The following is a 53827-nucleotide window of genomic DNA, read 5'->3' as shown; positions in this document are numbered from 1 at the left end:
CGAGAGCCGCGATGCCCCGCCGGCGCAGCTTCGGCCACGGCTCGGCTCCGGGAATCTCGGCGCTGTGCCAGTCGCCCCAGCGGGCGCGGAACTCTTCCACGTCGATGCCCTCCGCCTCTCCGTACGAGCGCTCGCGCAGTCCGCGATACGTCCGCGGTGCGGCGAGGCCCAGTTCGGCGGCGATGATCTCGGCCGTCTCGCGGGCACGGGCGAGATCGCTCGAGACGATCGTCGCCGGCACGACCCCCGCCCGTCGATCAACACCGCCGAGGCGCTCGCGCAGCACGGCCGCGGTGGCGCGGGCCTGCGAGCGGCCCGTGTCGTTGAGGGGGATGTCGGTCGCACCCTGGATCCGCCGATCGCGGTTCCAGTCGGTCTCGCCGTGGCGGATCAGGGTGAGAGCGGTCATGCGACGACCCTACCCGGGCCGCCTGGACGCGAGATGCGTCAGGCGAGGGACGGGAGGCCGTCGGCCAGTGCCCGGAGGACCTCACTCGTGCCGGCGTCGATCTTGACCGACGCGCGGGCGTCGGCGCGGGTGACGCCGCGGTTCACGATCACGACCGGCAGGCGCCGGCGGCGCGCACGCTCGAGGAGTCGGATGCCGGAGTTCACGACGAGCGAGGAACCGGCGATGAGGAGGGCTCCGCTCGTGTGCACCAGCTGCTCGGCTTCCCGGAACTTCTCTGCCGGGATGAACTCTCCGAAGAAGACGACGTCGGGCTTCAGCATCCCGCCGCACACGCTGCAGGCCGGGATGCGGAATCCTTCGGTGCTCTCGGGGAGTACGTCGCCGTCGGGCCCCAGCGCGACGTTCTCGGGGACGCGGATCCACGGATTGTCGTCTTCGACGCGGCGGGCGAGGTCGCGGCGGTCGAACACCTGCCCGCAGTGCGTGCAGAAGATGCGGCGCATCGTGCCGTGCAGCTCCACCACGCGCCGGCTGCCGGCCCGGACGTGAAGGCCGTCGACGTTCTGCGTGACGACACCGGTGGCGAGCCCGCGCGCCTCGAGGTCGGCGATCGCCCGATGACCGGGGTTGGGCTCGGCCGCCGCGAACGCCTTCCAGCCGAGGTGGCTGCCCACCCAGTACCGCCGCCGAGAGGTGTCGCTGGAGAGGAACTGCTCGACCGTCATGGGCGTCCGCACCGGTGCGCCCGCGCCGCGATAGTCGGGGATGCCGGAATCCGTGGAGACGCCGGCGCCGGTCAGCACCGCGATGCGGCGGCCCGAGAGCGTGGCGATCGCCTCAGCCACGGCGTCCGTCGTCCGGGCGTCCAGTCCGGGCGAAATCGTCGTCACGGCGCACCCCCTTCGCGTCGAGTGTAGGCCTCTCGGTTTTCCGGGATGTTACGGCGGCCCCCCGCGTGCCAGGATGAGCGCGTGGGCAGCTTCGGCGGTGTCAGCGCGGAGGCGTACGCGCGGTTCATGGGCCGCTTCTCTGCGCCGCTGGCCGTGCCGTTCGCCACGGTGGGGCTCGAAGGCGTGCACCCCGGGACACGTGTGCTGGACGTCGGCTGCGGACCGGGCATGCTCACGCTCGAGCTCGCGCGACGCCGGGGAGCGGCGGCAGTGAGCGCGGTGGATCCCGAACCGGTGTTCGCAGCGGCGACCGCCGAGGCCTGCCCCGGCGCGGATGTGCGCGTGGCCGCCGCCGAGGACCTCCCGTTCGGCGACGGGGAGTTCGGGGCAGCGCTCGCGCAGCTCGTCGTGCACTTCATGACCGATCCGGTGCGGGGCGTCGGTCAGATGGCGCGCGTGACCGCCCTCGGCGGACGTGTCTCGGCGTGCGTGTGGGATCACGCCGGGGGCGGTGGGCCCCTCTCGGACTTCTGGCGCATCGCGCGCCGTCTCGACGCCGGTGTACGCGGCGAGGCTTCCCTCAGCGGTGCCGCCGAAGGACAGCTGGTCGAGATCTTCGAGCGCGCGGGCCTCGGGGACGTGACGCAGACGGTCGTCGAGAGCACCGTGGCGCTGCGCGGCTTCGACGACTGGTGGCAGCCGTTCCTCCTCGGCGTCGGGCCGGCGGGGCGCTACGTCGCGACACTCGATGCGGCCGGCGTGGCCCGGCTGGAGCGCGCCCTGCGCGAGGAGCTCGGCGACGGGCCCTTCGCGGTGACGGCTCGGGCCTGGACGGCGGTCGGCACGCGCGTCTGAGCCGTCGGCGCGTGCGACGATGGGACCCGATGCACGCGATCCACATCACCGACGCCGCGGACGAACGACTCGCGGACTACCGCGATCTCACCGATGTCGCGCTCCGGCGCGTGCTCGAGCCCGAAGGCGGCCTGTACATCGCCGAGTCCGCCAAGGTCATCGCGCGCGCGCTCCGGGCGGGGCATCGCCCGCGATCGGTGCTCGTGCAGGAGAAGTGGCTCGGCGATATCGAGCAGGTGCTCGCCGACACAGCGGTGCCGGTCTACGTCGTCGCTCCGGAGATCGCCGAAGCCCTCACCGGCTACGCCGTGCACCGGGGCGCCCTCGCGTCGATGCATCGGCCGGAGCTGCCGACCGTCGCCGAGGTGGTCGCCGGCGCACGGCTCGTCGTCGTGCTCGAGGACATCGTCGACCACACAAATGTCGGCGCCATCTTCCGCGCGGCCGCCGGGCTCGGTGCCGATGCGGTGCTCGTCAGCCCGCGCTGCGCCGACCCGCTGTACCGGCGCAGTGTGCGGGTGAGCATGGGGACGGTGTTCCAGGTGCCGTGGACGAGGCTGCCCGAGTGGAGAGAAGCGGGTGCCGTGCTGCACGAGTCCGGGTTCACGCTCGCAGCCCTCGCGCTCGCCCACGACGCCGTCGCGCTCGACGAGTTCAGCGCTCGGCGGCCCGAGCGGGTCGCGCTGATGCTGGGCGCTGAGGGGGACGGCCTCTCCCGTAGCGCGCTCCAGGTCGCCGACACGGTCGTCACGATCCCGATGACCGCGGGCGTGGACTCGCTCAACGTGGCTGCGGCGAGCGCGGTCGCGCTGTGGGAGCTGCGGACGCGCTGACCTGCGTCGCGCCGAGGTCACGCCGGCGGGGCGGCGTCCGCTCAGGCGCCCGGGCGGATCGTCAGCTCGGTGAGGTCCGCATCCCGTGGCAGATCCAGCGCTGCGAGGATCGCAGAGACGACCGAGGCCGGCTCGATCCACTGGGAGGCGTCGTAATCCGCGCCCTCCTGCTGGTGCACCTTCTCCTGCATGGGCGTCGCCGTGCGTCCCGGGTACACCGTCGTCACGCGCACGCCGTGGGCGCGCTCCTCCTCACGGAGCGCATCGGCGATGGCGCGGACCGCGAACTTGCTCGCGGCGTACGAGCCCCATTCGGGACTCACCCGCAGCCCGGCGCCCGAGTTCACGAACACCACGCGCCCGCGCGCGGCGCGCAGGGCGGGAAGCATCAGCCGCGTCAGCTCGGCGGGCGAGACGGCGTTCACGTTCAGCTGATGCTGCCAGGTCGCGACGGGCGTCTCGCCGACGGCGCCGAGCTCGACGACGCCGGCCACGTGGATCAGCGAGTCGAGCTGCGGCGGCACGCTCTGGTGACTGAACGCCCACGACAGGCGTGCCGGGTCGGAGAGGTCGCCCACGAGAGTCTGCGCGTCGGGAAAGCGTTCGCGCAGCTGTACCGCGCGACCGGCATCGCGCACGAGCAGCCAGAGGTCGTCACCGCGCTCGGCGAGCCGCTCGGCGAGCGCCGCGCCGATCCCGGATCCTGCTCCGGTGACGAGATGCGTCGCCACCTCAGACCTCCTCGGGGCGGTCCGCGAGGTCCGCGTCGCCCGTGGGCGCCGATCGGGAACCCTGCTGCCCGGGCGCCAGCGTGATGACCGGCAGCGGGTCGGGGCGCTTGGCCGTCACATGATCGCCCGACGACTGGTGACGCACGCGCCGCAGCACCCACGGCACCAAGTACTCCCGCGCCCACACCAGGTCGACCGCGCGCGCCTCGCGCCACGTGCGGAGGGGGAGCGGGTCGGGCTGCATCGGCTGCAGGTCGTTCGGGACGTTCAGCGCCCGCAGCACCATGCGCGCCACCTCGTGATGGCCGAGGGTGTTGTAGTGCAGACGGTCGTCATCGAAGAAGCGCATGTCCTGCACCTCTTTCAGCGCCCACTGGTCCGCCACGATGCAGTCGTACCGGTCGGCTATCGCACGGATGTTCTCGTTGTAGATGGCGACCTTGCCCCGGATACCGCGGAAGACCGGCGTGAACGCGGTGTCGATGCCCGTGAAGACGACCACCGTGGCGTGGTCGCGCGAGAGCCGCACGACGGCGTCCTCGAAGAGCTGCGCGACCCGGTCGGGGTCGCCGTTCGGGCGGATGACGTCGTTGCCGCCCGCCGAGAACGTCACGAGGTCGGGCTTGAGGGCGATGGCCGGCTCCACCTGTTCGTGGACGATCTGGGAGATGAGGCGCCCGCGGACGGCGAGATTGGCGTACGCGAAGTCGTCCACCTGCTCCGACAGCACCTCGGCGACCCGGTCCGCCCACCCCCGGACGCCGTTCGGCGCCGCCGGCTCGCGATCGCCCACCCCCTCGGTGAACGAGTCGCCCAGGGCGACATAGCGCCGCCAGGGGTGCGTCTCGGCGTTCTCGGCGTAGGGGGCGCGGGGATCTTCTGTCGTGGGCATCCGTCTTCCGTTCCTCGGCTCGTGACCGAGAGTCAGGCTACCCCCGGTCGCCGACCCTCGATGTCGTGCCGGTCGTCTATCGTGGTGACTCGTTGTCTACGGGGGAGGTGCATTCGGTGACGGACGAAACGACGATCGAAGCGCAGGTCGCGTCCCCCTCGACCCCGATCGCCGATCCGCACAGCGCCGAGCCGCACATCGGCAGCTTCGCAGCCGAGCACCTGTCGCCGACCTACCCGCAGCGCGCACCGTGGGGCACCGCCCAGCGCCTGCGCGCTTGGCAGGCCGAGGCGCTCGACCTGTACTTCGGGATGGACGGCCCCGACGGACCCGGCGGCGGTCCGCGCGACTTCCTCGCGGCGGCGACGCCGGGCGCCGGCAAGACGACGTTCGCCCTGCGCCTGGCGAGCGAGCTCCTGCGGCGCCGCATCGTCAACCGCGTCGTCGTGGTCGCGCCGACCGAGCACCTCAAGACCCAGTGGGCGGATGCCGCGGCCCGCGTCGGCATCCGCCTCGACCCCGCCTTCAGCAACCGTCACGTCGCCCCGGCACGCCAGTACCACGGCGTCGCCGTGACGTACGCGCAGGTCGCGGTGAAGGCATCCGTCCATCAGCGTCTGACGATGGACGCGCGCACGCTGGTGATCCTCGACGAGGTGCACCATGGCGGCGACGCGCTGAGCTGGGGCGACGCGCTGCGCGAGGCCTACGCACGCGCGACCCGGCGTCTGCTCCTCAGCGGAACACCGTTCCGCAGCGACACCGCGCCGATCCCGTTCGTCGAGTACCACCCTGATCCCAAGGGCATCCGGGTCTCGCGCAGCGACTACGCGTACGGCTACCGCCGCGCGCTCGAGGACGGCGTGGTCCGCCCGGTGATCTTCCTCGTGTACGCGGGCCACATGCGGTGGCGCACCAAGACCGGCGACGAGATGGAGGCGCATCTCGGGCAGGACAACACCAAGGACATCACCTCGCAGGCCTGGCGCACCGCGCTCGACCCGGAGGGCGACTGGATTCCCGCGGTACTCCGATCGGCCGACCGGCGCCTCACCGAGGTGCGCGAGCACGTGCCGGATGCCGGCGGACTGGTGATCGCGACGGACCAGACCGCCGCGCGCGCGTACGCCGCGATCCTGCGCGAGATCAGCGGCGAGGCTCCGACGGTGGTGCTGTCGGACGAGGCCGAGGCGTCGAGCCGCATCGAGGAGTTCTCCGCCTCGACGAGCCGGTGGATGGTCGCTGTGCGGATGGTGTCGGAAGGCGTGGACGTGCCCCGCCTCGCCGTCGGCGTCTACGCCACGAGCGCGTCGACTCCGCTCTTCTTCGCCCAGGCGATAGGCCGCTTCGTGCGCGCCCGCCGCCGTGGCGAGACCGCGAGCGTGTTCCTTCCCAACGTGCCGCAGCTGCTCGGCCTCGCCAACGAGATGGAGCGGCATCGCGATCACGCGCTCGACCGCGACAGTGACGGCGAGGACGAATGGAACGCCGAAGAAGACCTGATGGACGCGGCCGAGCGCGAAGACAAGGCGTCGGACGCGCTCACCGAGGAGTTCACGTACCAGGCGCTCGGCTCGCTCGCACACTTCGACCGGGTGCTGTTCGACGGCAAGGAGTTCGGTCAGCTCGCCGTTCCCGGCACGCCCGAGGAGGAGGAGTTCCTGGGCATCCCCGGCCTGCTCGAACCCGAACACGTGCACGAGCTGCTCATGCAGCGGCAGTCCCGCCAGACCCGCCACCGCCACGCCCGTGAAGCGCATGATCGCCAGGCTGAGCAGGCGGGGTCGGAAGGCGCTCCGGAGCAGCCCGCTCTGCCTCAGGCCCTGCACCGCACACTCAAGGAGCAGCGGCAGCTGCTCAACAGCCTCGTCGGCCTCTATGCCCGCCAGACCGGCGAGGCGCACGGGCTGGTGCACGCCGAGCTGCGGCGCATCTGCGGCGGCCCCGCGGTGTCGCACGCCACTGTCGCGCAGCTGCAGTCGCGGATCGACGTGCTGCGCAAGCGCGTCCGCTCCTGACGCGGGCGCCCGCCCGCACCACCAGCCCCACCCCGGGTGGACCCGCGCCGAGCGCGCGTGCACGGGCCGATCACGCAGCCGTTCGGAGCCCCGAAATGCTGGCAATCCTCGATTTCGGCGCGGACGCCCTCGGCACGATGGCTAGCGTTGACGGGTCCCGCACCCCGACTGGAGGCTCCGTGAGCACGCCCGCCGCACCCACCGATCGCGATCGGCGCCGCTGGGCGACGTATCTCGTCAACGAGCGCGCCGAGGCACGCGTGTACCGCGAGCTCGCCGGTCGGCGCAGCGGCGAGGAGCGCGAGATCCTCCTCGCGCTCGCCGAGGCGGAGGGCCGCCACGAGGCGCACTGGCTCGGGCTGCTGGGGGCGGAGCCCGCCCGGCTGCCGCGACCCGACGTGCGCACGCGACTGCTCGGCTGGATGGCGAAGAGCTTCGGGTCGATCTTCGTGCTGGCCCTCGCGCAGAACGCCGAGGCGCGCTCGCCGTACGACGACGAGCCGTTCGCGACCGCCACGATGGCGGCGGACGAGAAGGTGCACCACGAGGTCGTGCGCGGCCTCGCCGCGCGCGGCCGCCGCCGTCTGTCGGGGACCTTCCGGGCGGCGGTCTTCGGCGCGAACGACGGCCTGGTGTCGAACCTCGCCCTCGTGATGGGCATCGGAGCGACCGGCGTATCGAGCCAGTTCGTGCTCTTCAGCGGCATCGCCGGCCTCCTCGCGGGCGCGTTGTCGATGGGCGCGGGCGAGTTCGTCTCGGTGCGGTCGCAGCGCGAGCTCCTGGCCGCCACCGAACCGAGCGACTTCGCCGACAGCGGGATCCCGCATCTCGACATCGACGCCAACGAGCTGGCGCTCGTGTACCGGACGCGCGGGATGCCGGAGGCCGAAGCATCCGCTCGCGCGAGGCGCGTCGTGGAGGCGGCGCGGTCCGCCGGGCAGGGCAGCGCCGACACCGGGCCGATCGTCGTCGCCGATCACGGCGAGGTCGTCGGCAGCGCGTGGGCCGCGGCGCTGTCGAGCTTCCTCTTCTTCGCGTCCGGCGCGATCATCCCGGTGCTGCCCTGGATCTTCGGGCTCTCGGGCCTCGCCGCCGTCGTGCTCGCGCTGGTGCTCGTCGGAATCGCCCTCATGTCGACCGGCGCCGCGGTGGGCCTGCTGTCGGGCGCTCCGCCGCTCCGCCGGGCGCTGCGGCAGCTGGCCATCGGATTCGGCGCCGCCGCCGTCACGTACCTCCTCGGGCTGCTCTTCGGCGTCTCGATGGGGTGACGCGCCCGGGTGCCGAGCGATTCGTTGAACCTCGGGTGACGTGGTAATGTCATTCCTCGGTTGCGAAACCGGAAACCACTTGCGCGGGTGGCGGAATAGGTAGACGCGCTAGCTTGAGGTGCTAGTGCCCGTATAGGGCGTGGGGGTTCAAGTCCCCCCTCGCGCACAGAAAGTCGAAGGCCCCCGAAAGGGGGCCTTCGTCGTTGCGGAGGCGCGCCGGCCGGTTCAGATCCAGCCGCGCTCCTCGGCGAGCAGGACGGCCTGCTGGCGCGTGCTCACGGCGAGCTTGCTCAACACCGCCGACACGTGGTTGCGCACGGTTCCGGGCGCGAGCGAGAGCGTGCGAGCGATCTGCCCGGTGGTCTCTCCGCGCCGTCCGGCGCGCAGAACGTCGAGTTCGCGGTCGGTCAGCGGGCAGCGTTCGTCGCTCAGCGCGTCGGCGGCGACCTCGGGGTCGACGTAGCGTCCGCCGGCCGCGACTCGTCGGATGACCTCCGCCACCTCGTCGGCCCCGCGAGACTTGGGGAGGAACCCCGACACGCCCGACGCAAGTGCTCGCCGCAGTACGCCGGGGCGCGCGTGCCGCGTCACCACGATGCAGCGCGTGGCGACGCTGCGCGTCACCCGTGCGGCGACCTCGACGCCGTCCAGGCCCGGCATCTCGAGATCGAGCAGGCAGACGTCGGGGGAGAGGCGCAGTGCTGCGCTCACCGCTTCGTCTCCGTCGGCGCACTCCGCGACGACCTCGATGTCGGGCTCGAGGCGCAGGAGGGCGGCCAGAGCGGAGCGGATCATCGCCTCGTCGTCCGCGAGAAGCACCCGGATCACCGGGACTCCTCCGGCGACACAGGGACGCGTACGGCGACGGCGAACTCCTGCGGGCGGCGCCGTACCTCGACGGACCCGCCGCCGTCCTCGACCCGACGGCCGATCCCCTCCAGCCCCGCGCCGTCGGCGCTGGGCGAGGCATCCGCGGCATCGTTCTCGATCTCGTAGCGCCAGGCGTCCGCGTCGCGCGTCAGCGAGAGGCGCGCCCACCGGCCGCCACCGTGGCGCAGCGCGTTGGTGGTGGTCTCACGGATGACGGGACCGAGAACGGATGCCGGAGCCCGGTCCGCGTCGGCATGCACCGTCACCTGCACCGACGTGCCCGCCGCGCGCAGCAGATCTGCGGCGTTCTCGATCTCGACCGTCAAGGGCACGGAGCGGAAGCGCAGAGCGAGGTCTCGCGTGCCCTGGCGCGCCTCGTCGACGCTCTGCCGCGCGGCCCGCAGCTGGGTGAGGGCCGCGTCGGGATCGTTCGGCATGAGGCGTTCGGCGAGTTCCAGCTGGAGTGCGATCACCTGCAGGTGGTGACCCTGTAGGTCGTGGACGTCGGTGGCGACGCGCAGCCGCTCCTGCGTCGCTGCGAGGCGGGACTCGGAGGCGCGGGCGCGGTCGACTGTCATGAGAACGTCCCACCACCACAGCGACAGCACCGTCATGCCGGGGAGAGTGACGGAGAAGAACCCGAGCAGCCACCAGGTCGAGCTCGCGTCGGGAGGCATGGTCGCACGGCTGTCGACGAACCACAGGGCGGCGAGGAGCGCCGTCGCGGCGATCACGGCGCGCCCCCGGACTCCAGCCGGCCAGTTGAGGAGCACCAGGGCCTGGATGAGCGGAAGGACGCCCATCAGCCACAGCCCCGACACCAGACCCGCGAGCAGACCGAAGCACGCGGCGACCAGCAGCGGCGCGAGCGCCCTCGGCCACCGCGCGAGCGGACTCTGCTCGGTCCGCTGCCGGTAGTCGTGCAGCAGCAGGAACGTCGAGAGCCACCACACGAGCCCGCTGAGGCCGACCGTCGCCACCGTGGCGGCATCTCGGCCCGCCTCGACGAGCGCGCCGGTCCAGACGACCACGATCATGAACTCCAGGAACACGACCGCCGAAACGGTGTACCACCAGGTAGCGGTGATCCCGCGCGACAGGCGCAGCCGTCCGTGTCGTTGCGCCGCCGTCTCGGTGTCCGCCGCCGGCACGGGGGAGGTGCTCATGGGTCCCACCCTAGGTCCATGACACATGTCATGGCCGGGGCGTGCGAACCGTCCGGAAAGCGGTGACAGCCCGGCACTTCCGGCATCCGCGGTGCGCCGATGGACTGGTCTTGCGACGGAGGAACCCCGGGCACCGTCGCCATCAGGATCGGCCCGCATCGACCATCAGGAGCACATCATGAGTCTCGTCGACACCTTCCAGGACCTCGTCGCCCAGGTGCCCGACCTCGTCCAGCCGCTCATCGTCGCCGCAGCGGGCGCCGTCCCGTTCATCGAGGGCGAGGGCGCGGCCGTGATCGGAATCATCGGCGGCATCCATCCTGCGATCGCCGCCGCGGCCGGCATCGTCGGCAATTTCGTGTGCGTCACCGTGCTCGTGCTGCTGACGGCGCGGACACGCTCGGCGGTCGTCACACGCACCCGCACGCGCCGGCTCGTCGCGGCCGGTGGAGGCGATATCGCCGACGTCTCGTCGCCTCCCGTCGGCGATGAGCGCGGTTCGGCGCGCAAGGCCAAGTTCCAGCGGGCGCTCGAGCGCTACGGCGTTCCCGGCGTCAGCCTGCTCGGACCGCTGCTGCTGCCCACGCAGTTCACGGCGACGATGCTCGCCGGTGCGGGCGTGAATACCGCACGCATCCTCTTCTGGCAGGGCCTGGCGATCGTCGCGTGGACGACCCTGCTGACGTTCGTCGTGGGTGGCGCGATGTATGTCGTGCACTGAGCGGCGACGCGCGAGGTGGTTTCGGGGCGGCGCGACAGGCGACCGCCCCGAAGCGCGTCGGTCACACGGTCGGGTAGGTTTGTCCGCATGCCCTCACCCGATCTCGGCCTCCCCGAAGTCGCTTCGGTGGCACGGGATCTGATCCGCTTCGACACGACGAACCACGGTGGCGGGCGCGCCGCGGGGGAGCGCGAGGCCGCGGAGTACGTCGGCGCGTACCTGTCGGACCTCGGACTGGCACCGGAGTACTACGAGCCGATCCCGCGCCGCACCAACGTCATGGCGCGCGTGCCGGGGCGCAATCGCGACAAGCCGGCGCTCGTGCTGCACGGCCACCTCGACGTCGTCCCGGCCATCGCCGAGGACTGGAGCGTCGACCCGTTCGAGGGCGTCGTCCGCGACGGGATGCTGTGGGGCCGCGGTGCGGTGGACATGAAGGACATGGATGCCATGATCCTGACCTCGGTCGCCGACATCCTCCGCTCCGGCGGGCAGCCGGAGCGGGACCTCGTGCTGGCGTTCTTCGCCGACGAGGAGAACGGCGGCGTCGAGGGGTCCGCGCTCGTCGTCGAGGACCGCCCAGGCTGGTTCGAGGGTGCGACGGAGGCGATCAGCGAGGTGGGCGGCTACTCCATCCCGCTCGGTGATCGTCACGCGTACCTCCTCCAGGTGGGGGAGAAGGCCCTGGTGTGGATCCGGCTCGTCGCCCGCGGCCGCGCGGCCCACGGCTCCAGCTTCCACTCCGACAACGCGGTGACACGCCTCGCCGAGGCCGTCGCGGCCCTCGGCCGCACCGCGTGGCCGGTGACGCTCACCGACACCACCCGCGAGATGACCGCGCGACTGGCGGAGCTCACGGGCCAGGCCGCCGGTGACCCCGACGCTGTCGCGGCTGCTGCGGGTGCGGCATCCGGATTCCTCCGCTCGACGCTGCGCACCACGACGAATCCGACCGGACTGATCGCCGGCTACAAGCACAATGTGATCCCCGACCGCGCCGAGGCGCTGGTCGACGTCCGCGTGCTGCCCGGCACCGAGCAGGCCGCCCTCGCCGACATCCGCCGCATCGTCGGCGACGGCGTGGACGTCGAGGTGGTCCACCAGGACATCGGTCTCGAGGTCCCGTTCTCGGGAGACCTCGTCGACGCGATGGTGGCGGCGCTGGGCCGCCACGACCCCGGCGCGCCGGTCGTGCCGTACCTCATGGGCGGCGGCACCGATAACAAGGCACTGGCCGCGCTCGGCATCTCGGGCTACGGCTTCGCCCCGCTCCGTCTCCCGGCCGATCTCGACTTCACCGGCATGTTCCACGGCGTCGACGAGCGCGTCCCGATCGACGCGCTGGTCTTCGGCCAAGCTGTGCTCACCGACCTGCTCCGCACCTACTGAAGTCCCCGTCGGGCGCCGCGACTGCGCGGCATCCGTCAGGCCCGTCTGAAAGGCGCCCATGCTTCTCGAAGCGATCATCCTCGGCTTCGTCCAGGGACTGACCGAATTCCTGCCGATCTCCTCGAGCGCCCACCTGCGCATCCTCGGCGAGTTCCTGCCGTCGGCGCAGGATCCCGGCGCCGCGTTCACCGCGATCACGCAGATCGGCACGGAGGCTGCGGTCGTGGTGTTCTTCTGGCGCGACATCGTGAGGATCATCGGACACTGGTTCCGCGCCCTGTTCGGCCGGATCCCGCGCAACGACCCCGACGCGAAGCTCGGCTGGCTCATCATCATCGGCAGCATCCCGATCGTCGTGCTCGGCCTTCTCTTCCAGGACCAGATCGAGACCGTGCTGCGGTCGCTGTGGATCACCGCCGGCATGCTGATCTTCTTCGGCGTGCTGCTCGGCATCGCCGATCACGTCGGAGCCAAGAAGCGCAAGCTCCAGGACATCACGATCGGCCACGGCGTGATCTACGGCTTCGCCCAGTCGCTCGCGCTCATCCCCGGCGTGTCGCGGTCGGGCGGCACCATCACGGCCGGTCTCTTCATGGGATACGAGCGCGCGGCCGCCGCCCGCTACGCGTTCCTGCTCGCGATCCCCGCCGTGTTCGGCAGCGGCTTCTTCCAGCTCTTCAAGAGCCTCGACGAGCCGGGCGTGTTCACGCTCGGCGAGACCGCCGTGGCGACGGGCGTCGCGTTCATCGTGGCGCTGGGAGTGATCGCGTTCTTCATGAGCTGGATCTCCAAGCACAGCTTCCTGCCGTTCGTGGTGTACCGCGTCGCGCTGGGCTCGCTGCTCCTCGTACTGCTCAGCATGGGCGTCATCAACCCCTGACCTTCAGTCCGTCGTCGAGCGAGCTTGCGAGACGAAACGTCGCCGATCCGCGCTGATCGTGAGTCCGTGGCGTTTCGTCTCGCTCGTTCCTCGCTCGCTCAACGACCCGGCCTCAGCGACCGCGCGGCGGACGATGCCGCTCAGCGGCGCGGGTCGTCGCGGCCGGGCTTGCTGGGGCCGTCGCCCGGCTTTCCGTCGGTGCGGCGCAGATAGCGCTCGAACTCCTGTGCGATCGCATCGCCCGACGCCTCGGGGGAGTCCCACGTGTCGCGCGTGCGCTCGAGCTGGTGGATGTACTCGGTCATCTCCTCGTCGTCGGCCGCGGCCGCGTCGATGGAGGCCTCCCAGGCCGCCGCCTCGGTGGCGAGATCGCCGCGGGGGACGGGAGCGCCGGTGAGGTCTTCCAGCTTGTCGAGGAGTGCGAGCGTCGCCTTGGGCGACGGCGTGTGCCCGGCGACGTAATGCGGGACGCTCGCCCACAGGCTGGCCGTCGGGATGCCGGCGCGCTCCGCGGCGTCGCCGAGGACGCTGAGGATGCCGACGGGCCCCTCGTACGAGCTGCGCTCCAGCTCGAGGGCACCGCGCAGGTTCTCGTTGTCGCTGCCCGCGAAGACGGAGATCGGGCGCGTGTGCGGCACGTCCGACATCATGGAGCCGATCGCGACGAAGCCCGTGATGTCCTCCCGCAGCGCCATGTCGATGAACTCGGACGAGAAGGCCTGCCACGCGCGGGCCGGCTCGACTCCCGTGAGCAGCCACAGCTGCGTGCCGCGGGTCGTGCGTGCCGGGCGCAGCAGCGAGGCCTCCGGCCAGCGCAGCGTGCGTCGTCCGTCGCCGTCCGCGGCGATGTGCGGGCGCGTGTACTGGTAGTCGAAGTAGAGCTCGGGATCCACCGAGAAGACGGTCTCGTACGATCCGCCCTCGCGCAGCTGCGTGATGGCGGATGACGCGGCTTCGCCAGCGTCGTTCCATCCATCGAATGCGGCGACGAGAACACGACGACCCAGTCCGTCCACGGGACCCCCTCCGCCCGCATCGTCCGCGGGCTCCATCCAGGATATGCCCCCCTCTCCACGGAGGGCCGGAGCCCTCTCGTAGGATTGCACGGTGAATGAGCCCCGCCTCTCGGCCGTCCTGTGGGATATGGACGGCACCCTCGTCGACACCGAGCCCTACTGGATGGCGGCGGAGACGCCGCTCATCGAGAGCTTCGGCGGGACGTGGTCGCACGAGCAGGCGCTCGGCCTGGTGGGCCTCGGGCTCGAGGATTCCGCGCGCATCCTGCAGGGGACCGGGGTGCGCATGAGCACCGACGCCATCATCGATCACCTCACCGACGACGTCATGCGCCAGCTGAACGTCACCGGCGTGCCTTTCCGTCCCGGGGCGCGCGAGCTGCTCGCGAACCTTCGCGATGCCGGCATCAAGACGGGCCTGGTGACGATGTCGATGCGGCGCATGGCGCAGACGGTCGTCGACCTCATCGACTTCGAGGCGTTCGACGTCGTGATCGCGGGCGACGACGCGACGCGCCCGAAGCCCTTCCCCGACCCGTACCTGCAGGCGTGCGAGGTCCTGGGCGTCGCTCCCCACGAGACGGTGGCGATCGAGGACTCCCCGAACGGCCTGCGTTCGGCCGTGGCCTCCGGCGCCGCCGTGATCGGCGTGCCGCTCATGGTCTCGCTCACCGGCGCCGGCGCGCACATCCTCTGGGACACGCTCGACGGCCGCACCGCCGACGACGTCATCGCCTTCCACGCGGCGCACCGCGCACGCGTCCACGCCTCCGACCCGGCCGAGGAGATCGCCCGATGACCGACAACCTCGCCGCCGCCGAACGACCGAGCGGTCCCTTCCGCCTCGGTGACCGCGTGCAGCTCACCGGTCCCAAGGGTCGGCTCCACACCATCACGCTGCGCGCGGACGGCGAGCTGCACACGCACCACGGCGTCCTCAAGCACACGCAGCTCATCGGCCAGCCGGACGGGTCCGTCGTCGCCAACAGCGGCGGCCACGAGTACCTCGCGCTGCGGCCGCTGCTGCGGGACTTCGTGATGTCGATGCCGCGCGGCGCCGCCATCGTCTACCCGAAGGATGCCGCCCAGATCCTCGCCGAGGCCGACATCTTCCCGGGCGCCACCGTGGTCGAGGCCGGGGTCGGATCGGGAGCCCTGTCACTGTGGCTCCTGCGGGCGATCGGCGGCCACGGACGCCTGGTGTCGTTCGAGCGCCGTGACGACTTCGCCGCCGTCGCCCGCGCGAACGTCGAGACCTTCATCGGCGAGGTCCCCGCGAACTGGGACGTGGTCGTCGGAGACCTGGCCGAGGAGCTCACCGACACCGTGGCTCCGGCATCCGTCGACCGCGTCGTCCTCGACATGCTGGCGCCGTGGGAATGCATCGACGTCGTCGCCGAGGCCCTCACGCCCGGCGGCGTCGTCGTCTGCTACGTCGCGACCGCGACGCAGCTGAGCCGCGTCGCGGAGTACATCCGCGGCACCGGCCTGTTCACCGAGCCCGACGCGAACGAGACGATGGTGCGCGGCTGGCACGTCGAAGGCCTCGCCGTGCGTCCGGACCACCGCATGGTCGCGCACACGGGCTTCCTGATCTGGGCGCGCCGCCTGGCACCCGGCGCCATCGCACCGGAGGTCAAGCGCCGGGCCTCGAAGTCCAGCTACGGCGACGAGGACGTCGAGCTGTGGACGCCGGGCGCGGTCGGCGACCGGCAGATCACCGACAAGAACCTGCGCAAGCGCGTCCGCGAGGCCGAGCGCGCGGCGGAGGGCGCCCGTCAGGCGTCGGGACGCGCGGGCGAGCCCGACGGCACCGCCTAGACTGTTCCGGTGCGCAAGATCCCCGCTGCCCTCGCCGTCCTGGGACTGGTGACCGTCGGCCTGGCCGGATGCTCGATGCCCGGCTCGTCGTCAGACTGCTCCCGTCCTGCCGTGTCCGACGCCGACGTCATGGACCTCATCGACGTCACGGGCGACACCGAGGACCAGCCCGAGGTCGACGTGTACACGCCGCTGCACGCGCCGCACCTCGCCTTCGAGGACGTCGTCTCGGGCGACGGCACGCCGATCACCGCGCAGAACCAGCTCATGGTGGTCGACGTCGCGCTCTTCAGCGGTACGACCGGTGAGCCGATCGTGGCGACCGCGTATGACGGCGACCTGTCGCGCGTCTCGTCGCCGGATCAGTGGACGACGAACTTCCCCGGCTTCGAAGAGGCCCTGCAGTGCGCCACCGAGGGCTCGCGCGTCGCGGTCGCGATGTCGCCCGACGACATGTCGCCCGACGTCTCGGTCGGCTTCGGCCTGGACGAGGAGGACACCGTCGTGGCGGTCATCGACCTGCGCAAGGTGTATCTCCCCGCCGCCGACGGGCAGAACCAGTTCAACAGCGGCTTCGGCCTGCCCACCGTCGTGCGTGCGCCCGACGGCCAGCCGGGCCTGATCATCCCCGACGGCGCCCCGCCCACCGACCTCGTCGTCCAGACCCTGAAGAAGGGCACCGGAGAGACGGTGACCGGCGACCAGCCGGTGCGCGTCCACTACAGCGGTGTCGTCTGGGGCGAGGACGAGACGTTCGACAGCACATGGGGCGATCAGCCCGCGTCGGTCACGGCCGACGCGGTCGTCCCCGGTTTCGCGAAGGCGCTCGAGGGCCAGACCGTCGGCTCGCAGGTGCTGGTCGTCGTCCCGCCCGACCAGGGCTACGGCGACGACGCCAACGGCGCCGTCCCGCCCGGCTCGACGCTCGTCTACGTCATCGACATCCTCGGCGTCGACGTCCCGCCGGCGGAGTGACCGGGTTCCGCGACCCGGGTTGCGAGCGGCCCTAAGATAGGCGGGTGCCTGCCACTGCCGCCGCGAAGATCCCGCCCGAGGAGCGCCTTGTCAACCTCGTGGTGGCCCTCATCGCGACCGACCAGGGGCTGACGAAGGACACGATCCTGACCTCGGTCGCCGGCTACCGCGAGCAGAGCGAGGCGGGCGCGTCGAAAGACGCGCTCGAGAAGATGTTCGAGCGCGACAAGGAGTCGCTGCGCGGCCTCGGCGTGCCGATCGAGACGATCGGCGACTGGGCCGATCCCGACGACCTGCGCGAGGCGCGCTATCGCGTGCCGAGCGTCGAGTACGAGCTGCCCGAGGACATCGATTTCACCCCGGCCGAACAGGCGCTCCTCACACTCGCCGGAGGCGTGTGGAGCCAGAGCTCGATGTCGGACGATGCCCGCAGCGGTCTGCGGAAGATCCGCGCGCTCGGCGACCTCGTCGACGAGCCCATCATCGGATTCTCGCCGCGCCTCAGCATGCACGATCCCGCCTTCCCGGGGCTGCAGCAGGCGATCGAGTCGAGCCGCGTCGTCACCTTCCCGTACCTCAAGCCGGGGGAGGAGGCTCCTCGCACGCGCCGGGTGCAGCCCCTGGCCCTCATCGAGTACGAGGGCCGCTGGCACGTGTTCGGCATCGATCTCGACGTGCAGGCCGATCGCACGTTCCTCCTCCAGCGGATCGTCGGGCCCGTCACCCTCGCACGCGCCTCGTTCGACCCGGCCTTGCGCGAGGGCGCAGGAGAGCGGGCGCTGGCCGGCCTCGACGAGGTCGCCGCCCGGAACTCGGCCCTCCTCGAGGTCAACCCCGGCACCGAGGCCGCGCTCCGGCTCGCCCGCCGGGCGCAGCCTGCCGAGCAGGGCATCCGCGTGCCGTACGTCGACGCCCACATCTTCGCCGACGAGCTCGCCTCCTACGGACCCGAGGTGCGTGTCGTCGCTCCGGCGGAGCTGCGGGACCGCGTGATCGACCGCCTCGCCGCCACACGCGACCTGCACGAGGCAGCGTCGACCAACGCGAGGAGCCAGTCATGACGGCGCGCAGGCCACTGGTGGCGACGGACCGCGCCGCCCTCATGCTGCAGCTCGTGCCGTACCTCATCGGCAAGGGCGAGGTCTCGCTCGCCGAGGCCGCCGACGAGTTCGACGTCGCGCCCGAGCAGATGCGGTCGATGGTCGAGAAGCTGACGGTCATCGGCCTTCCCGGCGACCGGGGCTATTGGCAGATGTCGAACGACCTGTTCGACATCGACTGGGACCTCCTCGACGAACGCGACCTGATCGTCATCACGAACTCGGTCGGCCTGGAGCGGTCGCCGAAGCTGACGGCCCGCGAAGCCGCCGCGCTGCTCGCGGGTCTGCAGCTGGCGCGTTCCATCCCGGGCGTGGGCGACACCGAGCTCTACTCAGCGCTGCTGGCCAAGCTGGCACGCGGAGCGTCCGCCACGCCGGCAGAGGTGATCCTGGCTCCCGAGCCGGTCGACGCCGTGCGCGACCTCGTCGCCGACGCGCTGCGTCGCGGCGTCGCCGTCTCGTTCACCTACAAGGCGCCCGACGCCGCACCCACGACCCGCACCGTCGATCCGGTCAAGGTGCACATCGCGAGCGGCCAGTGGTATCTGCAGGGCTGGTGCCATCTGCGCGAGGCGATGCGCACCTTCCACCTGGACCGCGTCAGCGACCTCGAGCTCACCGGCATCCCCAGCACGCACGCGGGAGAGCAGGCGCCCGACTGGTTCGACACCGACGCCGGTGACATCGTCGCCCGCATCCGCTTCCCCGAAGAGGTCGCACCACTGCTCGGCGACTACCTCGACCGCGCGACGCTCGAGACCTCCGGCGGCGTCACGATCGCCACCATGCGGGTCGCCGACGAACTGAGCCTGCGCCGTCTCGCGGCACGCCGCGGAGGCGCCGTCGAGGTGCTCGAGCCCGCCGGCGCGCGCCGGGCTGTGGCAGAGTGGGCTGAGGCCGGCTTGGCGCAATACCGCTGAGGGCGGCTCCGAGTCACCGTCACAGGGTTACACTGGAGCCACATCCGCACCGACAAGGAGACTCCGCATGGGCGCATTCGGATGGCCGCATCTTCTGATCATCCTCGCGGTGATCCTGCTCCTCTTCGGGGCTGCAAAGCTGCCGGCTCTCGCCAAGAGCCTCGGTCAGTCCGCCCGGGTGTTCAAGGGTGAGATGAAGGCGATGAAGGAGGACGACTCCTCGGCCAAGTCCAAGGCCGAGAACGTGTCGTCGGATGCTCCGAAGGCCGATACTCCGGCGAGCTCGAGCAGCACCGCAGACCCGTCCTCCTGACCCGGCGTGGTCACCACGGATCCACCGCGCATCGAGGAGCCCGAGCAGCCTCGGCGCGATAAGCGGATGTCCCTCGGCGGGCATCTGCGCGAACTGCGGAAGCGATTCTTCATCGCGGCGGCCGGTCTCGTCGTCGGCATGGTGGTCGCGTTCCTCATCAGCGGCTGGGTGATCGATCTGCTCTCGCAGCCGATCGTGGAGATCGCGGGGGAGCGGGGCGACCAGTACATCGCCCTGAACTTCACGACCGTCTCGAGCGGCTTCGATCTGCACATGCGCATCGCCTTTGCGATCGGCCTTCTCATCTCGGCGCCGGTGTGGCTGTGGCAGATCTGGGCGTTCATCATGCCCGGGCTCACGCGCAAGGAGGTCCAGTACACCATCGGCTTCCTGGCCGCGGCGATCCCGCTCTTCATGGCGGGCCTCTACGTCGGCTGGCTGATCATGCCGCACATGGTCGTGCTGATGTCGAACTTCGTGCCGAACGACCAGGGCATCGCGCAGTTCTACGACTACGCCACGTACTACGACTTCGTCTTCAAGCTGCTGCTCGTGATCGGCGTGTCCTTCGTGACTCCAGTGTTCCTCGTCGCCCTCAACCTCGCGGGCGTGGTGTCGGGCCGCGACATCCTCAAGGGCTGGCGCGTCGCGATCATCATCATCACCGTCTTCGCCGCCGCGGCGACTCCCGCCGCCGATGTCACCTCGATGCTGCTTCTCGCGGGGATCCTGTGCGTGCTGTACTTCGCCGCGGTCGGGCTGTCCATGCTGTTCGACCGCCGCAAGGCGAAGCGCGCGGCCACGCTCCTCCCGCCCGAGGCGCCGTGAGCGACCCCGCTCCTGCCGAGCGCTATGCACGAGCGAGCGAGACCGCTCGGCTCGATCGCACCCACCCCCTCACCGCCGCGTTCGCGGCGTCCCAGCGATTCACCCTCGACCCGTTCCAGATCGAGGGATGCCGCTCGCTCGAGGACGGCCGGAGCGTCCTGGTCGCCGCGCCCACCGGCGCGGGCAAGACGATCGTCGGCGAGTTCGCCGTGCATCTGGCGATGCAGACGCCCGGCGACAAGGCGTTCTACACGACGCCGATGAAGGCGCTGTCGAACCAGAAGTTCCGGGAGCTCCAGGACGTCTACGGCGCCGATGAGGTCGGTCTTCTCACCGGCGACACGAACATCAACGGCAACGCGCGCATCGTCGTCATGACGACCGAGGTGCTGCGCAACATGCTCTATGCCGACTCTCCGGCGCTGCGCGGCCTCCGGTACGTGGTGATGGACGAGGTGCACTACCTCGCCGACCGGTTCCGCGGCGCCGTATGGGAAGAGGTCATCATCCACCTCGCGCCCAGCGTGCGACTGGTGTCGCTGTCGGCGACGGTGTCGAACGCCGAGGAGTTCGGCGACTGGCTCGACACCGTGCGCGGCGACACCGAGGTGATCGTCTCCGAGACCCGCCCGGTGCCCCTCGAACAGCACGTGCTGGTGCGGGGGGACCTCCTGCCCCTGTTCGACGACCGCGCCGGCATCGCGACGGCGCAGGTCAACCAGGAGCTCATGCGCATCCGGTCGTTCAAGGGGCCGAACTTCGAGAACAACAGGCGCGCGCAGCAGCTGCGCAGCGGCGACCGCGGTGAACGCGCTCACTACGCGGGCGGCGGGTACGAGGCATCCCGCCGTCGTCCGAGCCGGGGCGGGACGCGACCGGTGCGCTCGGCGAACGTGCAGCGCATCGAGCGCCTCGATCGCCCGGACGTCGTCGAGCTGCTGTCGCGGGCGAACCTGCTGCCGGCGATCTTCTTCATCTTCAGCCGCGTGGGCTGCGACGCAGCCGTGCAGCAGGTCCGGCGTGCCGGCGTGCGCCTGACGTCGCACGAGGAACGACGCGAGATCCGCGCCGTGATCGAAGAGCGCACCCGCACCCTTCTCGAGGAGGATCTCGCCGTCCTGGGCTTCTGGGAGTGGCGCGAGAACCTCGAGCGGGGTGTCGCCTCCCACCATGCGGGTCTGCTGCCGGCCTTCAAAGAGGTGGTCGAGGAGCTCTTCCAGCGCAAGCTCGTGAAGGTGGTGTTCGCGACCGAGACTCTCGCACTCGGCATCAACATGCCCGCCCGCACCGTGGTCCTCGAGAAGCTCGAGAAGTTCAACGGCGAGGCGCGCGTCGCGATCACGTCGGGGGAGTACACGCAACTCACCGGGCGGGCGGGGCGTCGCGGCATCGACGTCGAGGGCCACGCCGTGATCCAGTGGACCGAGGCGCTCGACCCGCAGGCGGTCGCCGCCCTGGCGTCGCGGCGCACGTATCCGCTGAACTCCAGCTTCCGACCGACCTACAACATGGCCGTCAACCTCATCGACCAGTTCGGCCGGGCGCGGGCGCGCGAGATCCTCGAGTCGTCGTTCGCCCAGTTCCAGGCCGACCGCGCGGTGGTGGGCCTTGCCCGCCAGGTCCGCGAGCAGGAGGAATCGCTCGCGGGATACGAGAAGGCGATGACGTGCGACCGGGGCGACTTCGCGGAGTACTCGGGCATCCGCCGCGAGCTGAGCGATCTCGAGAAGGTGAACCGCAAGGATGTCAGCGCCGCGCGGCGCACGCGCGACGAGCGGCAGCGCCAGATCTCGAGTCTGCGCAAGCGCATGCAGCGGCATCCGTGTCATCAGTGCCCCGACCGCGAGCACCACGCCCGCTGGGCCGAGCGCTACTGGAAGCTCAAGCGCGAGATCGACAAGATGCGGCGCCAGATCGACACCCGCACCGGAACAGTGGCGCGGATCTTCGACCGCGTCGTCGACGTGCTGGGGGCACTCGAGTACGTGGCGATCGCCGACGACGGAGTCACGACGCTCACTCCTGCCGGACGCACGATGCGGCGCATCTACGGGGAGCGCGACCTGCTGGTCGCCGAGTCGCTGCGCCGCGGGATCTGGAAGGACCTGGATGCCGCGTCCCTCGCCGCTCTCGCCTGCTCGCTGGTCTACGAGCCGCGCCGCGACGACGCCGGGCCGGGGGAGCGCGGACTCCCGCGCGGAGCGTTCCGGTCCGCCTTCGAGGCGACGACGTCGCTGTGGCAGGAGCTCGACGATCTCGAGCGCGAGCACCGGCTCCCAGGATCCGAGCCCGTCTCTGCGGGCCTGGCGCAGGCGATGCACACGTGGGCGCGCGGCGGCATGCTCGATCGCGTGCTGACCGAGGCCGATATGGCGGCGGGCGACTTCGTCCGCTGGGCGAAGCAGACGATCGACCTGCTCGACCAGCTGTCGATCGTCGCCGACCAGCCGATAGCCGGCACCGCCCGCAAGGCGCTGGATGCCGTCCGCCGCGGCATCGTCGCCTATTCGGCCGTCTGACCCCGCGGCCGAAGAGCATCGTCGTCCCGCTCGCCTAGGGTGGAATCCGTGCCACCCGACGCGCCGTCCCGCCCACCGCTGCCGCGCCCGCTCCTGCCCCTGTGGGCGGCGGTCATCGCGGCGGCCGTCGGTGGACTCGCCCTCACGACGGCCTTCCCGGCGCTGGCGTGGTGGCCGATGGTGTTCGTCGCGATCCCGCTGACACTGATCAGCCTCATCGGCCGGCGGGTCTGGGGCGCCGTCCTGGTCGGGCTGGTCTTCGGACTGGCGTTCTTCCTGGTGAACGTGTCGTTCACTGCGCGGTATCTCGGCCCTGTTCCGTGGATCGCTCTTGCGACCCTCGAGGCGCTCCTCACGGCGGTGACGGCCGTGCCGATCGCCCTGGCCTACCGGTGGCTCCCGCGCGTGCGGACGGGCGCCTGGGCGCGCCTGGTGGCCCTCCCCGCCATCGTGGCCGCCCTGTGGGTGCTGCGTGAGCAGCTGCTCGGCACGTGGCCGTACGGAGGGTTCCCGTGGGGCCGTGTCGGCATCTCGCAGGCCGACAGCCCGCTTGCGAGCGTCGCGTCCTGGGTGGGCGTCGCGGGGCTGTCGTTCTTCGTCGTCATGGTGTGCGCGAGTGCGGTCGAGTGGGCGCGGATGCGCCGGTACCGCGACCTCCGCACGGCTCTCCCTGTCGCCGTCGTGGCGATCCTGCTGTTCGCGCTGCCGCAGTTCCCGACGACGGACGCCGGCACCATGCGCGTCGGGGCGGTCCAGGGCAACGGACCGGCGGGCTACTTCGACGAGCGCGGCCGGAACGACGTGCTGAACGCCCAGCTGCAGGCCACGGCTCCGCTGTTGGGCGAGGATCTCGACGTGCTGCTGTGGCCGGAGGGCGGCGTCGACTCCGATCCGACGGCGAATGCGAGCACCGCCGCGACGCTGGCTGCGCTGGCGGGTCGGCTCGATGCGCCACTCGTCGTCGCGGCGGTCACGCAGCGCGGTGACGAGTACTTCAACTCATCCCTGCTGTGGGAGCAGGATTCCGAGAATCCGGTCGACGTGTACGACAAGCGGCATCCCGTGCCGTTCGGCGAATACGTCCCCGATCGCTGGCTCTACCGGCTGTTCGCGCCGGACCTCATCGATCTCGTGCAGCGGGAGTACACGCAGGGCGGCTCCCGCCCGTTCTTCGACGTGGACGGCGTCGGCGTCGGCCTGGCGATCTGCTTCGACGTCATCTACGACGACGTGATCTGGGACGGCGCGCAGGACGGCGCCGAGATCTACATGTTCCAGACGAACAACGCGGACTTCCGCGGCACCGACGAGAATCTCCAGCAGCTCGCCTTCGCCCGCATGCGCGCGGTCGAGACGGGACGCTCGGTCGTCAACATCTCGACGGTCGGGACGAGCCAGATCATCGCCCCCGACGGGTCGGAGATCGCCGGGATCCCCGCGGACACCGCCGGCCACATGCTGGAGGACGTGCCGCTGCGCACCGGGCTCACGCCCGCTGTCACCTTCGGGGGTGCGATCCAGCTGCTGCTCGTATGGGGCGGAGTGATCGCCCTCGTCTGCCTGGGCGTGCTCGGCCGCCTGCGCCCGGGGAACGCGAAAACGCCGGCCCCGTAGGGCCGGCGTCGCGCGGATGCGGGTCAGGCGCTGAGCTTGTCCGCCGTGACGCTCTCACCGGCTCCGCGGCGGGCGCGGATGTAGGCGAGACGCTCCTCCAGGAGCTCTTCGAGCTCCGGAAGGGTGCGGCGCTCCAGGAGCATGTCCCAGTGGCTGCGCGGGGTCTTGTCGCCCGAGTGATCGACGGTCGCGGTGCCGTCGCCCACCCGCAGCAGCGCCTCGGCACCGCACGTGCGGCACTCCCAGGCGGGCGGAACCTCGGCGTCAACCGCGAAGGTCAAAGTCGTGTCACGTCCACACGACGTGCACGTGTAGATGTGTTGTGCGCGCTCATGGAACACGACGCCCTCTTCGCTCTGTAGGCTCTGGGCGCCGAGTCGGATGCCGCGCAGACTGCGGTCTGCCATTTTGTGGTCCTCTCGTCGCTGTACAGGTATAACGAAGTGACCTGTGCGGATCATCCGAAGGAGCCCTGTTCATCGACCTTTCACAGTGGATGCACAGCGGGACTCGCGGTCGGTCACATGGGCGTGCTATGTCAGTGCGGAGAGCGCGACGTCGGCGCGATCGGTGACGATGCCGTCGACGCCCATCGAGACGAGACGCCTCATGTCGTCGGGCTCGTTCACCGTCCATACGTGGACCTCGACATCGTGCCGGTGCGCGGCGGCGACGAGCCGAGGCGTGACGATGCGGAGGCGCCCCTGACGTTCGGGCACCTGCAGGGCGTCGATGCCCGCCAGCGCCCGGGCCACCAGCCGGTCCGACCGTGACGCCACGGCGGTCAGCACGCGCCCGATGGTGCTGCGGCCCGCAGACGTCGCAGGGCGAACGCCTCGGCCCATCGCCGCGGCGGCATCGAGGGCGGCACGCCGCCGCGCGTCGGAGAAGCTGGTCAGCAGGACGCGATCGCCGAAGGACGCGACCGTCCTGCCGACGGCGGACGCGGCAGCCGTCGCCTTCACGTCGAGGTTGAACCTGGTCGCTGGGAACGCGTCCAGCGCCTGGGCGAGCGTGATGAGCCCGCCGCGACCTTTCATGAGATCTTCGAGCTCGCGCACGGGGACGTCGGCGACCTTGCGAGGGTCACCGGTGACGCGCGACAGATCGTCGTCGTGGAACAGCACCACCACGCCGTCCGCAGTGAGGTGGCAGTCCGACTCGACGTAGTGCGCCCCGGCGGAGTGGGCAGCGGCCACCGCGGCGAAGGAGTTCTCCACCATGCCGCCGCGGGCGGCATCCGATGTCACGAGCCCGCGGTGCGCGAGGATGCGCGGCGTCGCGACGCCGCTGAACCACGGGTGGGTCACGGGGTGGGCGGGGTGACTGCGGGCGGCGGGCCGCCGAGTGCGGCGCCGCCTGAGGCGGTGCCCGTGCTCTGCGCGCGACCCTTGGCCGCGGCATCCGTCATCACACCGGCGAACGAGCCGGTCAGACCTTTGAGCGCCTCGGTGAACTCGCTCGGGATGATCCAGAGCTTGCTCGATGCGCTGTCGGCGATCTTGGGGAGCGTCTGCAGATACTGGTACGCCAGCAGCTTGTCGTCGGGGTTGCCGGAGTGGATCGCGTCGAACACGGTCTGGATCGCCTCGGCCTCGCCCTGCGCCCGCAGCACCGCGGCCTGCTTGTCGCCTTCGGCCTTGAGGATCTCGGCCTGCCGACGGCCCTCTGCCTCGAGGATCTGAGACTGCTTCGAACCCTCGGCGGTCAGGATCGTCGCGCGACGCTCGCGCTCGGCGCGCATCTGCTTCTCCATCGAGTCCTGGATCGAGTGCGGCGGGTCGATGGCCTTCAGCTCGACACGAGAGACGCGGATGCCCCACTTGCCGGTGGCCTCGTCGAGCACCACGCGCAGCTGACCGTTGATGTTGTCGCGGCTGGTGAGCGCCTCTTCGAGGTTCAGCCCGCCGACCACGTTGCGGAGGGTGGTCGTGGTCAGCTGCTCGACCGCACCGAGGTAGTTCGCGATCTCGTACGTGGCGGCACGCGCGTCGGTGACCTGGAAGTACACGACCGTGTCGATCGAGACCACCAGGTTGTCCTCGGTGATCACGGGCTGCGGCGGGAATGAGACGACCTGCTCGCGCATGTCGATGAGCGGACGCAGCCGGTCGATGAAGGGGACCAGCAGGTTCAGTCCCGGCATGAGGGTCTTGTGGTAGCGGCCCAGGCGCTCGACGATGCCGGCATTCGCCTGCGGGATGATCCGGATCGAGCGGAAGATCACGACCAGCACGAAGATGAAGACCGCGATCGCGAGGATCCAGCCGATCGCGGTCGGGATGGCCGAGCTGATGTCGTTCATGCGAGCGGGTCCTCAGATGCCGGGGGCAGGGGAGTGGGGGAGTCGGAGCGGACCACCGCGGTCGCGCCGTCGATGCGGCTCACGCGCACCGGCGTGCCCGGGTCGAGGTCGCCGGATTCGGTCCGGGCGGTCCAGATGTCGCCGTTGGCGAGCTTGACCTGCCCGGCGTGGGCGCCCACCGACGAGACGACGGTGCCGCGCAGCCCGATGAGGGCGTCGACGTTGGAGGGCGTCGGGTCTTCGCCGCGGCGCAGGCGGCGCAGCAAAGGTGGCCGCAGGACCAGCACGAGGATCGCGGCGACGGCGGCGGCGATGATCACCTGAAGCCAGATCGGGGCGCCGAGCAGGTCCGTCATCAGACCGGCCAGACCGCCGATGCTGAGCATCAGGAAGGTGAAATCGAGAGTGAGCATCTCGATCACGAGGAACACCAGGATCAGCACCAGCCAGCCGATCCACGCCCACTGTTCGACGGTCTCGATGAGCTCCACGGTGCGCCTCCTCAGCTCGAACCTAGCAGGTAGGGTCTACACGTGACTGAGACATCCACCCCGCTTCCCGAGAGTTCCCTGAGCGGCAAGACCGCACTCGTGACGGGCTCGTCGCGCGGCATCGGCGCCGACACCGCGCGCTACCTCGCACAGGCCGGCGCGAACGTCGTCATCAACTACCGCAACAAGGCTCCGAGGGCCGAGAAACTCGCGACTCAGCTGCGTGAACTCGGGGTTCAGGTGCTCGTCGTCGGGGCGGATCTCACCGACTCGGCATCCGTCCAGGCGATGTTCGACGAGGTCGCCCGCACGTTCGGAGCACTCGACATCCTCGTGCTCAACGCTTCGGGCGGCATGGAGTCCGGCATGGCCGAGGACTACGCGCTGCTGCTCAACCGCGACGCGCAGGTGAGCGTGCTCGAGACCGCCCTGCCGCTTCTCGGTGAAGGCTCGCGGGTCGTGTTCGTCACGAGCCACCAGGCCCACTTCATCCGGACGACGCCGACGATGCCCGAGTACGAGCCGGTCGCCCTCTCCAAGCGCGCCGGCGAGGACGCGCTGCGCGAGCGGATCCCTGCGCTGACCGAGCGCGGTGTCGAGTTCGTGGTCGTCTCGGGCGACATGATCGAGGGCACCATCACCGCGACACTGCTCGAGCGTGCGAACCCGGGCGCGATCGCCGCCCGCCGCGAGGACGCCGGCAAGCTCTACAACGTCTCCGAGTTCGCGGCCGAGGTCGCCCTCGCCGCGCTCGAGCCGGTGCCCGCCGACAACACGCGTCTGGTCGGCGACGTCTCGTCGTTCGGGACGGACTGATCGATGCGGGCTCAGGACATCGAGACCCTCATCTCCGTCGGACGCCCCGAGATCGCCGCTGACGGCTCGTTCGCCGTCTTCGCGTCCTCGCGCCCCGACATCGCCGCGAACCGGGCCGTCGGCCAGCTCTGGCGCGTCGACCTTCCCGACGGCGCCCCGCGCCGCCTCACGCGCGGCGTCGCCGACGGCTCTCCGAAGCTCTCGCCCGACGACTCCCGCATCGCCTTCGTGCGCGCCGACGCCAAGGGCAAGGCGCAGGTCCACGTCGTGGCGGCGGGCGGCGGCGAGCCGGTGCAGGCCACCGACGCAACGTTGGGCGTCGAGGACTTCGCGTGGTCGCCCGACGGCGCCACGATCGCCTACCTCGCGCGCGTGCCCGAGAAGGGCCGCTACGGCAGCGTGGAGGGGCTGGATGCCGCGGCCGAGGCGCCGCGTCACATCACGGGCATCCGCTGGCACGCGAACGGTCTCGGCTACATCGGCGACCGGCCCGCGCACGTCTTCGTGATCGCGGCCCCGGAGCCGGATTCCGAGCCGTTCTACGAGCCCGCCGCGGCCGTGCGCCCCGACGATGCGACGCCGCCGAAGCAGATCGTCGTGGCCGCAGAGGCGCGTGCACTGACCGAAGGCGCGGCGTCCCACGGCGGCCTGGCGTTCACCGCCGACGGCCGCGAGGTGCTGACCGTCCCCGACGACATCGAGGCGGACCGCCGCGACCTGCGCAACCGCCTCCTGGCGATCTCCGTCGACGGCTCGGGTGAGCGTGAGCTGCTGTCAGCCGACGCCGGTCTCTCGCTGTCGGGGCTGGACGTCGCCGACGACGGCACCATCGCACTGCTCGCCAACGAGGTCGGCGACGGCGTCGACTTCGTCGCACCGGCCGTCGGCCTGTGGCTGCTGGAAGAGGGCGGTCCGGTCCGGATCACGGATGCCGAGACGATCGACCTCGGTGAGGCCGGCAGCCACATCACGGCGGTCGGCGACGGATTCCTGGTGCAGGACCGCACACGTGGCCGCGTGCGGCTGATCCGCGTCGGCCGCGACGGCGCCCTCTCCGAGGTCCTCGGCGGCGACGTCGAAGTGACCGGTCACGCCGCCGCAGGTGACCACGTCGTCGCCGCCGTGGTGCGCCCCGACTCGTTCGGCGAGCTCGTGCTCGTCGAGGCCGGCGCCGCCCGCACCTTGACCGCGTTCGGAGCGCCTGCCGCGGCATCCGGCATCGCCCTTCCGCGCGAGCTGACCGTGGCGGGTCGCGATGGCTACCCGGTGCACGGCTGGATCGCCGCACCCGAGGGTGAAGGACCGTTCCCGGTCATCCTGCAGATCCACGGCGGACCGTTCGCGTCGTACGGGGTGCACCTGTTCGACGAGACGCAGGTGCTCGTGGATGCCGGCTATGCGGTGGTCTACTCGAACCCCCGCGGCTCGGCGGGCTATGGACGAGCGCACGGTCGCAGCATCCGCCAGCAGATGGGCACCGTCGACTTCGCCGACGTCATCGACTTCCTCGACGGAGCCATCGCCGACGACGCACGCCTGGACGGCGAGCGGGTCGGCGTGATGGGCGGCTCGTACGGCGGCTACCTCACCGCCTGGGTCATCGCGCACGACCACCGCTTCGCCGGCGCGATCGTGGAGCGCGGCTTCCTCGAGCCGCTGTCATTCCAGGGGACGAGCGACATCGGCTCGTTCTTCGGCGACGAGTACGTCGGGATCTCGGCCGACGACATCGCGCGACAGAGCCCGATGGCGGTCGTCGGCCAGGTGAAGACGCCGACGCTCGTGATGCACTCGGAACTCGACTTCCGCTGCCCGCTCGAGCAGGCGACACGGTACTACTCGGCGCTCAAGCGCCAGGGCACCGAAGCCGAGCTGCTGGTGTTCCCCGGCGAGAACCACGAGCTCACGCGCTCGGGACGGCCGCGCCACCGCATCGAGCGTTTCGATGCCGTGCTCGACTGGTGGCGCCGGCACCTGCCGGTCGACTGACCAAGGTCGTACAGACGACACCGGCCCCGGGAGCGATCGCTCCCGGGGCCGGTGTCTGATCGGGCTCGGATCAGATGTCGCCCTTGAAGGTGAAGGCGCGGACGATGTTGATGATGCCGAGGACGATGAGCGAGATGCCCAGGATCCACCAGAGCACGATGACGCCCCAGATCGGCGAGAACAGCACGATGATGCCCGCGATGATGCTCAGGATGGCGAAGAAGATCGACCAGCCCTTCGAGGCGGCGTCACCGAGCGTCGACAGCGCGACGATGCCTTCGACGATCCACATGATTCCGATGAGGATGCCGAGGAACAGCGCGAGCCACGCGGTCGTCTGGCCGATGTTGAACAGCGCCACGACGCCGGCGATGATGAACAGGATGCCGAGGGCGATGTGGCCGACACGCGCCCACCCGCCCTTCGTCTTCGAGAAGATCCCGAGACCGGCGTAGACGAGCCCGGCGGCGATCGCGTAGATCGCGATGATGACGGTGACCACGGCGGCGGTCTTTCCCGGCCAGACCAGGATCAGGATGCCGACGATGAGTGCGAGGACGCCGCCGACGCCGAGCGCCGTGCGGATCCCGTTGACGGCCGACTTCTCGGCTTCGGATGCAGTGGACATGGGGGCCTTTCTGAGAGTTCCCTGTACGTGGTGCGGCTAAAGCTTAGACCCCTTGTCGAACATGCAGGCGACCGTGAACGTGTGTTGCCGGATGCCCATCGCCCCGACGGGCCGCGCCGCGCTACCGTGGGCGGAGCGTATCCGTGATCATGCGCGTCCGTTCGGAGCGCAGGAGGAGGGTTTCGATGGCCGTCGTCTCGAGGGGTTTCGGAGCACGGCGTCGCGAAAGCGATCCGCGACTGCCGCCCGGCCAGTACCTGACCGAGGACTTCCCCGTGCTGTCGGCGGGGCCCACGCCCCGCATCGACCTGGGTGAGTGGCGGTTCGGCATCCGCACCGAGGGGGGTGCGGAGACCTCCTGGACGTGGGACGAGTTCCAGGCGCTGCCCATCGAGGACGTCGACACCGACATCCACTGCGTCACGCGCTGGTCGAAGCTCGGCACGTCGTGGCGGGGCGTGTCCCTGGACACCCTGCTCGACGAGGTCGAGACGGATGCGGCCTACGCCATGGCGCACTCGTACGGCGGCTACACGACGAACATCCCGCTCGACGAGCTGCGCGAAGGCCGGGCGTGGGTCGCGTTCGAGTTCGACGGCGAACCGCTCGACCCCGAGCACGGCGGACCGGCGCGACTGCTCGTGCCGCACCTCTACTTCTGGAAGAGCGCGAAGTGGGTGCGCGGACTCACGCTGATGGACGACGACGAACCCGGCTTCTGGGAGCAGAACGGCTACAACATGCACGGTGACCCCTGGACCGAGGAGCGATATTGGTGACGGTGGGAGGCTGGCAGCCGGCTCGTGTGGTCGAGGCCGTCGGTGCGACGCCGTCCGCGCGCCTGCTGCATCTCCAGGTTCCCGGTTGGCCCGGGAACGACGCCGGACAGCATGTCGACATCCGGCTCACGGCCGAGGACGGCTATCAGGCCGTGCGGTCGTACTCGATCGGCTCGTACGGACCCGGCGAGACCATCGAGCTCGCCGTGGACGAGATCCCCGACGGAGAGGTGTCGCCCTACCTCGTGCGCGACGTGCGGCCCGGCGACGAGCTCGAGGTCAAGGGTCCGCTCGGCGGCTACTTCGTCTGGCGGCCCGGGGGAGCGGAGCCGGTGCAGCTGATCGCGGGCGGCTCGGGCATCGTGCCGCTGATGGCGATCGTACGGGCGGCGACGGATGCCGGAGCCGCGGCATCCATCCGGCTCCTGTATTCGGTGCGCACGGCGGAAGACGCGATATATCGCGACGAGCTGGAGCGTCAGTCGAGCAACGGGGGAGTGGGCCTCACCTGGAGGTACACGCGCGGCGCACCCGGCGGCTGGCAGGGACGCGTGGGACGTGTCGACGATGACGTGCTCCGTGCCGCCACGTGGGAGCCGGGTCGGGAGCCGATCGTCTACGTGTGCGGCCCGACGGGTTTCGTCGAGCACGTCGCGGACGCGCTCGTCGGGCTGGGGCATCCGCCTGCCCGGATCAGGACCGAACGTTTCGGAGGTGCGTGATGCGCGCGGAGATCGCGACCAGCACGGTCGACGGCAATGCGGCCGCAGGGCTGCTGTGGGACGTATTCGAGGCCGACGTCACGGCTCTGATCGCGGTATGCGGCGGATGTCGGGAAGGCGCCCCGGTCGCCGAGGCGATCGTCGAGATCGATGAGGCGGCGGCGATTGTGCGCTGCCGCACCTGCACGCACACGCTGTTCACCGTGCTCCGGCACGAGGGCGGGGTGCGGCTCGTCGTGGGAACCCTGCACGAGTTCGTCCGCCCCTGACACAGCGAGCAGCGCGCGCTAACCCAGCAGCAGCGTCACGAGGATGAGGACGGGGACGCAGCCGATCGTCGTCAGGAAGACGGTGTCGCGCGAGATCGTCTCGCCCACGTCGTAGCGCTGCGAGTAGTTGAACACGTTCTGCGCTGTCGGCAGGGCGGCGAGCACCGTGACGACCAGTACGTCGTGCGCGGAGAGGCCGAAGACGAACTCCGCCACGGCCCAGGCGATGACCGGCATCGCCACGAGCTTCAGGGTGCTGGCGAGCACGATGTCGCGCCGGCGGCCCGAGGGCGCCAGCACGCGCTGCCCGTGCAGCGAGATGCCGTAGGCGATCAGGAGGATCGGCACGCACGCGTTCGCGATGAGCACCGCGGGCTCCATCACGATCGGCGGCAGCTCGATGCCCGAGACCGAGACGAGGGTGCCGAGCACCGAGCCGAGCACGATCGGGTTCGTGGCCACGCGCGCGATGGCGCGCCACAGCGACGCGCGGGCGGTGGTGACGGCATCCAGGATCGCCATCGTGATCGGGGTGAACACGAGGAGCTGCATCAGGATCACCGGCGCCGGATATGCGGCGCTGCCGAGCAGGTACAGCGAGAGCGGGATGCCGATGTTGTTGGAGTTCACCTGGCCGGCGCTCAGTGCGCCGATCACGGTCTCGCCGATCGAGCGCCGCCAGGCGATGCGCGCAATGAAGGCGTGCGCGAGGATCACTGCCACGGCGGCGATCGCCGACACGGGCAGCAGCGCCGAGAAGAGGGTCTGCACATCCGCCTGCGCCAGCACGACGAACAGCAGGAAAGGTGAGAGCACGAAGAACGTCAGCCGCGCGAGCACCGGCCGCGCGTGCTCGCCGAGGAGGTCGATGCGGCCCAGGATCCACCCGACGAGGATCGCCACGCCCACCACGACGAACCCGGTGAGCGACTCCAGCATGGTCCGAGCCTAGGAAATCGTTCTCTCGGGTGCCAATCGCGCGTCGCCGTCTGACAGACTGGCACGCGCCGAACCAAGGGAGCCATGGATGCCTGAACCCCGTGACCGCGCGACGCGCAAGGTCGATCTGCTCACCGCGCTGACAGCGCCGGCAGCCGATGTCTGGGTGGCGACCGCGTCGCCCGAGGCGGCGGCGCACCTCGTTCCGCTGTCGCTCGCGTGGATCGACGACCGTGCGGTCATCGCGCTCGAGGAGCGTTCGGTGACGGCCCGCAACATCGCGGCATCAGGGATAGCTCGCCTGGCGATCGGACCCACCCGCGACGTCGCGATGATCGACGCCGTACTCGAGCGGTCGGCGGGTGTCGACGACGACGAGTCGCTGGGCGGCGCGTACGCGGCACAGGCCGACTGGGATCCGCGCGGACTCGCCGGATACGTGTTCCTCATTCTGCGACCGACGCGCATCCAGGCGTGGCGCGAGTCGAACGAGCTGGCCGGACGCGTCCTCATGCGGGACGGTGCCTGGGTGGTCTGAGCGGGACCTCGGCGGCGGATGGTCCTCGGGCATCCCACCGGATGTCAGTGGTGATGAGCGTGCTCCGGGGAGCTCTCCGCCGCCTCGCCGAGATCGTCGCCGTGGCCGGCGCGGATACGGGGCCACTGCGCCGTCGGACGGCCCTTGAGACTCATCTGCTGTCCGCGTGTGTCGAACTGCTTCGGCCAGCCGGCGGGGGAGTCCTCCCAGAACTCCTGCCTGCCGTACACGGTGAGGTCCATCAGCGCGTATGACGGTGCCATGCGCTCGTTGCCGCGACCGGTCGTCCAGTACGTCTCGTAGACGCGGTCGCCGTCGCGCAGGTAGCAGACCAGCATCCCGAACTCCCGGCCGGCGACCAATCGGTCGAGCGACTCCACGGGCACGGCGTACCAGGGCATCGTCCAGCCCATGAAGTCCCGGTAGCGCGAGCTCGCCTCGTAGGGGCCCTCGCAGAACGTCGCGTAAGTGATGTCGCGCGAGTTCAGGTACGACAACTCGTTCATGTGGCTGGTCGAGAACGTGCACCCGACGCACTGCCCGGCCGCAGGCTTCCCGTCATGCCACATGTGGAAGTACGCGATCACCTGGGAACGCCCCTCGAAGACCTCGATGAGCGGGATCGGACCATCGGCGCCGATCACCGGCGTCGTCGGATCGACCTCGACCATCGGCAGCCGGCGACGTTCTGCAGCGAGTTCGTCACCGGCGCGCGTGTGCGCCTTTTCTTTTACAAGCAGGCCATCGAGTCGGCTCTGCCACTCGGCGCGGTCGGTGGTCTCCGGCAGCGGCCGGGCGCCGGAAGAGGTTTCTGTCATGGCCTATCTCTAGTGCCGGGCCGGAAGGGGCGCAATGGGCTGGACTTCCTTCATGCGCCGATAATGCACATTATGTCAGTTCGAGTTCGTACTACCCGCGAGAACCGCGATCGCTGCAGAAACGGATGTCGCTCGCACCCTCTCCCTGAAATGGCGTTGACCGGGTCTTCTTCGGGACCGACCGCGCCATCGTGCGTCGCGGCGTCGGGGCAACACCTGCCCAGAGATGCGGTGCGTGCGCTGCGAAGCCGAGGCAGAACCCGTCCGCGGCAGCGCATGCGCCCGCTGCGTCGTCACCGAAGACCTCGAGTCTCTTCTCGAACCGACCACTCCCCCGGCTCCGCACCAGCACCTGCGACCGCCAACACGATCGGCCGAAAACGGCGCGGGATGCGCGCCCGACGGCATCACAAGGGATCCGCGCGCGCTTGTCGCCCTTCGGTCGTCGGGGTGCCACCGTGTTCGAGGTGTCTGGCGGTCGCTTCGTCGGCCGGGTAGAAGGCCTCGATACGAAGTTCGTCGACGGTCACGTCGAGGGCTGATTCGACCGCGGCCGAGATGCTGAAGAAGCTCAGGTCGCCTGGTTGCATTGAAAGTATGAGTGGGATCACTACATCGCCCGCGCCGGGGGTGCCGGTCGCTTCGCCGGGGTACGCAGTCACTTCGTCGGCGAGCGAGCGCAGGCGCGCGTCGCCTGTGCGCTGAGCCCGAGCCGAGACCTGACCGATCAGATGTGCGCGCCATTGACCGAGGTTGCGGATGCGTGGAGCGAGTCCTTCGGGGTGCAGCGAAAGCCGCACGGCGTTGACCGGAGGATCGAGCAGGTGACCGGAACAGCCCTCGAGCAGAAAGTCGGTGGCGGAGTTGCGATCGACGATGTCCCACCACCTGTCGAGCACGAGGGCGGGGTTCGGCAGATGCGCGTCGAGGATCCGACCGAGCGCCGCGCTCACCGCGAGGAGCTCGGGTGCGTCGAGGGTGCGTTCGGGATGCTGCGGGGCGAAGCCCGCGGACAGCAGCAGATGATTCCGCTCCCGCAGCGGTACGTCGAGGTGCGTCGCGAGTCGGTCGATCATCTCGCGGGTGGGACTGGACTTCCCGGTCTCGACGAAGCTGAGGTGCCGCGTGGAGACCTCTGCTCGCGACGCCAGATCAAGCTGGCTGAGTCGGCGCCGCTCCCGCCATCCGCGGAGCAGGGTTCCCACGTCGGCGTCACGCAAAGCGGTCATGGTTCCCGACTCTAGCGACGCTTGTGGTTGATACCGATGACGTCCGAGGTAATCGACTTGCTGACGTGCGAACGCGGACGATGGGCATCAACGCCGCGGCACGAGGTCGCGCAACGCACCGGAAGGACGCCCGATGAACACCCCAGTCGAACGCTACCTCGCAACCTGGAACGCGGCAGATGATGCCACCCGCTCGCAACTGCTCGGTGAGCACTGGTCGGAGTCTGCTTGGTACATCGACCCCCTCGCGGAGGCCGCGGGCCGCGAAGCCATAGGGGCCACGATCGCGGCTGTGCGCTGTCAGTTTCCTGGCTTCGTCTTCTCGCTTGTCGGTGCACCCGACGCGCATCATCATCAGGTCCGGTTCCAGTGGGGGCTCGGGCCCGTCGATGCCGAGCCTGTGGTCATCGGGTTCGACGTCGTCAAGACCGATGATGCCGGCCGAATCGAGCAGGTGCTCGGCTTCCTTGACCGGGTACCGAGCTAGGGGCTGCCGGGCGGGTCGCCGGCCCGGTGGGCCGCCCGGCGGTCAACATCTAGGCAACGAACCGGAGGATGCGGGCTGCTGCATCCGCTAGTTCGGGAAAGTGCTGGTGCGCGCCGCTCGGAGGGATTCTGCTGTTCACGCTCCAGACGGTCATTCCCGCGGTCAGGCCGGCAGTGACTCCGGAGAGTGAGTCTTCGATGACGAGGCACCGAGCGGGGCTGACCCGCAGCTCGGCTGCTGCTGCGAGGTACGGCTCAGGGTCGGGCTTCCCGCGCGTCGTGGATTCAGCGTCCACGATCACCGGCGGAATCGGCAGCTGCAACCGCCGGAAACGGCCCTCCACCCGTCGGCGAAGGTTGGAAGTTACCAGTGCCCATCGGCCGATCTCGAGCTCTCTCAGCAACCGTTCTGCGCCCGCGAACGCTCGGTAGTCCCCCTTGAGAACATCGTCATCCTCGAGTCGCTGGAACTCTTCGAGCGCAGCCGCGCGGTCCCGATGCGGGAGGAATCGGGCGACCGTCTCGGCGGGACGCGTTCGCAGGGCGAGCGCGTAGACCTGTTCGCGGTCCAGGCCGAACCGATCGGCCCACTGCGCCCAAATGAGCCGCTGATTGTCAACCGCATCCACGAGCGTACCGTCGACGTCAAAGAGCACTGCGGTGTCGTCCGATTCGGGCATACCGACCAACTGTAACGGGGCGCGAAAGCCTGAGCTGAAGGCGAGCCAGCATCGCGTGAGCGCTTCGAGCTTCCATCACAGCATCGCTTCACGTGGTCACCCCTGTTGCGGGGTCTGCGAGGTCGCCTGCGATCCGGGCGGCGACTACCTCGCAAGAGGGCTGCAGCTTCCTGAGCAGCGCGACCAGCATCTCCCACTCTTCGCCGGACAGTGGCGCGACGACGTCCCGCTGTGCAGCTGCCAGTGCTTCCTCCAGCTGCGGCAGCAGCTCTCGGCCCGTATCGGTCAGGTTGACGATGTTGCGGCGCCCGTCTGTCGGATCCGGCCCACGTCGGACCAGCTGACGGGCCGACAGGTTGTCCAGTGCGACAGCGACGTCCTTGCGGTCGAGATCGAGATGGCGACCGATCTCGACCTGGCTCACTCCCCCATGCTCGTCGAGCACCGCCAGGGTGCGGTAGTGCACGGGCCGCAGCTCGAAAGGCGAGAAGGCGCGCTGCAGGATCTCCTGCGCGCGCGCGTTCGCTCGGCTGAGCAGCCAGGTGGGCAGGTCGACGACTCGAGTCAGCACGCGATCCAGCATAAGAGTTGTTGGGATGGCCAACAATGGATATCGTTGGGCAACCCAACGAAAGAGGATCATTCATGACGCCTTTCGGACCACAGCTGCTGGGCGAGACGGAAAAGGCCCTCGGCGCCGTGCTCGCCCGCGTCCTCGACAGCACCGGCCTCACCGAACAGCAATGGGTCACCCTCCGGCTGGCCGGCCAGAACGACGGGCGGATCGAACTGGTCGGGCTCCTCGTCGATCGGGCGCATTTCGCCGACGCCGAGCCGATCGTGGCTTCGCTCACCGCCCGGGGGCTCATCACCGGCGAGCGTCTCTCCCCGGCTGGGCAGAGCCTGCTCGATGATCTCCGGGCCCGTGTCGACTCGGCCGCGGCGCCGATCTGGCGCGACCTTCCGGCGAGCGACGTGGCGGCGGCAGAGCGGCTGCTCAACACCGTGGCGGGCAGGGCGCGCAGCGTTCTCGCCGATTGGCCGTCCTCGTGACGACCGGCGGACTGCGCCGCGTCGACCCCAAACCTTGGTGGTGACGCTGTGGGCCGACTGCGAGCTGACGAGGTCGTCAGTGGGCGCCGTCTGGCAGACTTCCGGGATGCCGCACTCCGACGTCCTCACCCGTCTCTGGCCCGCCTCAGCCGTTCGCGTGAGTGCCGGCGACCTCGAGCTGAGCTGGATCGATGACGACCTCCTGCTCGAGCTCGCCGACCTGGCCGGGCGCGGCATCCATGATCCCGAGGCGATGCCGTTCGAGCACCCGTGGTCGCGTGGCTCGGCCGACGAGGTCGCGCGCAGCGTGCTCGCCTACCAATGGGGAATCCGCAATCGGATCTCGCCGGAGGCCTTCGTCCTCGAACTGGCCGTCCTGCACGACGGGGTGCCCGTGGGGATCCAGGGGCTCACCGCCAAGGAGTGGCCGGTGCTGCGGAGCGTCACGACGGGATCGTGGCTCGGCCGCGCCCACCAGGGACGCGGCATCGGCACCCGGATGCGGATGCTGGCGCTGCACCTGGCCTTCGAGGGTCTCGATGCGCGAGAGGCGATGTCGGGGGCGTTCGCCGACAACGGTGCCTCGAACGCGGTCTCCAAGCGTGTGGGTTACGACCGGGATGGCGCGTTCCACGTGGCCCGTGAAGGCGCCGCCGTCGTTCACAATCGCTATGTCATGTCGCGCGAGCGATGGGAGTCCGTTCGGTCGGACCACACCGAGCGCCTGGGCGCCGCTGTCGAGCTTCACGGGTTAGAGGGCCTCCGGGCACAGCTGGAGCCCGTCCCACCCGGCGCGGGGGCCGGACAGCACTGACCGCGGGCGCGCCATCGCGCCCGCGGTCAGGCGTGTCCGTCAGAGTCCGGCTGCGTCGTCCGTCGTGCTCGTGCTCTGGCGGGTCACACGCTCGTTGACGGTCGGGTCGACCGCCGTGTGCGTGACGGACTCCGACCGGCGGCGGCGCGCCAGCAGAACGATGCCGACGATGAAGATGACGGCTCCGGCACCCATGAGGATGTAGCCGATCATGTCGAGATTCACCCACTCGACTTCGACGTTCACCGCGAACGCGAGGATCGCGCCGATGGCGAAGAGGGCGATGCCTGCTCCGATACTCATGCGAGGTGTCCTTTCCGGGGCGCGGCGATCAGCCCTCCCCTAGCTCGGGACGCGTTGTCCCACACCTACGCTGGCGCATCGGCGCGTGACGGAAGAGGGGGTTGACAGACGACGCATGCGTCCCCTGGTGTGACAGCGGTTCCGCGTGCGCTGTCCGAGCTGCTCGGTCACGATCGCGGCATCCGCGGCGGTGACTACTGTGGAATGGTGCACAGTCTGTCCCGTCCCCGAGCGACGGGGCCGGGACTGCGAGCCTGGGCGATCTGGACGGTCGGGGTCGCCGCGTACGTCCTCGCGATCACCAACCGCTCGTCACTGAGCGCGGTCGGCGTCGACGCGGCCGCCCGCTTCGACGCCGACGCGGCCACCCTGTCACTGTTCGCTGTCGTGCAGCTGGCGGTCTACGGCGGCATGCAGATCCCCATCGGGGTGCTGCTGGACCGTTATGGCGCGCGCCCGATCATGACGGTGGGGATGCTGCTGATGGCGGTGGGCCAGCTCACCATGGCCATCTCCCCCAGCGTCGGGGTCGCGATCCTGGCGCGCATGCTGCTGGGCGCCGGCGACGCCGCGATCTTCCCCGGCGTGCTGCGTCTCATCGCCACCTGGTTCCCCGCCCAGCGAGGACCCATCATGGTGCAGCTCACCGGCATCGTCGGGCAGTCCGGCCAGCTGGTCGCGCTGATCCCCCTCGCCGCGCTGCTGCACGCCACGTCGTGGACGATCACGTTCGGCAGCATCGCCGGTCTCGGCGTGCTGTTCGCGATCCTCGTGTTCCTCCTCATCCGCAATCACCCGCCCGACCGCGACGAGGACGTGTCGGTCGACACCGACACCGGTGCGATACGGGTCGTGACATCGTCCGTCGACACCGGGGTCGGCATCCGTGCCGCCTGGGCTCACCCGGGCACGCGACTCGCGTTCTGGTCGCACTTCACGACTCCGTTCGCCGGCACCGCGTTCGTGCTGCTGTGGGGCATGCCGTTCCTCACCGCGGGCGAAGGGCGCACGACGGCAGAGGCCGCCTCGATCATGTCGCTGTACGTGGTGGTGGGCATGGCGCTGGGACCGATCATGGGTGAGATCTCGCGGCGGGTGCCGCACCTGCGCTCGCGCGCCCTCGTTCTTCCGACGGTGGCTGTGCAGGCCGTCGCCTGGCTCGCGGTGATCGCCTATCCGGGACCGGCGCCGCTCTGGCTGCTGCTCGCCTTGGCGGTCGCGTTGGCCACCGGTGGCCCCGCCTCCATGATCGCGTTCGACCACGCGCGCACCCACAACCCATCGCATCGCCTCAGCACCGCCACAGGTGTGACGAACGCGGGCGGCTTCCTCGCCGCTCTGCTGGCGATCCTGCTCATCGGCCTCGCGCTCGACCTGCAGGGCGCCGGCACGCCGGCGACCTATAACCTCGACGCCTTCCGGATCGCCTTCCTGATGCAGGTGCCGCTGTGGCTCCTCGGCGGCACGTTCATCGTGATCGAGCGCAAGCGCACCCGTATCCGGCTCGGGCTGGAGCCGCCCCGCGCGCCGCGTCGTCGGCGCTGACCGCTTCTGGCGCGATGTCGAACAGAACGTCTCGGCGAGTCGCGGCGTCAGATCGGTACTGTGACCTTATCCGGGTCCGCAGCTGGTCCGGATCGAAAGGATGCCCGTGTCCGCTCCCCTCTTCATCGCCGCAGAGGTCCGGGAGGCTATCGCGGCCGGTGAGCCGGTTCTCGCGCTCGAGTCCACGATCTTCACGCACGGGCTTCCCCGCCCGCGGAACCTGGACGTCGCCCTCGAAGCGGAAGCGCGTGTGCGCGCGTTCGGCGTCGTGCCGGCGACCATCGGGGTGGTGGACGGCCGCCCCACCGTGGGGCTGTCCCCCGACGAGATCGAGCAGCTCTCGACCGCGGACGACGTGGTCAAGGCGAGCGTCCGCGACATCCCCGTCGTCGCCGTGAAGGGGCTGAGCGCCGGCACCACGGTTGCGGCGACCGGATACCTCGCGGCTCGCGCCGGTCTGCGCGTCTTCGCGACGGGGGGCCTCGGCGGCGTCCACCGCGGTGCCCCGCAGACCTTCGACGAGTCCGCGGATCTGCTGACCCTGGCTGGCCTGCCGCTCGTGGTCGTCAGCGCAGGCGTCAAGTCGATCCTCGACATCCCGCTCACACTCGAGCGGCTCGAGACGCTCAACCTCGCCGTCGTCGGCTACCGCACCACCGACTATCCCGGCTTCTACATCGCCGACTCGGGGCACGACATCGAGTACTCGGTCGACTCCCCCGCCGAGATCGCGGCCATCGCGCGCGTGCGCGACGGCCTCGGCATCTCGTCCACGCTGCTCGTCGCCAACCCTGTCGCCGCCGAGCGCCAGCTGGATCCGGCCCTGCACGACGATGTGCTCGCGCGCGCGCTCTCCGCCGCGAATGCGAGCGGCGTCTCCGGCCACGACACGACGCCGTTCCTGCTCGACTTCCTCCAGCGCGAGACCGGTGGTCGCAGCCTCGACGTCAACGTGGAGGTGTACCGAGGCAACGTGGGTCTCGGTGCGCGCATCGCACTGGCCCTCGCGGACACCACCGGATGATCGTGGTGATCGGCGACCTCGTCGCCGACCTGATCGTGCTGGGCGGGGCGGCGCTCGAGCGCGGCACCGACAATCCTGCCGAGGTGCGCCTCACGCGAGGAGGCAGCGCCGCCAACGTCGCCGCTGCCGCGGCGCCGCGGCATCAGTCGCGTTTCATCGGCTGCGTGGGAGACGACACGCTCGGGCACGCGCTCGTCGGCGAGCTCGTGGCCGCGGACGTCGACGTCAAGGTGCAGCGCGGGGGCCGTACCGGCTCGATCGTCGTTCTCGTCGACGCCGCCGGCGAGCGCACGATGATCACCGACCGTGGTGCGGCGGCGGAGCTCGGCCCGGTCGATCCCGCGTGGACGGCCGGCGCCGAGTGGGTTCATCTGCCGCTGTACGGCTTCGCATCGCCACGCTCTCGAGACGCGGTGACGGATGCCGCGACGCGCGCCGCTGCCGATGGCGCCCGCGTCAGTCTCGATCTGTCGAGCGTGGCGACGCTGCGGGATCTCGGCAGTGCGGAGCTGAGACGCATTCTCGCGCAGGTCCGCCCCGATGTCGTCTTCGCCAACGAGGATGAGGCACGCCTGACGGCCGGACTCGGTGTCGAGCCGGAGGGTGTGTACGTGGTGAAGCGCGGCGCCCGACCGGTGCTCGTCCGCGTGGACGGGCAGTCGCATTCTGTGGCCGTCGAGCGAGCCGATGACGTGCTGGACTCCACCGGAGCCGGGGATGCCTTCGCGGCAGGCTACATCGTCGCGGCGCTCAGCGGCGCCGACGCATGCGAGAGCGCCCGGGCGGGCAGCGCGCTCGCGATGAGCGCACTGCGCCGTCCGGGCGCACTCTGATCCGGGCGCTGTGGCCTCAGACGCTCTGGAGCTGCGCCAGCACGTCCTCGATGTCGTCGATGAACGCGTTGTAGCCGGCGATGGTGGCAGCGACCTGCTCGTCCGAGAAGTCGCTGCGGTCCTGACGGATGGTCAGCACGGTGCCGTCGCCTGTCTCCTCCAGGTCGAACAGCACGGGCAGTCCGGCGTCGTCGCCCGGCTGGTCGGTGAGCGTCATCGCCAGGTGCGAGGGCGGTTCGACCACCTGGTACTCCCCCGCCCAATCGATCCGGTTGCCGTCCGGCAGCAGCATGACCGCACGGAAGGCGCCGCCCGGGCGCACGTCCATCGTCAAAGTGTCCTGCGGCACCTCGACGGCCGCCGTGCCGAACCATACGGCGAAGTGCTCGGGCTTCGTCAGCGTCTCGAACACGAGCTCGCGCGGCGCCTGCAGTGTGCGCGTGACGGTGAAGTACTCAGTCATTGTCGTTCTCCTTCTCGGTGGGTGCGGCGTCGCCGCCTGTCGGGGTGTCGGTACGGGTGCCCAGCTGCTGCAGGGCGTTGAGATAGTGATCGAGGGCGCCCAGGCTGTCTTCCCAGAACTGCGCGTAGCCGCCGATCCAATCGGATGCCGCCGCCAGCGGACGTGCGTCGAGCCGAGCCGGCCGGTACTGGGCGTTGCGGCCCCGCGTGACCAGCCCCGCTCCCTCCAGCACACGCAGGTGCTTCGACACGGCGGCGAAAGTCATGTCGAACGGTGCGGCGAGCTCCCCCACCGTCGCCTCGCCTTCGCTCAGCCGGGCGAGGATCGCCCGACGGGTCGGATCGGCGAGCGCCGAGAACGTCAGGCTCAGTGCGTCCGTCATCTCGCCTCCTTGTTCAACTAATCAGTACAATACCGAACGGTTGAATACGCGTCAACACTCTGTCCGACGTGGCGAGTACGGTGACGGCATGCCCCGAGTGATCTTCTACACCGCCACTACGCTCAACGGCTTCCTCGCCGACGATCAGGACTCGCTCGAGTGGCTCTTCGCCGCACCGGGCGGCGAAGGCGGTGATGACGACTTCCAGCGCTTCCTCTCGGGCATCGGCGTGCTCGTGCAGGGCTCGTCGACCTACCGCTGGGTGCTGGAGCACGAGGACCTCGTGGCACACCCCGAGAAATGGCCGTCGTACTACGGCAGCCGGCCGACATGGGTGTTCTCCCGCAAGGAGCAGCCGGTGGTGCCGGGCGTCGACATCCGTTTCGCCTCCGGAGAGGTCCGCGACGTCTGGCCGGCGATCCGCGAGGCGGCGGGTGAGCTTGATGTCTGGGTCGTGGGCGGCGGCGATCTCGCCGGCCAGTTCGCCGACGCGGGCCTGCTCGACGAGATCCGGGTCTCCGTCGCGCCGGCGACCCTGTCTTCGGGCAAGCCGCTGTTTCCCCGCAACCTGCGCCCGGACCGCCTCGAATTGACGTCGGTGCGCCAGGCCGGTGCCTTCGCCGAGCTGACCTACGCGGTGACCGGCAAGGCGGCCTGAGCAAGGGGCACTGTGCAGAGCCCGCCGCACTGGTGAGTCGCGTTGTCGGTCAGTGCGCGCGGGGTGCGAACTCGGTCCACTGCCCGAACTTCGCCTCGCGGCCATCGCCCGACGACGTGCCGGTCAGGCGACGGCGCACCCAGGGGCCGACGTGCTCGCGATAGTACGCCGCGCCACGGGTGCCACGGGGTGGCAACGGTGGCAGCGACCACCATTCCTGCGGGACGGGCTCCACGCCCAGCGCGTCCAGGACGCGGGCGGCGACGCGATGATGGCCACGCGCGTTCATGTGCAGGCGATCCTCCGACCAGTACGGCGGGGTCGCGAGCTCCTCGTCGAACCAGTTGTACGCCTGAACGACGTCGGTGCGCGATGCGAGGCGCTTCTCGACGGCGTGAGACAGCAGGTCGCCGCGCCGCTGGATGACCCGCCGCAGCGGCAGTTGCCCCGTGGGATTCGCGCCCGACAGGACGATGAGGTGCACGCCCTCCTCATCGCATCGGCGGACCACCGTCTCGAACGCGGCGAGGACGTGCGCGATGCTCGTCCGTGGCCGCAGCATGTCGTTGCCACCGCCGTTGAACGACAGGTGGGTCGGCTTCAGGGCGAGCGCCGGTTCCAGCTGCTGCTCGACGATCGGCCACACGAGCTTGCCCCGGATCGCCAGGTTGGCGTATTCGATCGGCTCGCCTGCGGCGTCGGCCCAGCCCTGTGCCACGAGGTCGGCCCAGCCGCGCACGTGCCCGTCGGGGAGCTCGTCGCCCACACCTTCGGTGAAGGAGTCGCCGATTGCGACGTATCGAACGGATGCCACGGGCTCCAGCCTACGGCCGGCCGAGCGAGCGTCCGGCCACGGTCACCGGTCGTCGAGCGCGACGCCGCGACGATCGACGAGTCCCCACGCGGCTGCGGCCGCGATGGCGAAGAAGACGGCGAACACGACGAAGAGCACGGGGGCACCGCCGGCGAGCAGCAGCGGCGGCACGACGAGCGGCGCGACGATGGACGCGATGCGTCCGACACCCGCAGCCCATCCCGTGCCGGTCGCCCGCAGCGAGGTGGGGTACATCTCCGGTGTCACGGCGTACAGCGCGCCCCAGGCGCCGAGATTGAAGAACGACAGCGCCATACCCGCCGCGATGATCGCCCCCGGCCCCGCGGCGGTGCCGAAGAAGACGGCCGACACCGCCGAGCCGACGAGGAACACCGAGAGCGTGAGCCGCCGCCCCCACACCTCGATCAGCCAGGCGGCCACCGCGTACCCCGGCAGCTGAGCGAGCGTGATCACCAGGGTGAAGCCGAACGATCGCACGAGGTCGTACCCCTGCGCAACCAGGATCGAGGGGATCCAGATGAAGGCGCCGTAGTACGAGAAGTTGACACAGAACCAGACGAGCCACAGGCACGCGGTGCGCACGCGGAACTCGCGGGCCCACAGCGCGCCCAGGCGCTGTCGAAGGGAGGTCGCCGCCGCGGGGGGCACATCGGCGCGTGCCGGCGCTGCCGCCGCGGAGGAGCCCGCCGCCACCTCGAACGTCCGGACCACGGACTCGGCCTCGGCGAAGCGGCCACGACGCTCCAGCCAGCGCGCCGATTCGGGCAGCCCCCAGCGCACGATGAGCGCGTACACCGCCGGGATCGCCCCGAGCGCGAACGCCCAGCGCCACCCGTTCTCGGACGCCGGGATCACGAAGTAGCCGATGAGTGCCGCGAGCGTCCAGCCGACCGCCCAGAACGCCTCGAGGATCACGATGAGCCGGCCGCGCATCCGGGCGGGGGCGAACTCGCTGACGTAGGTGCTCGCGACCGGCAGCTCGGCGCCGAGGCCCAGCCCGACGAGGAAGCGAAGCACCAGGAGCGCCGCGAGACCGCCGACCAGCGCACTCGCGCCCGTCGCGACGCCGTAGACGAGAAGCGTCAGCGCGAACACCTGTCGTCGCCCGAAGCGGTCTGCGAGGAGACCGCCGACACTCGCCCCGATGGCCATGCCGACGAAGCCGATCGACGCGATCCACGCCGTCTCGCTCGGAACCAGGTTCCACTGCGCGGCGAGCGCGGCGATCACGAACGAGATGAGGCCGACGTCCATCGCGTCCAGCGCCCAGCCGATCCCCGAACCGGTGAGCACGCGCAGGTGCACGCGGGTGAACGGCAGTCGGTCGAGCCGCTCGGAGAGCGTCGACGTGCGGGTTCCGGCATCCGTCATAGCGTCATGCTACGGATGCCGGAGCCCGAGCGGGCGCTACGACAGCATCTCGCGGACGCGCGGTGCGACCTCGGTGCCGAACAGCTCGATCGAGCGCAGCATCTTCTCGTGCGACAGCGTTCCCGTCGAGAACTTCATGTCGAAGCGCGACGCGCCCAGCGTCTGCACGGTGTCGGCGATCTTGCGGGCGACCGTCTCCGGTGAGCCGACGTACAGCGCGCCCTCGGGGCCGACGTCGTGCTGGAAGCGAAGGCGGTTATAGGTCGGCCAGCCGCGCTCGCGGCCGATCGAATTGTTCATCGCCTCGAAACCCTCGTATGCCTCGTCCCACGCCTGCTGGTCGGTCTCGGCGATGTGGCCCGGTGAGTGCACCCCGACCGGAAGCTGCGGCTGGTCGAAGGTGTCGAGCGACCGGCGATAGAGGTCGGCGAACGGCCGGAAGCGAGCGGCGGGACCGCCGATGATGGCGAGCATGAGTCCGTATCCGTACCGGGCAGCGCGGACGGCCGACTCGGGCGTGCCACCGACACCGACCCACGCGCGCAGTCCGCTCTCCGTCTTGGGGAACACGTCCGCGGCGTCCAGCGAAGCGCGCAAGGTGCCGCTCCACGTGACGGGCTTCTCGGTCAGCAGCTGCGAGAAGAGGTCGAGCTTCTCGTCGAAGAGCGCCTCGTAGTCGCGCAGGTCGTAGCCGAACAGTGGGAACGACTCGATGAACGATCCCCGCCCGAGGATGACCTCGGCTCGGCCGTTCGACACCGCATCGAGCGTCGAGAACCGTTCGAACACGCGCACCGGGTCGTCGCTCGAGAGCACGGTGACGGCTGTGCCGAGATGGATCCGCTCGGTGCGCGCGGCTGCGGCGGCCAGCACGATCTCGGGGCTGGAGACGGCGAACTCGCGGCGGTGGTGCTCCCCCACCCCGAAGAAAGACAGGCCGACGCGATCGGCGAGGACGGCCTGCTCGACGACGTTGCGGATCGTCTGCGCGCCGCTGATGAGCTCGCCGGAGACGTCGCGCGTGACGTCGCCGAAGGTGTCGAGTCCGAGCTCGAGGCTCGCGGGGTCGATGGAGGTCATGGCCCTCTCCTTCTATTCGCTTGCATGAACCTGCGACGCGGCTACGGCATTCCCCGAGACGCACGGCCGCCGCGAGCGTAGCGTGGTGGGCATGGCCCTCTTCGCGGATCGCCGCGCCGCCGGACGAGAGCTCGCCACCGCGCTCGTGGAGTGGCGAGGAACGGATGCCGTGGTCCTGGGCATCCCTCGCGGGGGCGTCGTCGTCGCCGCGGCGGTCGCCGAAGCGCTGGGACTGGAGCTGGATGCCGTCGTCGTGCGCAAGCTCGGAGCGGCCGGGCACGAGGAGTTCGCCGTCGGAGCGATCGCCGAAGGTGTACGGATCGTCACGCCCGACGCCCTGCGCTGGGCCGGCATGTCACCGACGGATCTGGAGCGGGTCGAGGCGGCAGAGCGCGACGAGCTGGCGCGGCGGACGGATGTCTACGGGTCTCGCGTCGTGGACCTGACGGGGCGGACCGCCCTCGTGGTGGACGACGGCGTGGCGACGGGCGCGAGCGCCGTCGCGGCCTGCCGAGCGGTGCGGGCTCGCCATCCGGACCGGGTCGTGCTCGCCGTCCCCGTCGCGCCCGAGCGCTTCATCGCACCGGCGGACGCCGTCGACGACTTCGTATGCCCCCACCGCGAGTCCGACTTCTGGGCCGTGGGCGAGTACTACGACCACTTCGGGCAGACGAGCGACCGTGAGGTGGTGCGACTGCTGGGCGCCGCCGGTTCCGGTCGTTGAGCGAGGGATCGCCACAGCGACCGAGACGAAACGCATCAGGCCGACGGGCTGCGCCGGGTCCGGGGCGAATCGTCTCTGCGTTTCGACTCGCAAGCTCGCTCAACGACCGGGATGCGGACTCAGCGCGAGAGCGCCATGCGCAGCGTGTCGAGTCCTACTCCGCCGAGATCCAGCGCGCGCTTGTGGAACTGCTTGATGGAGAAGTCGGTGCCCTCGCGCTCGGCGACCTCGTCGCGCAGCTGCTCCCAGATGCGCTGGCCGACCTTGTAGGACGGCGCCTGACCCGGCCAGCCGAGGTAGCGGTTCACCTCGAACCGGACGAACTCGTCGGGCATGTTGACGTTGCGCAGCATGAACTCGAGGGCGAAGTCGGCGTCCCACGGTCCCTGACCGTCGGGGCGCTGCTTCTCGAGGTGCACGCCGATGTCGAGCACGACGCGGGCCGCGCGCATGCGCTGGCCGTCGAGCATGCCGAGCCGGTCTGCGGGATCGGAGAGGTAGCCCAGCTGCTCCATGAGCCGCTCCGCGTACAGGGCCCAGCCCTCGGCGTGCCCCGAGGTCCCGGCGAGGAGGCGGCGGTAGGTGTTCAGCTGCGCGCGGTTGTACACGGCCTGCGCGATCTGCAGGTGGTGTCCCGGGACGCCCTCGTGGTACACCGTCGTGAGCTCGCGCCACGTGTCGAACTCCTCGACGCCCTCCGGCACCGACCACCACATGCGGCCGGGGCGCGAGAAGTCGTCGGTCGGGCCGGTGTAGTAGATCCCGCCTTCCTTCGTCGGCGCGATCATGCACTCGAGGCTGCGGATCGGCTCGGCGATGTCGAAGTGGGTCTTGCCCAGCTCGGCGATCGCGCGATCGCTGGTCTCCTGCATCCACTTCTGCAGCGCGTCCGTCCCGTAGAGCTTGCGGCTCGCGTCCTCTTCGAGGAATGCGACGGCCTCTTCGACCGTGGCGCCGGCCTTGATCTCGTCGGCGATCGACTCCTGCTCGGCGACCATGCGGGCGAGCTCTTCGACACCCCACTCGTACGTCTCGTCGAGGTCGATCGTCGCCCCGAGGAACCGCCGCGAGTGCAGCGCGTACAGCTCGCGGCCGACCGCGTCCTTCTCCCCCGCCGCCGGTGCCAGCTCACCGCTCAGGAACGACGCGAGCTCGTCGTAGGCGACCCGCGCGGCGTTGGCGTTGTCGGCCAGTTCACGGGCGAGGGATGCCGGGAGCTGACCCTCCTCGGGAGCCGCCTCGGCGGCGAACGTCGCGAAGAATCCGCCGTCGGCGGTGTAGCGGGCGATCTGCGTGGCGACCTCGACCACCTGGCGCCGCGCGGGCACGACGCCCTGGTCGATCCCCTCGCGGAGGGTGGCGATGTATCCGTCGATCGCACCGGAGACCGCGCCGAGACGCGTGGCGATCACCGACCAGTCGTCGGGGGTGGCGGTCGGCATGAGATCGAACGCGGAACGGATGTTCTGCGCGTGCGAGGCGATCACGTTGATGTCGCGCAGATGCCACTTCGCATCGTGCAGGTCGAGCTCCAGCTGGATCTCTCTCGAGAGGTCGTCCTTCGTCACGGCGTCGACGTCGTCGGCGACGGCCGAGGCCTCGAGGGCGGCCAGCGTCTTGCGTCCCTCTTCCACGAGGCGCTCCTGACCGGCCGGGCTGTAGTCGCCGAATCGGTCGTTGTACTCGGACCGGCCGATGTAGGTCGCGAGCGTCGGCTCGAGTTCGGCGAGGGTGTCGACCCACGCATCAGCGATCTTGTCGATCTGCGTGGGCGTGCGGGTTTCGTCTGTCATGGCTCCGAGCCTAGGCATGAGACGCGGTGCCGACAAACGAGAATCCCGGTCCGATCGCGGATCGCGCCGCGCCGGCCGATCAGTGGCCGGCGGCGTTCCAGTCGTCGCCGCGGCCGATCTGCACGTCGAGCGGCACCGACAGCTGCGCCGCATCGCCCATGCGCGTGCGGACGATGTGCTCGGCAGCATCCCACTCCCCCGGTGCCACCTCGATCACGAGCTCGTCGTGGATCTGCAGCAGCACCCGGGAACGCAGCTGCTCGACCGCGAAGTCGTCGTGGATGTGGAACAGCGCGATCTTCATGATGTCGGCCGCGCTGCCCTGGATCGGGGCGTTGAGCGCGGCGCGCTCCGCATTCTCGCGCAGCACGCGGTTGGGGCTGGCGAGATCGGGGAACGGGCGCCGCCGTCCGAAGATCGTCTCGGTGTAGCCGTCGATGCGGGCCTGCTCGACCGACGAGCGGAGGTAGTCGCGTACGGCGCCGAAGCGGGCGAAGTACTCCATCATCAGCTGCTTCGCCTCGGCCTGCTCGATGCGCAGCTGCTTCGAGAGCCCGAACGCGGAGAGGCCGTAGACGAGGCCGTACGACATCGCCTTCACCTTTGTGCGCATCGCCGGGGTGACGTCTTCGGGAGCGACCCCGAACACCCGCGAGCCCACGAACCGGTGCGTGTCTTCGCCCGAGTTGAACGCCTCGATCAGGCCCGGATCCTCTGAGAGGTGCGCCATGATGCGCATCTCGATCTGCGAGTAGTCGGCGGTGAGCAGCGTCTCGTACCCCTCGCCCACCACGAACGCGGAGCGGATGCGGCGGCTCTCCTCGGTGCGGATGGGGATGTTCTGGAGGTTCGGGTCTGTGCTCGAGAGCCGGCCGGTCTGGCTGCCGGTCTGCACGTACGTGGTGTGGATGCGTCCGTCCGCGCCGGTGGTGCGGTCACCGCCGATCGCACTGTCGAGGGACTCGATGATCTGGCGCAGCTTCGTCGCCTCGCGGTGCTGGAGCAGAAGATCGAGGAACGGGTGCGGGTTGGTCTCCTGCAGGTCGGCCAGGACTGCGGCATCCGTCGAGTACCCGGTCTTGGTCTTGCGCGTCTTCGGCAGCTGCAGCTCGTCGAACAGGACCTCCTGCAGCTGCTTCGGCGAGCCGAGGTTGACCTCGCGGCCGATGGCGGCGTACGCCTGCAGGGCGAGGGCGTCCGCACGCGCGCCGAGCTCGCCGGAGAACGCCGACAGCCTCTCGTGCGAGACGGCGACGCCGGCGAGCTCCATGTCGGCGAGCGTGTGCAGGGTCGGCAGTTCGATGTCGGTGAGCACGGCCGCGACGCTGTCGGGCAGTTCGGCCCGCACCGCGTTTACGACGCGCACCAGGTACCACGACAGCTGGCCGGTGGTGGCGCCCTCGGTCTCTGGCACGAGCTGTGCGGGGTCGGCCTCGGGCAGCTTCTCGTCGAGGTAGCGGTCGACCAGATCGGCGAGCGTCTTGTCGGGGAAGCTCGGCCGCAGCAGCCAGCCGGCGATGATCACATCGAAGGCCAGGCCGCCCACGCGCAGGCCGGCGCGGCGGAGCGCCTTCACCTGGGGCTTCGCGTCGGCGAACGCCTTCGGCGCGTCGGACGCGAGCCAGGGCTCGAGCGCGGCGGCGAGCTCCGCGCTCCACGACGCCTCGGCCGCGGCATCCGCCGTCGCCACGCCGATGCGTGCCGGCAGACCGCCCTCGACGGCGATGGTCACGCCGACCTCGCCGTCGCGGTTCGCGAGCCACGCGGCGAAGTCCGCCGGCGCGAGCTCGGTCGCGATCGGCGCGAGCTCGGCCGCAGCCGAGGTGACCGCGGCCATCTGCTGCTCGATTCCGGCGAGCTCGGCGACGCGCGGGATCAGCGTCTTGAACTCGAGCCGCGAGAAGATGTCGCGCACCGCCTGCGCGTCCATCGGCTGGACTTCGAGGTCGTCGGGGCCGAGCGGCAGCTCGACGTCGGTCATGAGACGGTTGAGACGGCGGTTGCGGCGGACGTCTTCGACGTGGTCTCGCAGGTTGCCGCCGACGACGCCCTTGATGGCGTCCGCGCCGTCGAGGAGGGCGTCGAGCGAGCCGAACTGGTTCAGCCACTTCACGGCGGTCTTCTCGCCCACCTTCGGCACGCCCGGCAGGTTGTCGCTGGTCTCGCCGACGAGCGCCGCCACGTCGGGGTACATCTCGGGCGGCACGCCGTAGCGCTCGATGACCGCGTCGCGGTCGTAGCGCTTCAGCTGCGAGACGCCCTGCACGTTCGGGTAGAGCAGGACGACGTCGTCGTTGACGAGCTGGATGGTGTCGCGGTCGCCCGAGCACACGAGCACGCGGAAGCCGTTCGCGACGCCCTGCGTGGCGAGGGTGGCGAGGATGTCGTCGGCCTCGATGTCCTCCTGCTGGAGCACTCGGATGCTCATCGCCGCGAGGCAGTCCTGCAGCAGCGGGATCTGGCCCTTGAACTCGGAGGGCGTCTCGGAGCGATTGGCCTTGTACTCGGTGTACTCGCGGGTGCGGAAGGACTGGCGCGACGTGTCGAAGGCGACCGCGAGGTGCGTCGGCTTCTCGGCCTTGATCAGGTTGATCAGCATCGCGAGGAACCCGTAGATCCCGTTCGTGTGCTGCCCGTCCTTCGTCGAGAAGTTGTCGACCGGGAGTGCGTAGAACGCCCGATATGCCAGCGAATGGCCGTCAACGACGAGAAGGGTAGGCTTTGCGGAGTCCGTCACCCTGCAAGCCTAGTCAGGGCCGACGACAGTCGATTTCCGCGTCGCAGCGCCCCACTGCCGACCCGATCCGAAGGTGAGCCATGCCCGACCACTCCCCCGCCGCGGTCGACGGAGTCGAATGGGCGCTGGGCCGTGGGGTCGGCGCTCTCGCCGAGAAGATGGGCTTCGAATGGCTGGAGTTCACGCCCGAGCGCGCCGTGGCCCGCATGCCGGTCGAGGGCAACACGCAGCCCGTCGGCCTGTTCCACGGCGGTGCCTACGTGGTGCTGGGCGAGTCGCTCGGGTCGATGCACGCGAACTTCCATGCCGGTCCGGGACGCCTCGCCGTGGGCGTCGACATCAACGCCACGCACACGCGCTCGGCGACCTCCGGGTACGTCACGGGCGTGTGCACGCCGATCCACCTCGGTCGCAGCCTCACCGTCCACGAGATCGTCATGACCGACGATCAGGGCCGCCGCTGCTCGACCGTGCGCATCACGAACCACATCAAGGCGCTGTCGCCGGCGACATGAGAAGAGCGGATGCCTCGATCGAGGCATCCGCTCTTGCAAGAGGTGTGTGGTCAGCCCTTCTTGGGCGCGAGCTGCTCGATGATCGCCTTGGCGACGTCCTGCATCGTGAGGCGGCGGTCCATCGAGGCCTTCTGGATCCAGCGGAAGGCCTCGGGCTCGCTGAGCCCCATCTTCTCGTTGAGCAGGCCCTTGGCCCGGTCGACGAGCTTGCGGGTCTCGAAGCGCTCGACCATGTCGGCGACCTCGGCCTCGAGCGTGATGATCTGCTCGTAGCGGGCGAGAGCGATCTCGATGGCCGGCAGCAGGTCGTTCGGCGTGAACGGCTTGACGACGTAGGCGAGGGCGCCGGCCTCGCTCGCGCGCTCGACGAGCTCCTTCTGGCTGAAGGCGGTCAGCAGCACGACCGGGGCGATGTGGTTCTTGCTGAGCTTCTCAGCGGCCGAGATGCCGTCGAGCTGCGGCATCTTCACGTCCATGATCACCAGATCGGGGCGCAGTTCGGTGGCCAGCGCCACCGCGGTCTCACCGTCGCCTGCCTCTCCGACCACGTCGAAGCCGTTGTCGCGGAGGATCTCGACGATGTCGAGTCGGATGAGCGACTCGTCCTCGGCGACCACGACGCGGCGGGGGGTGGATGCCGTCGATGCGGCGGTCTGCTCCTGCTCAGTCACCATTGAATCCTACGGTATGGTCGTTCGCGGACGCGCGGCATGCCGCGCGGGCCGGTGTGGCGGAATGGCAGACGCGACCGACTCAAACTCGGTTGCCCGTAAGGGCGTGTGGGTTCGACTCCCACCACCGGCACCTTCAACATCCCGCAGAGCGGATGCCTCGATCGCGAGGCATCCGCTCTTCTGTGTTCGCGGTGCCTTCGAGGAAGTTTGGTATTCGGTGTTGCTAAGTACCGGTACCTAGTGTTACTGTCTACCAGTAGTCAACAACACTGAGTACTGAGGAGGTGCGAGATGGGCAAGCAG

Annotated in this window: 58 protein-coding genes and 2 tRNA genes (2 of these 60 only partly in view); 34 read left to right on the top strand and 26 right to left on the bottom strand. The window is 70.1% G+C overall.

Annotated features, from left to right (window positions below; translation table 11 throughout):
- Together MRBLMI12_RS16925 and MRBLMI12_RS16920 are read right to left on the bottom strand one after the other, a co-directional pair.
- Positions 1 to 409: the 5' portion of a histidine phosphatase family protein gene (locus MRBLMI12_RS16925; RefSeq protein WP_363357455.1), read on the bottom strand. It extends 215 nt beyond the left edge of the window; 409 of the gene's 624 nt are visible here — the first part of the coding sequence; it begins with the start codon at positions 407 to 409; the stop codon falls past the left edge of the window.
- A gap of 38 nt (positions 410 to 447) precedes the next feature.
- The gene (locus MRBLMI12_RS16920) at positions 448 to 1302 is read right to left on the bottom strand and encodes a Sir2 family NAD-dependent protein deacetylase (RefSeq protein WP_404908388.1); all 855 of its coding nucleotides are present in this window, start codon (positions 1300 to 1302) and stop codon (positions 448 to 450) included.
- 81 nt (positions 1303 to 1383) lie between these two features.
- Between MRBLMI12_RS16920 and MRBLMI12_RS16915 the strand changes: the two genes are divergently transcribed.
- Together MRBLMI12_RS16915 and MRBLMI12_RS16910 are read left to right on the top strand one after the other, a co-directional pair.
- Positions 1384 to 2157 carry a class I SAM-dependent methyltransferase gene (locus tag MRBLMI12_RS16915; protein WP_363357454.1) on the top strand — a complete coding sequence of 258 codons (774 nt, stop codon included), beginning with the start codon at positions 1384 to 1386 and terminating at the stop codon, positions 2155 to 2157.
- A 29-nt stretch (positions 2158 to 2186) separates the two neighbouring features.
- Positions 2187 to 2990 (top strand): TrmH family RNA methyltransferase, encoded by an 804-nt coding sequence (locus MRBLMI12_RS16910; protein ID WP_363357453.1) that lies wholly within the window; start codon positions 2187 to 2189, stop codon positions 2988 to 2990.
- Between the two features lie 41 nt (positions 2991 to 3031).
- Here the strand turns inward: MRBLMI12_RS16910 and MRBLMI12_RS16905 are convergent, their stop codons facing one another.
- Positions 3032 to 3721, bottom strand: coding sequence for an SDR family oxidoreductase (locus MRBLMI12_RS16905; protein WP_363357452.1), 690 nt, complete (start codon positions 3719 to 3721; stop codon positions 3032 to 3034).
- A 1-nt stretch (position 3722) separates the two neighbouring features.
- The gene (locus tag MRBLMI12_RS16900; RefSeq protein ID WP_349427628.1) at positions 3723 to 4613 is read right to left on the bottom strand and encodes an SGNH/GDSL hydrolase family protein; all 891 of its coding nucleotides are present in this window, start codon (positions 4611 to 4613) and stop codon (positions 3723 to 3725) included.
- A 167-nt stretch (positions 4614 to 4780) separates the two neighbouring features.
- Here MRBLMI12_RS16900 and MRBLMI12_RS16895 point away from each other — a divergent pair, with 167 nt between their 5' ends.
- The 3 genes from MRBLMI12_RS16895 to MRBLMI12_RS16885 all read left to right on the top strand — a co-directional run bounded on the left by MRBLMI12_RS16895 (position 4781) and on the right by MRBLMI12_RS16885 (position 8065).
- Positions 4781 to 6631 carry a DEAD/DEAH box helicase gene (locus MRBLMI12_RS16895; RefSeq protein WP_363357646.1) on the top strand — a complete coding sequence of 617 codons (1851 nt, stop codon included), beginning with the start codon at positions 4781 to 4783 and terminating at the stop codon, positions 6629 to 6631.
- A 179-nt stretch (positions 6632 to 6810) separates the two neighbouring features.
- Entirely contained in the window at positions 6811 to 7899 is a 1089-nt protein-coding gene (locus MRBLMI12_RS16890; protein ID WP_363357451.1) for a VIT1/CCC1 transporter family protein, read from the top strand.
- Positions 7900 to 7980: 81 nt separating this feature from the next.
- Positions 7981 to 8065 (top strand) — tRNA-Leu (locus MRBLMI12_RS16885).
- 59 nt (positions 8066 to 8124) lie between these two features.
- Here MRBLMI12_RS16885 and MRBLMI12_RS16880 read toward each other — a convergent pair.
- Together MRBLMI12_RS16880 and MRBLMI12_RS16875 are read right to left on the bottom strand one after the other, a co-directional pair.
- On the bottom strand, positions 8125 to 8727 hold the full coding sequence (locus tag MRBLMI12_RS16880) for a response regulator transcription factor (protein WP_363357450.1): 603 nt from the start codon (positions 8725 to 8727) through the stop codon (positions 8125 to 8127).
- Complete coding sequence (locus MRBLMI12_RS16875; RefSeq protein ID WP_363357449.1) at positions 8724 to 9935, bottom strand: sensor histidine kinase; 1212 nt, start codon at positions 9933 to 9935, stop codon at positions 8724 to 8726. The genes MRBLMI12_RS16880 and MRBLMI12_RS16875 overlap by 4 nt, the downstream gene beginning before the upstream one ends.
- Positions 9936 to 10113: 178 nt before the next feature.
- On the opposite strand from MRBLMI12_RS16875, the gene MRBLMI12_RS16870 reads away from it, so the two are divergent.
- The 3 genes from MRBLMI12_RS16870 to MRBLMI12_RS16860 all read left to right on the top strand — a co-directional run bounded on the left by MRBLMI12_RS16870 (position 10114) and on the right by MRBLMI12_RS16860 (position 12925).
- On the top strand, positions 10114 to 10656 hold the full coding sequence (locus MRBLMI12_RS16870) for a small multidrug efflux protein (protein ID WP_363357448.1): 543 nt from the start codon (positions 10114 to 10116) through the stop codon (positions 10654 to 10656).
- A gap of 87 nt (positions 10657 to 10743) precedes the next feature.
- On the top strand, positions 10744 to 12045 hold the full coding sequence (locus MRBLMI12_RS16865) for a M20/M25/M40 family metallo-hydrolase (RefSeq protein WP_363357447.1): 1302 nt from the start codon (positions 10744 to 10746) through the stop codon (positions 12043 to 12045).
- Positions 12046 to 12103: 58 nt separating this feature from the next.
- Positions 12104 to 12925, top strand: coding sequence for an undecaprenyl-diphosphate phosphatase (locus MRBLMI12_RS16860; protein ID WP_308867361.1), 822 nt, complete (start codon positions 12104 to 12106; stop codon positions 12923 to 12925).
- 140 nt (positions 12926 to 13065) lie between these two features.
- Here the strand turns inward: MRBLMI12_RS16860 and MRBLMI12_RS16855 are convergent, their stop codons facing one another.
- Positions 13066 to 13941 carry a PAC2 family protein gene (locus tag MRBLMI12_RS16855; protein ID WP_349427622.1) on the bottom strand — a complete coding sequence of 292 codons (876 nt, stop codon included), beginning with the start codon at positions 13939 to 13941 and terminating at the stop codon, positions 13066 to 13068.
- 91 nt (positions 13942 to 14032) lie between these two features.
- On the opposite strand from MRBLMI12_RS16855, the gene MRBLMI12_RS16850 reads away from it, so the two are divergent.
- The 9 genes from MRBLMI12_RS16850 (at position 14033) to lnt (ending at position 24031) form a co-directional block, all read left to right on the top strand.
- On the top strand, positions 14033 to 14740 hold the full coding sequence (locus MRBLMI12_RS16850) for an HAD family hydrolase (RefSeq protein ID WP_363357446.1): 708 nt from the start codon (positions 14033 to 14035) through the stop codon (positions 14738 to 14740).
- Complete coding sequence (locus MRBLMI12_RS16845; protein WP_363357445.1) at positions 14737 to 15762, top strand: tRNA (adenine-N1)-methyltransferase; 1026 nt, start codon at positions 14737 to 14739, stop codon at positions 15760 to 15762. The genes MRBLMI12_RS16850 and MRBLMI12_RS16845 overlap by 4 nt, the downstream gene beginning before the upstream one ends.
- A gap of 9 nt (positions 15763 to 15771) precedes the next feature.
- The gene (locus tag MRBLMI12_RS16840) at positions 15772 to 16737 is read left to right on the top strand and encodes an FKBP-type peptidyl-prolyl cis-trans isomerase (RefSeq protein ID WP_363357444.1); all 966 of its coding nucleotides are present in this window, start codon (positions 15772 to 15774) and stop codon (positions 16735 to 16737) included.
- Between the two features lie 44 nt (positions 16738 to 16781).
- A complete protein-coding gene (locus tag MRBLMI12_RS16835) occupies positions 16782 to 17798 on the top strand; it encodes a helix-turn-helix transcriptional regulator (RefSeq protein WP_363357443.1) in 1017 nt (338 codons plus the stop codon).
- Positions 17795 to 18757, top strand: coding sequence for a helix-turn-helix transcriptional regulator (locus tag MRBLMI12_RS16830; RefSeq protein ID WP_363357442.1), 963 nt, complete (start codon positions 17795 to 17797; stop codon positions 18755 to 18757). The genes MRBLMI12_RS16835 and MRBLMI12_RS16830 overlap by 4 nt, the downstream gene beginning before the upstream one ends.
- A 67-nt stretch (positions 18758 to 18824) precedes the next feature.
- Positions 18825 to 19070, top strand: coding sequence for a Sec-independent protein translocase subunit TatA (tatA, locus tag MRBLMI12_RS16825; RefSeq protein ID WP_349427616.1), 246 nt, complete (start codon positions 18825 to 18827; stop codon positions 19068 to 19070).
- Between the two features lie 66 nt (positions 19071 to 19136).
- On the top strand, positions 19137 to 19898 hold the full coding sequence (tatC, locus tag MRBLMI12_RS16820; RefSeq protein ID WP_363357644.1) for a twin-arginine translocase subunit TatC: 762 nt from the start codon (positions 19137 to 19139) through the stop codon (positions 19896 to 19898).
- Entirely contained in the window at positions 19895 to 22417 is a 2523-nt protein-coding gene (locus MRBLMI12_RS16815; RefSeq protein WP_349427615.1) for a DEAD/DEAH box helicase, read from the top strand. The genes tatC and MRBLMI12_RS16815 overlap by 4 nt, the downstream gene beginning before the upstream one ends.
- Before the next feature lie 48 nt (positions 22418 to 22465).
- On the top strand, positions 22466 to 24031 hold the full coding sequence (gene lnt / locus MRBLMI12_RS16810) for an apolipoprotein N-acyltransferase (protein WP_363357441.1): 1566 nt from the start codon (positions 22466 to 22468) through the stop codon (positions 24029 to 24031).
- A gap of 23 nt (positions 24032 to 24054) precedes the next feature.
- On the opposite strand, the gene MRBLMI12_RS16805 is transcribed toward lnt, so the two are convergent.
- The 4 genes from MRBLMI12_RS16805 to MRBLMI12_RS16790 all read right to left on the bottom strand — a co-directional run bounded on the left by MRBLMI12_RS16805 (position 24055) and on the right by MRBLMI12_RS16790 (position 26827).
- Positions 24055 to 24438, bottom strand: a complete 384-nt coding sequence (locus MRBLMI12_RS16805) for an RNA polymerase-binding protein RbpA (RefSeq protein ID WP_349427613.1) — start codon at positions 24436 to 24438, stop codon at positions 24055 to 24057.
- Between the two features lie 126 nt (positions 24439 to 24564).
- On the bottom strand, positions 24565 to 25341 hold the full coding sequence (locus MRBLMI12_RS16800) for a glycerophosphodiester phosphodiesterase family protein (protein WP_363357440.1): 777 nt from the start codon (positions 25339 to 25341) through the stop codon (positions 24565 to 24567).
- A complete protein-coding gene (locus tag MRBLMI12_RS16795) occupies positions 25338 to 26336 on the bottom strand; it encodes an SPFH domain-containing protein (RefSeq protein ID WP_363357439.1) in 999 nt (332 codons plus the stop codon). Before MRBLMI12_RS16795 ends, MRBLMI12_RS16800 begins: the two co-directional genes overlap by 4 nt.
- Positions 26333 to 26827 carry an NfeD family protein gene (locus MRBLMI12_RS16790; RefSeq protein WP_363357438.1) on the bottom strand — a complete coding sequence of 165 codons (495 nt, stop codon included), beginning with the start codon at positions 26825 to 26827 and terminating at the stop codon, positions 26333 to 26335. Before MRBLMI12_RS16790 ends, MRBLMI12_RS16795 begins: the two co-directional genes overlap by 4 nt.
- 42 nt (positions 26828 to 26869) lie before the next feature.
- Between MRBLMI12_RS16790 and MRBLMI12_RS16785 the strand changes: the two genes are divergently transcribed.
- Together MRBLMI12_RS16785 and MRBLMI12_RS16780 are read left to right on the top strand one after the other, a co-directional pair.
- Entirely contained in the window at positions 26870 to 27643 is a 774-nt protein-coding gene (locus tag MRBLMI12_RS16785; protein ID WP_363357437.1) for an SDR family oxidoreductase, read from the top strand.
- Positions 27644 to 27646: 3 nt separating this feature from the next.
- Positions 27647 to 29632 carry a S9 family peptidase gene (locus MRBLMI12_RS16780; RefSeq protein WP_363357436.1) on the top strand — a complete coding sequence of 662 codons (1986 nt, stop codon included), beginning with the start codon at positions 27647 to 27649 and terminating at the stop codon, positions 29630 to 29632.
- A 70-nt stretch (positions 29633 to 29702) separates the two neighbouring features.
- On the opposite strand, the gene MRBLMI12_RS16775 is transcribed toward MRBLMI12_RS16780, so the two are convergent.
- Positions 29703 to 30260 carry an HdeD family acid-resistance protein gene (locus MRBLMI12_RS16775; protein ID WP_194415527.1) on the bottom strand — a complete coding sequence of 186 codons (558 nt, stop codon included), beginning with the start codon at positions 30258 to 30260 and terminating at the stop codon, positions 29703 to 29705.
- 185 nt (positions 30261 to 30445) lie between these two features.
- On the opposite strand from MRBLMI12_RS16775, the gene MRBLMI12_RS16770 reads away from it, so the two are divergent.
- From MRBLMI12_RS16770 to MRBLMI12_RS16760, 3 genes are read left to right on the top strand one after another with little or no spacing between them, the layout of a single operon-like run.
- Positions 30446 to 31039, top strand: a complete 594-nt coding sequence (locus tag MRBLMI12_RS16770) for a sulfite oxidase-like oxidoreductase (RefSeq protein WP_363357435.1) — start codon at positions 30446 to 30448, stop codon at positions 31037 to 31039.
- Positions 31036 to 31761, top strand: coding sequence for a ferredoxin reductase (locus MRBLMI12_RS16765; RefSeq protein ID WP_363357434.1), 726 nt, complete (start codon positions 31036 to 31038; stop codon positions 31759 to 31761). The genes MRBLMI12_RS16770 and MRBLMI12_RS16765 overlap by 4 nt, the downstream gene beginning before the upstream one ends.
- A complete protein-coding gene (locus MRBLMI12_RS16760; RefSeq protein ID WP_363357433.1) occupies positions 31761 to 32030 on the top strand; it encodes a DUF6510 family protein in 270 nt (89 codons plus the stop codon). The genes MRBLMI12_RS16765 and MRBLMI12_RS16760 overlap by 1 nt, the downstream gene beginning before the upstream one ends.
- A gap of 18 nt (positions 32031 to 32048) precedes the next feature.
- Here MRBLMI12_RS16760 and MRBLMI12_RS16755 read toward each other — a convergent pair whose 3' ends face one another.
- A complete protein-coding gene (locus MRBLMI12_RS16755; RefSeq protein WP_363357432.1) occupies positions 32049 to 32969 on the bottom strand; it encodes an AEC family transporter in 921 nt (306 codons plus the stop codon).
- An 88-nt stretch (positions 32970 to 33057) separates the two neighbouring features.
- Between MRBLMI12_RS16755 and MRBLMI12_RS16750 the strand changes: the two genes are divergently transcribed.
- A complete protein-coding gene (locus MRBLMI12_RS16750; RefSeq protein WP_363357431.1) occupies positions 33058 to 33507 on the top strand; it encodes a pyridoxamine 5'-phosphate oxidase family protein in 450 nt (149 codons plus the stop codon).
- Between the two features lie 44 nt (positions 33508 to 33551).
- Here MRBLMI12_RS16750 and MRBLMI12_RS16745 read toward each other — a convergent pair whose 3' ends face one another.
- Together MRBLMI12_RS16745 and MRBLMI12_RS16740 are read right to left on the bottom strand one after the other, a co-directional pair.
- Positions 33552 to 34325 (bottom strand): DUF899 family protein, encoded by a 774-nt coding sequence (locus MRBLMI12_RS16745; RefSeq protein ID WP_363357430.1) that lies wholly within the window; start codon positions 34323 to 34325, stop codon positions 33552 to 33554.
- Positions 34326 to 34732: 407 nt separating this feature from the next.
- Positions 34733 to 35554, bottom strand: coding sequence for a helix-turn-helix domain-containing protein (locus MRBLMI12_RS16740; RefSeq protein ID WP_363357429.1), 822 nt, complete (start codon positions 35552 to 35554; stop codon positions 34733 to 34735).
- A 133-nt stretch (positions 35555 to 35687) separates the two neighbouring features.
- Between MRBLMI12_RS16740 and MRBLMI12_RS16735 the strand changes: the two genes are divergently transcribed.
- Entirely contained in the window at positions 35688 to 36041 is a 354-nt protein-coding gene (locus MRBLMI12_RS16735; RefSeq protein ID WP_363357428.1) for a nuclear transport factor 2 family protein, read from the top strand.
- 49 nt (positions 36042 to 36090) lie between these two features.
- Here the strand turns inward: MRBLMI12_RS16735 and MRBLMI12_RS16730 are convergent, their stop codons facing one another.
- Both MRBLMI12_RS16730 and MRBLMI12_RS16725 read right to left on the bottom strand, forming a co-directional pair.
- A complete protein-coding gene (locus MRBLMI12_RS16730; protein ID WP_363357427.1) occupies positions 36091 to 36720 on the bottom strand; it encodes an HAD family hydrolase in 630 nt (209 codons plus the stop codon).
- A gap of 88 nt (positions 36721 to 36808) precedes the next feature.
- Positions 36809 to 37363: a MarR family winged helix-turn-helix transcriptional regulator gene (locus MRBLMI12_RS16725; RefSeq protein WP_363357426.1), complete on the bottom strand. Its 555-nt coding sequence runs from the start codon at positions 37361 to 37363 to the stop codon at positions 36809 to 36811.
- 2 nt (positions 37364 to 37365) lie between these two features.
- Between MRBLMI12_RS16725 and MRBLMI12_RS16720 the strand changes: the two genes are divergently transcribed.
- Both MRBLMI12_RS16720 and MRBLMI12_RS16715 read left to right on the top strand, forming a co-directional pair.
- Positions 37366 to 37773, top strand: a complete 408-nt coding sequence (locus MRBLMI12_RS16720; protein WP_363357425.1) for a helix-turn-helix domain-containing protein — start codon at positions 37366 to 37368, stop codon at positions 37771 to 37773.
- 106 nt (positions 37774 to 37879) lie between these two features.
- The gene (locus MRBLMI12_RS16715; protein WP_363357424.1) at positions 37880 to 38587 is read left to right on the top strand and encodes a GNAT family N-acetyltransferase; all 708 of its coding nucleotides are present in this window, start codon (positions 37880 to 37882) and stop codon (positions 38585 to 38587) included.
- Between the two features lie 39 nt (positions 38588 to 38626).
- Here MRBLMI12_RS16715 and MRBLMI12_RS16710 read toward each other — a convergent pair whose 3' ends face one another.
- Positions 38627 to 38890 (bottom strand): DUF6458 family protein, encoded by a 264-nt coding sequence (locus tag MRBLMI12_RS16710; RefSeq protein ID WP_363357423.1) that lies wholly within the window; start codon positions 38888 to 38890, stop codon positions 38627 to 38629.
- 207 nt (positions 38891 to 39097) lie between these two features.
- On the opposite strand from MRBLMI12_RS16710, the gene MRBLMI12_RS16705 reads away from it, so the two are divergent.
- The 3 genes from MRBLMI12_RS16705 (at position 39098) to MRBLMI12_RS16695 (ending at position 42292) form a co-directional block, all read left to right on the top strand.
- A complete protein-coding gene (locus MRBLMI12_RS16705; RefSeq protein WP_363357422.1) occupies positions 39098 to 40435 on the top strand; it encodes an MFS transporter in 1338 nt (445 codons plus the stop codon).
- Between the two features lie 100 nt (positions 40436 to 40535).
- Positions 40536 to 41459, top strand: a complete 924-nt coding sequence (locus tag MRBLMI12_RS16700; RefSeq protein WP_363357421.1) for a pseudouridine-5'-phosphate glycosidase — start codon at positions 40536 to 40538, stop codon at positions 41457 to 41459.
- Entirely contained in the window at positions 41456 to 42292 is an 837-nt protein-coding gene (locus MRBLMI12_RS16695) for a carbohydrate kinase family protein (protein WP_363357420.1), read from the top strand. Before MRBLMI12_RS16700 ends, MRBLMI12_RS16695 begins: the two co-directional genes overlap by 4 nt.
- Before the next feature lie 16 nt (positions 42293 to 42308).
- On the opposite strand, the gene MRBLMI12_RS16690 is transcribed toward MRBLMI12_RS16695, so the two are convergent.
- Together MRBLMI12_RS16690 and MRBLMI12_RS16685 are read right to left on the bottom strand one after the other, a co-directional pair.
- Positions 42309 to 42755: an SRPBCC family protein gene (locus MRBLMI12_RS16690; protein WP_349427593.1), complete on the bottom strand. Its 447-nt coding sequence runs from the start codon at positions 42753 to 42755 to the stop codon at positions 42309 to 42311.
- Positions 42748 to 43137 (bottom strand): ArsR/SmtB family transcription factor, encoded by a 390-nt coding sequence (locus MRBLMI12_RS16685; protein WP_363357419.1) that lies wholly within the window; start codon positions 43135 to 43137, stop codon positions 42748 to 42750. Before MRBLMI12_RS16685 ends, MRBLMI12_RS16690 begins: the two co-directional genes overlap by 8 nt.
- 88 nt (positions 43138 to 43225) lie before the next feature.
- Between MRBLMI12_RS16685 and MRBLMI12_RS16680 the strand changes: the two genes are divergently transcribed.
- Positions 43226 to 43795, top strand: coding sequence for a dihydrofolate reductase family protein (locus tag MRBLMI12_RS16680; RefSeq protein WP_363357418.1), 570 nt, complete (start codon positions 43226 to 43228; stop codon positions 43793 to 43795).
- Between the two features lie 49 nt (positions 43796 to 43844).
- Here the strand turns inward: MRBLMI12_RS16680 and MRBLMI12_RS16675 are convergent, their stop codons facing one another.
- The 3 genes from MRBLMI12_RS16675 to MRBLMI12_RS16665 are packed head-to-tail and all read right to left on the bottom strand — an operon-like array spanning position 43845 to position 47081.
- On the bottom strand, positions 43845 to 44609 hold the full coding sequence (locus MRBLMI12_RS16675; protein ID WP_363357417.1) for an SGNH/GDSL hydrolase family protein: 765 nt from the start codon (positions 44607 to 44609) through the stop codon (positions 43845 to 43847).
- Between the two features lie 42 nt (positions 44610 to 44651).
- Positions 44652 to 46001, bottom strand: coding sequence for an MFS transporter (locus MRBLMI12_RS16670; protein ID WP_363357416.1), 1350 nt, complete (start codon positions 45999 to 46001; stop codon positions 44652 to 44654).
- A 36-nt stretch (positions 46002 to 46037) separates the two neighbouring features.
- The gene (locus MRBLMI12_RS16665) at positions 46038 to 47081 is read right to left on the bottom strand and encodes an LLM class flavin-dependent oxidoreductase (protein WP_363357415.1); all 1044 of its coding nucleotides are present in this window, start codon (positions 47079 to 47081) and stop codon (positions 46038 to 46040) included.
- 91 nt (positions 47082 to 47172) lie between these two features.
- Here MRBLMI12_RS16665 and MRBLMI12_RS16660 point away from each other — a divergent pair, with 91 nt between their 5' ends.
- Complete coding sequence (locus MRBLMI12_RS16660; protein ID WP_363357414.1) at positions 47173 to 47805, top strand: phosphoribosyltransferase; 633 nt, start codon at positions 47173 to 47175, stop codon at positions 47803 to 47805.
- Positions 47806 to 47924: 119 nt separating this feature from the next.
- On the opposite strand, the gene MRBLMI12_RS16655 is transcribed toward MRBLMI12_RS16660, so the two are convergent.
- Together MRBLMI12_RS16655 and polA are read right to left on the bottom strand one after the other, a co-directional pair.
- Positions 47925 to 49598, bottom strand: a complete 1674-nt coding sequence (locus MRBLMI12_RS16655; RefSeq protein ID WP_363357413.1) for a DUF885 domain-containing protein — start codon at positions 49596 to 49598, stop codon at positions 47925 to 47927.
- A 79-nt stretch (positions 49599 to 49677) separates the two neighbouring features.
- The gene (gene polA / locus MRBLMI12_RS16650; RefSeq protein WP_363357412.1) at positions 49678 to 52335 is read right to left on the bottom strand and encodes a DNA polymerase I; all 2658 of its coding nucleotides are present in this window, start codon (positions 52333 to 52335) and stop codon (positions 49678 to 49680) included.
- A gap of 80 nt (positions 52336 to 52415) precedes the next feature.
- Between polA and MRBLMI12_RS16645 the strand changes: the two genes are divergently transcribed.
- Positions 52416 to 52850, top strand: a complete 435-nt coding sequence (locus MRBLMI12_RS16645) for a PaaI family thioesterase (RefSeq protein ID WP_363357411.1) — start codon at positions 52416 to 52418, stop codon at positions 52848 to 52850.
- A 50-nt stretch (positions 52851 to 52900) separates the two neighbouring features.
- Here the strand turns inward: MRBLMI12_RS16645 and MRBLMI12_RS16640 are convergent, their stop codons facing one another.
- Positions 52901 to 53524 (bottom strand): ANTAR domain-containing response regulator, encoded by a 624-nt coding sequence (locus tag MRBLMI12_RS16640; RefSeq protein WP_109209425.1) that lies wholly within the window; start codon positions 53522 to 53524, stop codon positions 52901 to 52903.
- A 47-nt stretch (positions 53525 to 53571) separates the two neighbouring features.
- On the opposite strand from MRBLMI12_RS16640, the gene MRBLMI12_RS16635 reads away from it, so the two are divergent.
- Positions 53572 to 53654 (top strand) — tRNA-Leu (locus MRBLMI12_RS16635).
- Positions 53655 to 53815: 161 nt separating this feature from the next.
- Positions 53816 to 53827, top strand: partial view of a PadR family transcriptional regulator gene (locus tag MRBLMI12_RS16630; RefSeq protein ID WP_349427583.1) — the 5' portion only. 351 nt of this gene lie beyond the right edge of the window; 12 of the gene's 363 nt are visible here — the first part of the coding sequence; its start codon is at positions 53816 to 53818; the stop codon falls past the right edge of the window.

The organism is Microbacterium sp. LMI12-1-1.1, from assembly GCF_040676455.1.
GTDB lineage: Bacteria > Actinomycetota > Actinomycetes > Actinomycetales > Microbacteriaceae > Microbacterium.
The sequence above is the reverse complement of the archived record's forward strand: the minus strand, read 5'-3'. Positions and strand labels throughout refer to the sequence as shown.

Coding starts and splice junctions, on each gene's coding strand:
- MRBLMI12_RS16910 (WP_363357453.1), top strand. CDS start 2,187: ATGCACGCGATCCACATCACCGACGCCGCGGACGAACGACTCGCGGAC.
- MRBLMI12_RS16900 (WP_349427628.1), bottom strand. CDS start 4,613: ATGCCCACGACAGAAGATCCCCGCGCCCCCTACGCCGAGAACGCCGAG.
- MRBLMI12_RS16875 (WP_363357449.1), bottom strand. CDS start 9,935: ATGAGCACCTCCCCCGTGCCGGCGGCGGACACCGAGACGGCGGCGCAA.
- MRBLMI12_RS16870 (WP_363357448.1), top strand. CDS start 10,114: ATGAGTCTCGTCGACACCTTCCAGGACCTCGTCGCCCAGGTGCCCGAC.
- MRBLMI12_RS16865 (WP_363357447.1), top strand. CDS start 10,744: ATGCCCTCACCCGATCTCGGCCTCCCCGAAGTCGCTTCGGTGGCACGG.
- MRBLMI12_RS16860 (WP_308867361.1), top strand. CDS start 12,104: ATGCTTCTCGAAGCGATCATCCTCGGCTTCGTCCAGGGACTGACCGAA.
- MRBLMI12_RS16845 (WP_363357445.1), top strand. CDS start 14,737: ATGACCGACAACCTCGCCGCCGCCGAACGACCGAGCGGTCCCTTCCGC.
- MRBLMI12_RS16830 (WP_363357442.1), top strand. CDS start 17,795: ATGACGGCGCGCAGGCCACTGGTGGCGACGGACCGCGCCGCCCTCATG.
- tatA (WP_349427616.1), top strand. CDS start 18,825: ATGGGCGCATTCGGATGGCCGCATCTTCTGATCATCCTCGCGGTGATC.
- tatC (WP_363357644.1), top strand. CDS start 19,137: ATGTCCCTCGGCGGGCATCTGCGCGAACTGCGGAAGCGATTCTTCATC.
- MRBLMI12_RS16805 (WP_349427613.1), bottom strand. CDS start 24,438: ATGGCAGACCGCAGTCTGCGCGGCATCCGACTCGGCGCCCAGAGCCTA.
- MRBLMI12_RS16795 (WP_363357439.1), bottom strand. CDS start 26,336: ATGAACGACATCAGCTCGGCCATCCCGACCGCGATCGGCTGGATCCTC.
- MRBLMI12_RS16780 (WP_363357436.1), top strand. CDS start 27,647: ATGCGGGCTCAGGACATCGAGACCCTCATCTCCGTCGGACGCCCCGAG.
- MRBLMI12_RS16775 (WP_194415527.1), bottom strand. CDS start 30,260: ATGTCCACTGCATCCGAAGCCGAGAAGTCGGCCGTCAACGGGATCCGC.
- MRBLMI12_RS16770 (WP_363357435.1), top strand. CDS start 30,446: ATGGCCGTCGTCTCGAGGGGTTTCGGAGCACGGCGTCGCGAAAGCGAT.
- MRBLMI12_RS16760 (WP_363357433.1), top strand. CDS start 31,761: ATGCGCGCGGAGATCGCGACCAGCACGGTCGACGGCAATGCGGCCGCA.
- MRBLMI12_RS16755 (WP_363357432.1), bottom strand. CDS start 32,969: ATGCTGGAGTCGCTCACCGGGTTCGTCGTGGTGGGCGTGGCGATCCTC.
- MRBLMI12_RS16750 (WP_363357431.1), top strand. CDS start 33,058: ATGCCTGAACCCCGTGACCGCGCGACGCGCAAGGTCGATCTGCTCACC.
- MRBLMI12_RS16745 (WP_363357430.1), bottom strand. CDS start 34,325: ATGACAGAAACCTCTTCCGGCGCCCGGCCGCTGCCGGAGACCACCGAC.
- MRBLMI12_RS16740 (WP_363357429.1), bottom strand. CDS start 35,554: ATGACCGCTTTGCGTGACGCCGACGTGGGAACCCTGCTCCGCGGATGG.
- MRBLMI12_RS16735 (WP_363357428.1), top strand. CDS start 35,688: ATGAACACCCCAGTCGAACGCTACCTCGCAACCTGGAACGCGGCAGAT.
- MRBLMI12_RS16730 (WP_363357427.1), bottom strand. CDS start 36,720: ATGCCCGAATCGGACGACACCGCAGTGCTCTTTGACGTCGACGGTACG.
- MRBLMI12_RS16725 (WP_363357426.1), bottom strand. CDS start 37,363: ATGATCCTCTTTCGTTGGGTTGCCCAACGATATCCATTGTTGGCCATC.
- MRBLMI12_RS16720 (WP_363357425.1), top strand. CDS start 37,366: ATGACGCCTTTCGGACCACAGCTGCTGGGCGAGACGGAAAAGGCCCTC.
- MRBLMI12_RS16715 (WP_363357424.1), top strand. CDS start 37,880: ATGCCGCACTCCGACGTCCTCACCCGTCTCTGGCCCGCCTCAGCCGTT.
- MRBLMI12_RS16710 (WP_363357423.1), bottom strand. CDS start 38,890: ATGAGTATCGGAGCAGGCATCGCCCTCTTCGCCATCGGCGCGATCCTC.
- MRBLMI12_RS16700 (WP_363357421.1), top strand. CDS start 40,536: ATGCCCGTGTCCGCTCCCCTCTTCATCGCCGCAGAGGTCCGGGAGGCT.
- MRBLMI12_RS16695 (WP_363357420.1), top strand. CDS start 41,456: ATGATCGTGGTGATCGGCGACCTCGTCGCCGACCTGATCGTGCTGGGC.
- MRBLMI12_RS16690 (WP_349427593.1), bottom strand. CDS start 42,755: ATGACTGAGTACTTCACCGTCACGCGCACACTGCAGGCGCCGCGCGAG.
- MRBLMI12_RS16685 (WP_363357419.1), bottom strand. CDS start 43,137: ATGACGGACGCACTGAGCCTGACGTTCTCGGCGCTCGCCGATCCGACC.
- MRBLMI12_RS16680 (WP_363357418.1), top strand. CDS start 43,226: ATGCCCCGAGTGATCTTCTACACCGCCACTACGCTCAACGGCTTCCTC.
- MRBLMI12_RS16670 (WP_363357416.1), bottom strand. CDS start 46,001: ATGACGGATGCCGGAACCCGCACGTCGACGCTCTCCGAGCGGCTCGAC.
- MRBLMI12_RS16665 (WP_363357415.1), bottom strand. CDS start 47,081: ATGACCTCCATCGACCCCGCGAGCCTCGAGCTCGGACTCGACACCTTC.
- MRBLMI12_RS16660 (WP_363357414.1), top strand. CDS start 47,173: ATGGCCCTCTTCGCGGATCGCCGCGCCGCCGGACGAGAGCTCGCCACC.
- MRBLMI12_RS16655 (WP_363357413.1), bottom strand. CDS start 49,598: ATGACAGACGAAACCCGCACGCCCACGCAGATCGACAAGATCGCTGAT.
- MRBLMI12_RS16645 (WP_363357411.1), top strand. CDS start 52,416: ATGCCCGACCACTCCCCCGCCGCGGTCGACGGAGTCGAATGGGCGCTG.
- MRBLMI12_RS16640 (WP_109209425.1), bottom strand. CDS start 53,524: ATGGTGACTGAGCAGGAGCAGACCGCCGCATCGACGGCATCCACCCCC.